Genomic DNA, 57,671 nt, shown 5'->3' with positions numbered 1-57,671 from the left:
CGGGGCCGGCGAGGCCACGGTCGAACCGGGGGTCTGGCGCTGACCCACCTGCGCGGCGGATCCCCGGCTGGCTGGGTGATCGCCGGAATTCCCGCGACGGGCTCGAGCGGGGGCGCCATTCGTGCTCGCCACGTGTTCACTTCGCTGGCGGAGCGGACCGGCGGTCGGGTCGTCGCCGCCTACGGTCGCCGGGGCATCCCGGCCCTGGCCCTCGCGCTTGCGTCGGCCTCGACCGGGTGGCGCCGCTCACTGCATCTCGCGTCCACCGAGCTCCTGCCCCTGGCGGCCATCGCGATCCTCCGCGGGCCGGTGAGGGCGGCGGTCCTCGACGTGCACGACCACCCCGCGCTGCAGGCCGACGGCTTGCGTATTCCTCTGGCGGACGGCAAGCGCCACGACCTGGAACGCCTGTTCGCGCGCAACGTGGCGGCGTTCGGGCGGCTGGTCGTCCCCTCTCCCTCGTTTGCCGAGCTCTGCCAATTGCCCGACGAGCGGATCATCGTGGTGCCGAATGGGACGGACACCGAGCGGGTCGTCCCGCGGCCGGCGCCGGCGGACCCGGTCGTCGGGATGGTCTCCGGAGCCGCTCCGGGTCGCGGCATCGAGCTGCTCGTGAGTGCGATGGCGCGGGTCCGGGCCGAGCTGCCGGAGGCAACTCTCCGGTTGGCCCTGACCGCAACCGGCCCGGCCAGCGCGCAATACCTCCGTACGCTGGCCTCGCAGCTGCGCGAACGCGATCCCTGGGTCAGCCTGAACCAGGTGCCCTATGGCCGACTCAGCGCGTTTCTGGGGGACGCCTCGGTGCTCGTCATTCCCCACCCGCCCGGGCCGTACATGGATGCGTCCACCCCGGTGAAGCTCTTCGACTCGATGGCTGCCGGACGGCCCCTCGCTGTCACCCCGCGTCTTGAAACGCGGAAGATCGTGGAGGCCTGCCGGTCAGGCCTGGTCGCCGCATCGGACAGCCCGGACGACCTGGCGGAGGCGATTCTGAAACTGCTCCGCTCGGAGTCCTTGCGGCACGAGCTGGGCGAGAACGCGCGACGTTGCGCGGTCGAGCAATACGACTGGCGAGTCCTGTCCGCTGGGTTGGCCGACGCGATCCTGGGATCCTGACGGACGCCGGGCTCGACTCTAGAAGGCCTCCAGGTAGCGCGCCGTCTCCCAGCCGGTGACCTGCATTCGGTATTCGTCCCACTCCTCGCGCTTGGCCTCCACGAAACGCTCGAACACGTGGTCCCCGAGCGCCTCCCGAATCACCTCGTCGGCGGCCAGCTCGTCGAGCGCCTCGCTCAGCGTGCCGGGCAGCTGGCGGATCTTCCGGCTCTGGAGCTTGGCCTCGTCGAGGTGGTACAGGTTTTCCTCTACCGGATCGGGGGCGGGGAGCTTGCGCTGGACGCCGTCCAGACCGGCGGCGAGCATGGCCGCAAACGCAAGGTACGGGTTGGACGACGGATCCGGGCAGCGGAGCTCGATGCGGGTCGAGTCGAGCTGCCCGCGGCTGATCTGCGGAATGCGAATGAGGGCCGAGCGGTTGATCCGCGCCCAACCGATGTACACCGGCGCCTCGTAGCCGGGCACCAGACGCTTGTAGCTGTTCACCAGCGGGGCCAGGACCGCGATCATTCCGCGGGCGTGCTCCAGGGTCCCGGCGATGTAATGACGGGCGATCGCGGACAGCCCGTACGGGTCCTTCGCATCGGCAAATGCGTTGCGGCCACGCTTGTCGTCCCACAGGGACTGGTGGGTGTGCATCCCGGAGCCGTTGATGCCGAAGATCGGCTTGGGCATGAAGGTCGCGTGCAGGCCATGGTGGGCGGCGACCGCCTTGAGGGTGGTCTTGAAGGTCACCGCGTTGTCGGCGGTGCGGAGCGCATCGGCATATTTGAAGTCGATCTCGTGCTGGCCAATCGCGACCTCGTGATGCGCCGTCTCGACCTCGATTCCGATCTCCTCCAGGTCGTTCATCATCTCCTTGCGCACGTCGGTGGCCAGGTCGGCCGACAGGTCGAAGTACCCCGCCGCGTCGTGGGGCAGGGGCTCGATCAGGCCGTCGCCCAGCCGGAGCAGGAAGAACTCGAGCTCGGGGCCGGTGTTGAAGGTGTACCCCAGGGCCTTTGCCTTCTCGAGCTGGCGGCGCAGGACCTGACGCGGGTCGCCGGGAAACGGCTCACCGTGCGGGGTGAAGACGTCGCAGATGACGCGGGCACTGCCGGTTTCGATCGGACGCCCGTCCGCGTTGAGGCCCGGCTCCCAGGGAATGGGCGAGAACGTCGTCAGGTCGGGGACGAGGAACATGTCCGACTCCGCGATCCGGGCGAAGCCCTCGATGCTGCTGCCGTCGAACCACTTCCCGTGCTCGACTGCCTCCTCGAGCTGGTGCATCGGCACCTGCACCGACTTGACGTGGCCGACGATGTCGGTGAACTGGAGGCTGACAAAGCGGAGGTTTCGATCCTCGGCCAGCTTCAAGGCGGCGGTGAGGTCCTTCCGAACCATGTGCGGGGCTCCTTCTGGGCATGGATGGGGCAATAGACCGATGAGGAGGCGAGGCTAGGCTGCCGCGCAGTCCGCGGGAATGGCGCACAGCCCACAGTGGAGACCGATCCTTTGTGCACTCTGCACAAAGGGCTCAGGCGGGCCGATCAACCTCGCGGAGCAGGCGCAGGGCATCCTCAGGCCGGCGCGGGTCGATTCCCCGCTGGTCGCGGGCAATGCGCAGCCGGTACAGGACCGTGTTGCGGTGCACCCCCAGGCTGCGTGCCGCAGGGGTCACCCGGCCGTTGGCGCGGGCCACCGCCAGCAGCGTGGCGGTCAGCGGTTCATCGGTCTGCTCAGCCGCGGCAACTGCACGAGATGAGGGAGCGGCGATGCTCCCCCAGGGACGCCCCGTCCGCGCAGGCGCCCGGCGGAGCAGGGCGCGCAGTGTGTTGCTGAGCGCGTCGGCTGCGGTCTCGTCCACGAGCGCCATGGGGAGGTCATCGAACAGCCACACCGCCGCACCGGGACGGATGCGGTGCTCGTGGATCCACAGGCCCTCCCGGAGGCGGCGGGTGGCTGCGGCCCGTGAGCTCGGCGTGCCAAACAGGCGGGAAAAGGCCGCGGCGAACCTCGCGGCCAGGGCCCTACCTGCCGGTCGGGCATGGAGTGCGACGAGCTCCCCGTCGGCCACGACGGCCACGCCGCGGCGCATGCGATGGGCGACCACACCCGCCGCCGCGGCGGGTGTGGGATCGGCCAGGGCAGCCTCGGCCGCCGCCAGTCGCAGCTCGGCATTCAGCCGGGCCAGGACACCGGCCTCGTCGGCAAGGTAGGCGCTGGCCGCGGCAGCCAGGGTCGCCGGCGTCCGGTGGCTGGTCAGGATCGGGAACGGGGCGTCAGGCCATTCCGCGCCACGATCCACGGACGGAGCCGCCACCAGCAGGGCGGCCGGCTCGCTGCCCGAAGCTCCGATCTCGGCAATCAGCCGCTCAACGGGGAGGCCGGACAGCAGCGCGCCATCCATGATCAAGAGGTGGCCCGTTTCGGGGGGCGGCAGGTGGGGGGGCGCCGCCCGGGTGCGGGACACGCCGCGCAGCAACGCCACGGTCGCCGACGGATCGCCCGCCACCAGGCGTGCCTCCGGATCGACGGCGCGCCAGACGTCGATCAGTCGAGGCATGGTCGGGGCCGCTCAGCCCGCCGCCGCTGCGGCGAGGTCGGCGATGAGGTCATCGGCATCCTCGAGGCCGATGGAGACGCGGAGCATGCCCGGCGACAGGCCGGCCGCCGCCAGCTCGGCGTCAGCATACTGGCGGTGCGAGGACGAGGCGGGATGGCTGACCAGGCTTTCGACACCGGCCAGGCTGGTGGCATGGATCGCGACCTGGACGCGCTCCAGGAACCGCTCGGCGGCGGCCCGCCCACCGGACAGCTCGATGGCCATCATCCCGCCAGCACGACCATCGCGAAGACGGCGCTGGGCGAGCTCGTGCTGGCCGTGGGACGCGAGGCCGGGGTACCAGACGCGGGAGATCCCCGGCTGCTCCTCCAGGGCGCGGGCCACGGCCAAACCGTTGTCGGAGTGGCGGTCCATCCGAACGGCCAGGGTGCGCAGGCCGCGCAGGGCCAGGAAGGCCTCGAACGGGTTGGCGTTGCCGCCGGTGTTGACGACGACCTCCCGGGCGGCGGCCACCTGCTGGGCACCTCCGACGATCGCGCCACCGATGAGATCGGAGTGCCCCCCGATGTACTTGGTCAGCGAGTGGACGACGAGATCGGCGCCCAGGGCCAGCGGATTGCACAGATACGGAGAGGCGAAGGTGTTGTCCACGACGACCGGCACGCCCCGCTCCCTGGCTGCCTCCACGATGGCGGCGATGTCCGGCATCTCGGTGGTCGGGTTGGCGATCGTCTCGAGCCACACCAGGCGAGTGCGTGGACCGATGGCCGCCACAACCGCCGCCGTGTCGCCGGACCGGACCAGGCGATAGGTGACGTCGTAGCGCGGCATGACGCTGGCCAGCAGGCCCAGCGTGCCGCCGTACACGGCTGCCGGTGCCAGGACCTCGTCGCCGGCCCGGACGAATGAGAGCATCGCCCCGTGGACGGCGGCCATGCCGGACGCGGTCGCGAAGGCCGCCTCCCCACCCTCGAGCTCGGCCAGCGCCGCTTCGAGGGCCGCGTGCGTCGGGTTCGAGTAGCGGGTGTAGGAATGCCCCGGCCGGCGAAACTCGAGGATCTCCTCCAGCTCGGCCGCGGATCCCACCTCGAAGGTGCTGGTCTGGTAGATCGGGACCGTGACGGGGGTCTGCGTGACGGTCGGCACGCGGCCGGCGGCCTGGATGGCGCGGGTCGAGAATCCGGGCATGGGTCAGAGTCTACCCGTCGCCGCCTGACGGCCCGGATCAGTCGGGGGGTGGCGTGGGCGCCAACTACCCCAGTGCCGAAGCCTGACTGACAGCGGCCGCGGGCGGGCTCACGGGCCGCAGCAGCCGCAGATAGCCGCTGATCTGGTTCTTGCCGCTGGCCTTGGCCGCATACATGGCCCGATCCACGGCGAGCATCAGCTCCTCATCGGTGGAGCCATCCTCGGGGTGGGACACGAGGCCGATGCTGACCGTGGTGGGCGCGTCTTCGCGCGCCAACACCGCACCCAGCTCCTCAGCTCCCTGGCGGATCTTTTCGGCGACGACAAAGGCACCCGCAAAATCGGTTTCGGGCAGGAGTACCACGAACTCGTCGCCCGCGTACCGATACGCCGAGTCCACGGTCCGAATCGAGCGCCGAATCACGCCGGCGATGCCGCGGATCGCCGCGTCGCCACGCTCGTGGCCCAGGGAATCGTTGATGAGCTTGAGACCATCCATATCGACCATGAGCAGGCAGAACGGTCGGAGCGAGCGGCGGCTGCGGCGCACCTCCTGGTCAAGCGCCACATAGATCTGGGCACGGTTGAAGAGACCCGTCAGCGGGTCTGTGACCGACAGTTCGAGCGTCGCAGCCTGGACCCGGCGCTGCTGGGCAGCGAACACGATGGAGGAAATCGTCCCCAGCCAGACCACGCCCAGCACCACCGCCGCGGGGAGCAGCTCCGCCGGGGCGAAGGGCCGGCTCGGGTCAGTGGCGACCACCAACACGTAACCCAGGCTGGCCGACAATGCCCCGGCCAGGCCAGCCGCGGGCCGGGCACCCAGGGCGACCCCCAACACCGGCAGCACGAGCAGCGGCGCGAACGGAGACGCGCCCCGGCCGGTCAAGATCACCAGCCCTGCCAGGAGGCCGATGGCGCTGGCCACCTCCGCGGTCGAGGTGGCTGCCGACCGCCAGCGATCGGGAATGAGCTCGTGGAAGACTACGACGCCGATCACCGCCAGCACGCCCAGGGCGGAAATCTGGACCTGAGCCTCCGAAAAGACGTCGGTCACGGCGACGCTGATGAGGACACCGGCGATGGTCGCCCACCAGGTGGCCCGAACCGTGGACCGATATCGGTCGGGGCCGAGCCAAGAGACCGGAGTTGGGAGGGATTCGACCGTTGAGACATACTTGTCGCGGGCCGGTGCTTCGGACACCGCGCCGGGCCCGACCGGTTGAAGGCCCTGCCCGCTGGCCGAACGTCGCCCGGGGAGCAGCGCTAAGAGGCCGGCGATCACGATCAGCCCGGCCACGAGGGCGCTCACCAGGAGGAAAATCAGTTCTGTCGTCACGCTCCGTCTCGGTCCCGACAGTCTAGGAGCGGGGCGTCGGGGGGCGCAAAGGTACTAACCCATCCGTACCCCCCATTCGTTGCGTCCGGGCAACACTTCCGGGGCCTGGCGCCTCCCTTGCTATACTCGACCTCCCGCCCCAGACCAGACCCTGGTTCATGGTGTCCCATATGACGCACCTGCCCCTGGCCCCCCGGGCGGCTCGCCGCTCCAGCGCCGCGCTTGCCGCGGCGCTCTCGTTCGTCCTTCCCGGATTGGGGCAAGCCTACGCTGGTCGGTCGAGGCTGGGGCTGCTGTTCGCCGCACCGGTCCTGTTGCTCATCGGCATGATCGGCGGGGCGCTGGCCGTGGGGACGGACTCCCTATTACGAATGTTGCTCCTCCCCGGCGCTCTGCTCGCGATCTTCGGATTGAACCTGGGACTGATGGTCTGGCGGTTGATCGCCATCGGGCAGGCCGGTCTGGCGACGACTGCCGTCCCCCGCGAGGCGCATGCCGTCCCTGCTGGCGCGGGTGCCCGGTCGCCAGTCACGCTCGGGGTGGTGGTTCTCCTTCTGCTGACGACCGCGACCATGCACCTGTGGGTCGCCGGGACCGCGATTGCGGCTGAGGACGCCCTGGGCCGGATCTTCACCGCGCCGGACGAATACGTTCAGCCCAGGATCGCGCAACCGGACCCGGTCGAGCCGGAGTACGGATGGGATGGGACCGATCGGGTCAATATCCTGCTCATTGGTTCCGACGCAGGACCAGGGAGAACGGACGAGCTGACCGACACAATCATGGTCGTGAGCCTCGACCCCGTGACCAGGACTGCCGCCATGGTCAGCATCCCGCGCGACACGGGGTACGTCCCGCTCCCTGACCGAAGCGTCTATGGCGACGGCATCTTCCCGCGCCGCATCAACGAGCTGGCCTCCGACGCGAATGCCGAGCCTACCGCGTGGTGTCCGGTGCTGACCGTGGGCGAGGACTGCGGGCTCCGTATGCTCCGCCAAACGGTGGGTCTGTATCTCGGGCTCGAGATCCACACTATCGCGTGGGTTGATCTCCTCGGGTTCGCTGCGTTGGTAGATGCCATTGGCGGGGTGGACCTCTGCCTGCCAGGTGTCCTCGCCGACCCGGAGTACGGCGGGCCGACCTGGGAGGGGCAACAGGGGGTGGTCCTGGAGGCTGGATGCCACCAGTACGACGGAGCACATGCCCTTGCGTACGCGCGGATTCGTATCGGCACGCTGACCCTGCCGGACGGGACGGTGGAGACGCAGAACGACTTCCTCCGAGCGGCGCGCCAACAGGAGTTCCTGCTCGCCGTTCAGCAGAAATTCGCCAATACGAACCTGCTCATCTCCCTGCCCGGGCTGCTGACCGCCGTATCGGAGACGGTGACGACCGACTTCCCGCGCACGCAGGCGGGCGATCTCGCCAGCCTCGCGCCCCTCATTGCATCTGGGGACATCGACCGCGTCGTCCTGGGCTGGCCGGGGTACGTCGACCTGCCCGTCGATCCGCTGAACTACTACCTTCTCATTCCTGTGCGGGATGCGGTTCGGCTGGAGATGGGACGCCTGCTCGGCGGCGAAGCGGAGTTGGCGGGTTGGTACCTCGGATCCTCTGCCGCCGGCCCGCCGAGTTGATCGCATGAACGGCGGCGGAGCAGCCATCTCGAACACGTTCCAGGCCGTCTCGGGGCGCGCGGTCGCGGCGCTCGCCATCGGTCTCGGCGTCCTGGTCATTGGGGCGGCATATCTCTCGACCGCGGCATTCATGATCGCCGGCTTCGCCCTGCTGGTGCTTCTGGGCCTGGCGTCGGTCCGCTGGCCTCGGGTGATGTTGATCGTCGTCGTGCTTTCCCCGGCCCTCATCGACCTGTACGCCGGCGAGCGCCTGCTCCCCGAAGAGGTCCGTTCCGTGTCCCGCTTCTTTTCGGAGGCATTGCTCGTATTGATGACGCTCGCGGTGGCCTGGGTCGGGGCACGGCGCGGCACGCTGGTCACCGCGCTGCGCCACCCATTTACGGGGGCCCTGGCTGTCTTCGGCGCCATCAGCGTCGTATCCGCGATCTTCAACGCGGTGCCGCCGGCCGTGGCGGTGGCGGGCCTGCTGTTTACGCTGGACGCCGCGATTCTCTTCTACCTTCCCCGCATGGTCGGCTACAGCCACGAGGATGCCCACCGGGCAATGTGGGCGATCGCGGGTGTCGTCGCATTCACCTCGCTGCTGGCCATCGGTCAGGCGCTGCTATCGCCCGACCTGTTGGGCGTCACGCCGGTCGCCGGGGTGTCGGGAGAAGGAGTCCGCTTCGGTTCACTGGTCAGAGACCCGAACATCCTGGGCACGCTCATTGGCATGGCTCTGCCGTTCACCGTGTTCTCCCTTGTCCGGCTGCCGCGGGACCGCAGCTGGTGGATCGCCTTCGGGATGGCGCTCGCGCTCGTCCTGGCGCTCCTGCTGACGTACTCGCGTGGCTCGTGGCTCGGGGTGGCGGTCGGCTTCGGCGTCCTCGCCCTCATCATCGACCGCCGTGCGCTGGTGGCATTCGGGGTTGTCGTCCTGTTGGCCTATGTCACGGCCGTCGTCATGCCCAAGGGAATCCTGGCCGGAGCATCACTGGGCTACGACCCGTTTGCGACCACCATCAACCGGTTCAATGCGGTCGGCGAGGGTCGCGACCTGCGCAGCCTGTTCATCGTCAACGCGCTTCCAATCGTCGTCGAGCACCCGATCCTCGGCGTCGGCCCGGGTCGATATGGCGGTGCAGCCGCATCCGTCTTCGGATCCCCGGTACACGTCGGCTACGGGACGGACCTCCTGCTGACCAACCAATTGACGGTTGACAACTTCTGGCTCCACATGGGCGTTGAAGGCGGAGTCCTCGGCTTCAGTGCGTTCCTGGCCATGATCGGCACCGCCCTGATTCAGCCCATCCGCGCGTTGCGCGGGGCCACCGGAAGCCGGTTCAGCGTGCCGGCTGGCGTGGTGTCCGCCACTGTGGTGGTCTGCGTCGCGACGGTCACGACCATGCTCCTGGAGGGCAACACGGCGGCGTTCCTGTTCTGGTTCCTGCTGGGAATCGGCTCCATGGCCGTACCCGAGGCGACTAGAACTGGCGCCCCCGGAGGAGCTGCCACAGCGTCCGCAGGATGATCCGGAGGTCGAGCCCGAACGAGCGGCGTTTGACGTACTCGATGTCGAGCTTGACACCCTCGCCGAAGCTGAGCTGGCCCCACCCCCGCGACTGCCACAGCCCCGTCAGCCCGGGTAGGACCGACAGCCTGGGCAAATGCCACGGTTCGTACAACTCCACCTCGTAGGGGATGGGCGGGCGCGGGCCGACCAGGCTCATCTCGCCGCGGAGGACGTTGACCAGCTGAGGGAGCTCATCGAGGTGCGACTGGCGGAGGAACATCCCGATCCCCGTCACCCGCGGATCGGCGGCGATGGGCGTCCAGGTGGCATGGTCGGCTGTGCGGCCAGCATGGAGCAGCTCCCGGATGTGCTCCTGGTGGCGACGCTCGTCAGCGCTGAGATGCATGGTTCGGAATTTCAGGACCGTGAACGGGCGGCCGCCGAGACCCAGCCGTACCTGCCGAAACAAAACCGGCCCGGGCGAGTCGAGCTTGACCGCAAGACCCAGCCCCAGCATCAGGGGTGAGACGACCACCAGGCCGATGAGCGAGCCGACGACATCGAGGATGCGCTTGGCGAGCCGATAGGCCGTCCCGGTCGGGGCCACGGGAACCAACAGCTCGCCCGCCGGCTGGCGCGACGGGGAGGCCGGCGTCATCGGTCCCGTGATCGTCCTCCACTGCGTGGCTGGCGGGTGGTCGGGGCGGGCGGATTCGAACCGCCGACCTCCTGCTCCCAAAGCAGGTGCGCTACCGGGCTGCGCTACGCCCCGCCCGACGCGACGAGTCTACCGCGAGCCAACAGGCCCTCGACAACGGCCAGGTAGTGCGCCGACTGGACGGCCCACGCATAGGGGACCGCCTGGCGTCGGGCTTCGGCGGCCTGGGACGTGGCGGCGCTGGGGTCGGATGCCATGGTCCCGATGGCCTGGGCAAGCGCCTGCGGGTCGCCTCCGGGGACGAAACGAATCGCCGCCCCATCGAAGTGGGATCGGAAGGTGCGCAGGTCGCTGGCGATGACGGGCACGCCCATGGCCACGTACTCGATCAGCTTGGTCGACAAGGAGTACTCCATGTACGGCTCGGGTCGGGTTGGAACCAGACCGATGTCGGCAGCCGCCAGGACCGCTGGCAGATCGTCCTGCGGCACCCGTCCGTGGAGCGTCACCCGGTCGCCGACCGCGTGGCGAGCGATGGCGGCCTCGATCTGCCGCCGGAAGGGCCCGTCGCCAAAAACGTCCAGGTGGGCGTCGAGCGCCGGATCGAGGAGGGACACCGCTTCCACCGCGAGGTCGAGGCCGTAGATACGCTGCAGATTGCTGTGGTGGACGAGCCGGAGCCGCCCGTCCGCCATGAAGGCGCGGCGGGCGTGACGGGTGGGTTCGAAGATGCGCTCGTCGGCGCTATCCATGACCACGGAGATCCGGTGAGCCGGTACCCCGCGTGCGATCGCCAACTGACGAAGCGGCTCGTGCACCGCGATGATGGCGTCCGCGACCGCCGCGCTGGCACGTGCGGCCGCGGTCACGAGGGTGACAAGCGGTCGCAGGCCCGGACTGCTGAATCGGTCACGAAAGAACGCGGGCATGTCCTCGTGGAGGTCCAGCAGCAACGGGACCCCGGTCAGCCGAACAGGTAGAGCAGCGAAGACCAGAAAATCGGGCAGTGTTGCAACCTGGACCATTCGGTACTGCCGCCGTCGATGCTCCATGGCCAACCGGACGGAGATCAGGCTGGCGAAGGCGAGGTACTCCGCCAGGTGGCCGGCGAATCCGGTGAAGGCTCGCCGAACGGGCAGCCGAATGATCCGCAGTCCGCGCCAGTCTTCGACCTCGGGCTGCCCGGGGTCGCGCAGCCCGAACAGGTCCACGTCATACCCGGCGTCGCGCAGCGCCTCGGCCTGTCGTCGAACCCGCGTGTCGTCGGGGAGTGACGCGTGGGCCACGAGCGCCACCCGGGGGACGGTCACCGAGCCTTGACCTCGTTCCAAAGCTCGTCCTTGGCCTCGGCATCCAGGTCGGCGAGTGCGAGCCCGCGCTCCGCGGCCAGCGCCTCGACGGCGGTGTAGCGCTCCACCCAGCGCCGGTTCGCCGCGCGCAGCGCCTCCTCGGGGTCGAGACCGAGCCAGCGCCCCAGGTTGACCAGGGCGAACAAGACGTCGCCCAGCTCATGCAGCCGTTCGCCGGCGAGAGACGGATCGGCGGCCGCGGCGGCCCGCAGCTCGTCGAGCTCCTCGCCGACCTTGTCCCACACGCCCTCGACCGCCGGCCAGTCCCAACCCAGAGCTGATGCTCGTTCCTGGATCTCGCGACTCGCGGGCAGCGCCGGCAGCGCCCGTGCCACGCCGGCGAAGGAGGCGGGCGGGCGACCGCCTTCCTCGCGCTCGGCGGATTTGATGGTCTCCCAGTTGGCGACCACCTGCTCGACTCCGGTCACGGCCAGGTCACCGAAGACGTGCGGGTGGCGGCGAACGATCTTGGCTCCGAGGGTGCGATACACATCGGTCAGATCGAACTGGCCGGCCTCGGCCGCCAGTTGGGCGTGGAGGATGACCTGGAGGTACAGGTCGCCCAGCTCCTCGGCCAGCTCGTCCGGGCTGCCGCGCTCGATGGCGTCCACCGTCTCGTAGGCCTCCTCCAGGAGGTAGGTCCGCAGGCTGCGATGGTCCTGGCGGCGATCCCACGGGCACCCGTCCGGCGCGCGCAGCCGCGCGCTGATGGCTGCCATTCCGTGCGGCGAGGCGAGGTTGTCGTCGGGCGGCAGGGCCGGCACCAGCCAGTCCCCGGCCCGCAGGGTCGCGTCATCCACCGCGTCGACGGTGCTGAGGTCACCGGCGGGCAGTGGGCAGATCGGATGGCCATGGGGATACATCGCCGCAAGGACGGCCTGCGGGCCGGAGCGGACGTGCCGACCGGGCAAGGTCCCGGCCACGATCGGGTCCTGCTCGGGATCCACGGCCAGGATGAGGAGGGGGAGGCTGGGGTCGAACGGGATGGCGGCCAGCCGATCCGCGGAGACGGCCTGAATGCCGGCGCCTGGATCCAGACCAGCGGCCGCGAGGAGGAGGTCCAGCCCTCGCCTGGCGTCCGTCATCGGCCGTCGCTCACGCCGTCGGGGCGGCGTCCAATTGCAGCTGGGTGTCGATCCAGATCTGGCCCTCGGCCTTCAGCTCGTCGTACCAGCGGGGGTAGCCGGTCGCGCGGATGGTGTTGAGCCGATTGTCGTCGATGCCCCGCAGCTCGATCGAGTTGAGCAGCTTGAAGATCCAGATCTGGTTGCCCACCACGACCGGGGCGCTGCTGATGTCGCCGACGTCCTGCAGCGCGAAAATGGCCGCTTCACGCTCTGCGACCTCTTCGTAGCGTGCCACCCAACCAGCGTTTCCCCCCTTGGTGCGCGTGGACGAGTCTTCGCTGTTGGCCTCCGCCACGGCGCCGAACGAGTCGGGATCGGCCTGGAGGTCGTCGATCAGGTCCTGGGCGAAGCCGAGAGCCGTGGTGCGCTGATCGGTGACCTCGATGACGTGGTAGCCGAAATCGGTCCGAACCGGCTCGCTGATCTCGCCGACCGTGAGCCCCGCAATCGCAGCCTCGAACTCAGGCACAAACTGACCGCTGGTCGGGTCATACCAGCCGAGGTCGCCGCCGTCATCCCGCGAGCCGGGGTCGTCACTCTGGGTGGCGAGCGTGAACCAGTCGGCGTCCGGGTCCTGGACCTGCTCGTACCAGGCCTCGGCCCGGTCCAGGGCGGCCTGCCACTCCTCCTCGGTGGCCACGGACTGGTCCTCCGCTCCCGGCAGGGGTTGGGCCAGGAGGTGGCGGATGCGCTGCTTGGGAACGGGCACGCCCTGGTCGTTCAAGATCAGGATCTGGGCGATCTCGCGCTGGGGAGCCGGGGAAACCACCACCTCTTGCTCGAAGTAGGCGCGGAACGCGCGGCGCCGCAGCTCATCCGCGATATAGGCCCGGTAGTCCGCCGTGGTCACCCGCGCGCTCGCGAGAAGGTCGATCAGGGAGGTGAAGGGTCCTTCTTCGGAGCGCGCCTCCACGCGGAGGATCACGTACCCGTTCTCGGTTCGGACCGGGCCCACCAGGTCGCCCGCCTCAGCGCCGTTGGCGAGGGGAAAGAGGTAGCCGAACTGGACGTCGTCCCCCTCGACGGTGCCGACGAGTCCGTCCGCCTGGGCCGAGGCGGGATCGTCGGAGTGCTCGGCGGCGATGGCCGCAAAGTCCCCGCCGTCGTCCAGCTCGGCCCGCAGGTCATCAGCCTCCCCCTCCGCTCGAGCGAAGTCCGCCTCCGTCGGTTCGGTCCCGGTCGGCGCATCCTCGGCCAACGCGTTCACCGTGATCATGGACACCCGGACGCGGGGCGAAAGCGTCTGGCGGACGGCGATCTCGGCATCGATCTCGGCGTCGGCGACGCTGATCGCGTAGGTCTCGGCGTGGACGGCCTGGAACAGGCCGTCCACCAGCGAGTCGGTGGCGGCTGACGTGAGGGTGTTGAATTGGTCGACGACGGCCGACAGCTGCTGCTGGAGGATCGCGTCTCGCGCGCCACCCAGCTGCGCATTCAGGTCCAGGCCGGTCGCCTGCAGCTCGGCGCCGATGATGGCCTGGCGCAGGTCCACCGCCTCGCGCGAGACGGCGGTGCCGTCGACCATCAGCATCTGGCGCAGGTGGCTGTCGGAGTAGCTGTTCCACGCGGTCATGCCAAACAGGCCAAGCGCGATGGCAATCGCGGCTGCGAACCCGCCGACGAGCAGGCGTTGGGTCCGAAGCTCGTCCTGCCAACGCGCCCGATGTCGGCGGCGGGGGGCGGGGCGGCTGCGGTAGGTCATGCGGCTCCTGTCAACGCAAGGCAGGGACGATCAGCGGGTGGCATGGCTGGGCGAGCGCGCATGGTACCCGAAGCGCTCAGCGGTCGCCACGCGGCCGTCCGAGCCTCCGGACCATGGCCTGCCAGCGCAGGCGCAGGACGAGGATGATGGCTTCCCCCACGATCGAGCCGGTCATCTTCGAGGTCCCCGCCTGCCGCTCGCGGAAGACGATGGGGATCTCTTGGATCGTTGCTCCCCGCCGATGCGCCCACCAGGTCGTCTCGACCTGAAACCCATAACCCTGGGCGTCGGCTTCGCGGAGCCGAATGGCCTCCAACAGCTCACGGCGCCAGGCCTTGAAACCTCCGGTCAGGTCGCGGTACGGAAGGAGCAGGACGACCCGAGCGAACGCGGTGCCGCCGCGGCTGACCATGCGCCGATGCCATGGCCAGCCTCGCGTCCCGCCGCCGGGCATCCATCGGGTCCCCAGGACGAGGTCCGCGTCACGCATGAGCGGAGCCAGCAGGCGCGGCAGATCGGCTGGATCGTGGCTGTAATCGGCGTCCATCTGGATGACGGCCATAGTTCCCGGCTTGTCGAGGACGCGCTTGAATCCGTCTCGGTAGGCCACCCCCAGGCCCTCCTTGGCCGGCCGGTGCAGGACCTCGACCCGCGGATCTGCCGCCGCCAGCGTGTCCGCCAGGTCTCCGGTCCCATCCGGAGAGCTGTCGTCAACGACCAACAGCCGCGCCTCGGGGAGCGCGTCCAGGACAGCGTCGGCGACCCGGGACAGGTTCTCGCGCTCGTTGTAGGTCGGCAGCACCACCCACACGCCGCGGCCGGCGGCGAGGCCGACGCTGGGGGTAGGTTCAGGGTCGGCCGTGCTCAGCGCCCGACTCCGAGGTAGCGAACGCCGGCGGATTCCACGCGACCCCGATCCAGCGCGTTGCGACCGTCGAGCAGGACTTCGAGGCCGGGGAGGGCGGCCGGATCCAGGTCTCGGTACGCGGTATGGGCGGCCTGCAGGATGGCCGCGCGGACCGGCACCGGGGCCCGGAGGTCGTAGGGTTCGAAGCCGCGCCGCCGAAGGTGATCGGCGTCGAAGTACGGATCGTGGGCGTACACGGAGGCGCCGCCGGCCCGCAGCGCGTCTCGGAGCAAGAAGGCGCTGCTGAAGGAGTCCTCGTGGACGTCGCCCCGATAGCCGATCCCCAGGATCAGCACCGCGGCGCCGTCCAGGGAGCCGAGTGCCTCGGCCAGCCGGTCCACGGCATACGCCGCCATGCCGTCGTTGACCGCCCGGGACAGGGGCGGCAGGCGCATGCCGGGCTCCGCGCTGAACAGGAGGTGGGGGTAGACCGGGATGCAATGGCCGCCCACGCCGACCCCCGGCTGGTGAATGTGACTGTACGGCTGCGAGTTGGCCGCCGCGATGACCTCGGTCACGTCGATCCCACGTCGCGCGGCGACCTGCGCAAACTCGTTGGCCAGAGCGATGTTCACGTCGCGATACGTCGTCTCGGCCAGCTTGGTCATCTCCGCCGCCTCGGCGCTGGCCACCGCACGGATCTCGGTCCCCGGCTCCAGGACGGCGGTGTAGAAGTCGACTGCCCGCTGGGTACCCTCCGGCCTGGTCGCGCCCACGATTTTCGGGTAGCGCTGCAGGTCGAGCAGTACCCGGCCGACGAGGACCCGTTCGGGGGAAAAGGCGAGGTGGAAGTCGCGGTCCACCCGCAGCCCGGAGCCCGCCTCCAGCATCGGTCCCAGCCGGTCCCGGGTGGTCCCGATGGGCAGCGTGGTCTCGTAGATGACGAGCGTTCCCGGCTGCAGCCCACGCGCCACGTCGCGAGTGGCGGCGTCGACCTGGGAGTAGTCCACCTGGCGTGCGTCGTCAACCACCACCGGCACGATGACGACGATCACCTCCGCCTGGCGGACCCCCGCCACGTCGTCGGTCGTGGCGCTCAGCAGGCCCTCGCTGACGAGGTGGCGAACGCGCTCGATCAGGGCCGGCTCGTCGGCATGCGGCGACTCGCCACGGTTGACGGCCTCGACGACGCGGGTGTCCAGGTCACACCCGATCACCGTATGCCCACGGCTGGCGTACTGGACCGCAAGCGGCAGGCCGATGTGTCCCAGCCCGACGACGGCGATGTTCAATGCAGCAGCTCGGCGAGCTCTTCCTGCCCGATCATCACGCCACGCTCCGCCGCATCCACCATCGCGCGCGCCAGAAGGAGCGCCACCAACGCGTCGTGGGGGTCAACGGGTGACGGTCTTCCGTCTCGGATCGCGGCGACGAACTCCCCCAGCTCCACCACCAGGGGCTCTTCGCGCTTGATGTGGCGCCAGATGATCTCCCCTTCGGCCACCGAACCCGACTCCGGATTGGCATAGAAGACGAGGTCCTGGGTCAGATAGTCGGCCAGGTACATGCCGCGCTCACCGGTGACGCTGACCGTGCGCACCTTGGTCGGTGTCAGCCAGTTGATCTCCAGCAGGCCGACGGCCCCCGACGCAAACTTGACGATCCCCGTGAGGAGGTCTTCGTGGTCCGTGTGGATCCGCTGCTCCGTCTCGGCATACAGGCGGATCGGCTCCGATTCGAGCAGGTAGCGCATCACGTCGAGGTCGTGGGGCGCCAGGTCGACGACCACCCCAACGTCGCGAATGCGGGCGGGAAAGGGTCCAAGGCGGGTCGCCCGCACCTGGAAGATCCGGCCCAGTTCCCCCTCCCCGAGGCGGCGCTTGAGTTCGCGGACGGCGGGATTGTAGCGCTCGATATGTCCGACCGTGAGCAGGAGATTCCGTGCCTGAGCCGCCGCGATCATTTCCTCACCTTCGGCCCGAGTGGCGGCGATGGGCTTCTCGACCAGGACGTGGGCTCCGGCTTCGAGTGCCTGCAGGGTGACCTCGTGATGCAGAGATGTAGGGACGGCCACCACGACCAGGTCGGGTCGCTCCGCCGCCAGCATCGCGGCTACATCGGTATAGCCCCGAGCCGTCCGTCCCGAGGTCGCGCGGTTGACAGCGTCGGAGGCCGTGTCCATGACGCCTACCAGCTCGACGCCGGGGAGCGCATTTAGGACGCGTGCATGATTGGCACCCATCGACCCCAGGCCGAAGACCGCCGCCCGCAGGGGGTCTCCGCTCACGCGGCCACCCGGCTCTCGGGATGTGATCCCAGCTCGGCGGCCGTGGCATTCACGGCTTCGATGACCGCGTCCACTTCCTCGTCACGCAGGCCGGGATGGACCGGGATCGACACGACCTCCTCCGAGAGCTGCTCGCTGACCGGGTACGACTGGTCCCCATATCCCAGCTCGATGAATGGCTTCTGGCGGTGCACCGGGATCGGGTAATAGACGCCGGTGCCCACGCCACGCTCGCGGAGCCGCTCGGCGAAGGCGTCGCGCCTCAGCACGCGCAAGGTGTACTGATGAAAGACATGGGTCGCGCCCGGACTCAGCCGCGGGGTCACCACGCCCTGCAGCGAGGCGGAATACCGGGCCGCAATCGCGATCCGGCGCGCGTTGAAGGCCGGCAGCTTGTCGAGCTGGGCCAGGCCGATGGCGGCGTGGATATCGGTCATCCGGAAGTTGTAGCCCAGCACCTCGTGGTGGTACCGGATCTTCATGCCGTGCTCGCGGCGCAGGCGAGCCCATTCCGCCAGGTCGGCGTCGGCGGTCGTGATCATGCCGCCCTCGCCGGTGGTCATGTTCTTGGTCGGGTAGAAGCTGAACACGCCCTGTCCCCAGCTCCCCGATCTGCGGCCATCAAGCGCCGCGCCATGACTCTGCGCCGCGTCCTCGATGAGCGCCAGCCCACGCCGCTCGGTAATGGCCTCGATGGCCGGCAGATCGGCCGGTTGACCGTACAGGCTGACCGGCATGACGGCCCGCGTCCGCGGCGTGATGGCCGCCTCCACCCGGGTCGGGTCGATGTTGAACGACCCGGGCTCGACGTCGACGAAGACGGGGTGCGCCCCGGTGTACAGGACGCTGGTGGCGCTCGCGATGAAGGTGAATGGCACCGTGATGACCTCGTCTTCCGGGCCCACCCCGGCAGCCAGCAGTGCGAGGTACAGGGCCGTCGTTCCCGAGGAGGTCGCGACCGCATGCGGCACGCCCACGAAGGCTGCGAAGCGCTCCTCGAGCTCGCGGACGCGCGGCCCCTGGGCCAGGGATCCGGAGGCCAGGGTCTCGGCAACCAGCGCCTGCTCCTCCGGGCCGAGCAGCGGACGCGCGATCGGGATCACGAGGCCACGAGGGCGGCGGCTCGGCCCGCGGTCAGACGCTCCAGGGCTTCCACGATGCGCTCGGCAGCATGACCGTCGCCGAAGAGTGGAGGCCGGAGTGCGGATCGGTCCACCTCATCGGCTGTGGCGATGGCGGAGGGGGCGTTGCTTGGCTCGGGGCACAGGCGGTTCCAGCCCGCCTCGAGGGTCTCAATCCACTCCGTCTCGGCGCGCAGGGTGACGCACGGCACGCCGGCCAGGTAGGCCTCCTTCTGGACGCCGCCCGAGTCGGTGGCGATGACGCGGGCGGCGCGCTCCAGCGCCACCATGGCCAGGTATCCCACCGGCTCGAGCAGCGTCACCGACGCCGGGATCGGGACCTCCGCCCCGGCGAGGATGGCCCGGGTGCGCGGATGGACCGGGAAGAGGATGGGACCTGCCTGCTCCGCCACCGCCTCCAGCCACGCGCCCAGGCGCGCGGGATCGTCCACGTTGGACGGGCGGTGCAGGGTCAGGAGGAGGTAGGGCTGCGCCTGCGCAACCGGAGGCAGGAGGTCGTCGGCTCGAGACGACGCCGCCATGAACGCATCCACCATCACGTCGCCGACCATCGTGGCGCGCTCCGCCAAACCCTCTCGAGCGAGGTTGGCCATTGCGGCCGGGGTTGGAGCCAGGAGGAGGTCCGAGAGGTGATCGGCCACGATCCGGTTCCGCTCCTCGGGCATGGATGGGTTGAACGAACGCAGGCCTCCTTCGACGTGAGCCAGCCATGGCCGCTTTCCGGCGCCGTCGACCAGCTTCGCGGTGGCCAGGGCGCCTGCCAGGGTGGAATTCGTGTCCCCATAGACGAGGACGGCGTCGGGGGCCTCGTCGCTGAGCAGCGGCTCCAAGCGACGCAGCATCTCGGCCGTCTGGATGGCGTGCGTCCCGCTCCCCACTCCCAGATCGTGATCCGGCTGCGGCAGGTCGAGGTCCCGGAAGAAGGCGGCGCTCATGGCATCGTCGTAGTGCTGGCCGGTGTGTACCAGCACCTCGTGGTGACGCCGCCGAAGCTGCCGACTGACCGGCGCAGCCTTCACGAATTGGGGTCGTGCCCCCACCACCGAAACGATCTTCACGCCACATCCTCCGCCGGCGGGAACTGGCGGCCACAACTGGGGCACGGCCCGGCAAACGGCGTCCCATCCGGCCCGTCGGGCAGCGGTTCCGCGCAGGGGCAGGCGCTCCCGATTCGACGGGCCGGGTTGCCGAGGACCAGGGCGTAGTCCGCGACGTCGCGGGTCACGACGCTCCCGGCTCCGACCAGCGCCCAGCGGCCGATCGTGACCCCGGGCAGCACCACGCTGGCCGCGCCGAGCGCAGCCCCAGCACGGACCCGGATGAGGCCGACCTCCCAGTCGGCGTCGGTCTTGGACGACCCGTCCGGGTCCACCGCGCGCGGTAATCGGTCGTTCGTGAGGCACACGTGGGGGCCGATGAACACGCCGTCTTCGACGGTCACGCCGTGGTACAGGGAGGCGTTGTTCTGGATCTTGACCCGATCGCCGACCACCACGTCGAAGTCCACGTACACGTTCTTGCCGATCACGCAGTCCGACCCGATCCGGGCACGCTCGCGGACCTGGGCCTGGTTCCAGATGCTGGTGCCGGGGCCGATGATCGCCTCAGCCGAGACGTCAGCCGTGGGGTGGATGCGCACGGACGAGGCTTCGTTCATGCGTCCTCCGCTGTGATCGGCATTCTAGCGCGGACCGACAGGAGCTCCTGCAGGCGCGGCATCGCGGCAGCAACCGCGCGGCCGCGATGGGACTGCGCATCTTTCGTCGCCTCGGGCAGCTCCGCCGTGGTGCGCCCGTCAGCCAGCTCGAAGATGGGGTCGTAGCCGAAACCGCCCGCCCCGCGTGGTTGTTCCGCCACCCGCCCCGAGACGGCGCCCTCGAACAGCTCGACGCTGGGTCGACCGCCATTCCGTGGCGCCGGAGTGGCCAGGGCGAGCCAGCACACCATCCGCACCCTGCGATCGGCGACGCCAGCCAGGCGATGGAGCAGGAGCTCGGCCCCGGATGGTCCGTCGGGCGCCGCGAACCGCGCGGAGTGGACACCCGGTCCCCAGCCCAGCGCCGCGACCTCGATCCCCGAGTCGTCGGCCAACGTGATCTCCCCCGTGGCGCGGCAGAGCGCGACCGCCTTCGCCGCGGCGTTCTCGGCGTAGGTCGCGTGCGGCTCGGGCACGTCCATCCGAACGCCCATCTCGCTGGGGCTCACCACGTCCGCCTCCAGGTCGGCCAACAGGCGCCGGAACTCGGCCAGCTTGCCGGGGTTGTGGGTGGCGACCAGGAGCCGGCTCACTCCGCGGCGGGGGCTGCAATCGCCTCGCGCTGCAGCTCGTAGAGCTGGCGGATGCCGGCGGCCGCAAGGCTCACCATCTCGGCCATCTGCTCCCCGCTGAACGGGGTCTGCTCGGCGGTGCCCTGGACCTCGACGAAACGCCCGTCGTCGAGCATCACCACGTTGAAGTCCACCCCGGCTGAGGAGTCCTCGGCATAGTCGAGGTCGAGGAGGAGCGTCCCACCCCCGATCCCCACGCTCACGGCCGCGACCCGGCCGGTCAGGAGGTGGCCCATCCCGAACCGGTTCAGAGCGCGGGCCAGGGCCACGTAGGCCCCGGTGATCGACGCGGTACGAGTGCCGCCATCGGCCTGGAGGACGTCGCAATCCAGGGTCAAACTGCGCTCGCCCAGACCCCCCAAATCGACCACCGAGCGCAGGGATCGACCGATCAGGCGCTGGATCTCATGCGTGCGGCCGCCGATCCGGCCAGTGCTCGCCTCGCGCGGCGTCCGTTCTGTTCCGGCCCGCGGCAGCATGCTGTACTCCGCGGTCACCCACCCGGTGCCTTTGCCCCGCAGGAAGGGCGGCACGCGATCTTCCAACGTGGCCGCGCACAGGACACGGGTCTCGCCAACCCGGATAAGGGCCGAACCTTCGGCGAACTTCAGGTAATCGGGCACAATCTTCACGGGACGAAGCTGATTCGGCAGGCGCCCATCCGCGCGGCGGGGAGCGGCGATGGTCGACATTGGTCGCGATGATACCCGTGCTACCGTCGGGCTCCATGCGCCTGCTGGTCGTGACCGCGCGATACCCGACTCCCGATCGGCCAGCCGCTGGGGCTTTCGTTCGAGATCGGCTGGGTGATCCCGGCCTCACGGTCCACGTAGTCGCCCCGCATCGGTACGACGGCTCGCGCTGGGGTCGATTCGCTCGACTTGTTTGGGAGGCCCTCACCACCCGGGGCCGTTTCGACGGCGTGGAAGCGCACTTCGTGCTTGCCACCGGCCCCCCGGCGTTGCTCGCCGCGCGCCTGCGAGGACTACCTCTGGTCGTGTACGCGCATGGCGCCGACGTCCGCGATGCGGCCCAGCGCTCCGTGGTGCATCGCTGGCTCGCCCGCAGGGTGATCCGATCCGCGGACGCGGTCGTGGCCAACTCGGCCGAGACCGCGGAACAGGTCGGCCGCCTCGGCGGCCGAGCCGAGATTATCCCACCCGGCATCGACCTTGCCCGCTTTGGCCCTTCGCCCAGGCCACCCCGTCGCCGGATCCTCTACCTGGGAGGCGACGTTGCAGAGAAGGGCGTCGACGTCGCGCGACGTCTGGCCGATACCCTGGTTGGGCCCGGACTTCGCGAAGTCAATCCGGCCGAGGTGCCTGGACTCATGGCCAGCCACGACGTGGTCCTGGTCCCCTCCCGGGTCGAGCCCTATGGCCTGGTTGCGGCCGAAGCGATCGCCTCCGGCCGCTGGGTGGTGGCCGCCGCGGTTGGGGGGCTGACCGATATCGTCATCAACGGCGTGACCGGCACCTTGGTGCGCGACGGCAACTTTGCTGAGGCCCTCGAGCGCGTCCCCGATTACGATCCCGCCGCCGTAGCGGCGGACGCGCAACGGTTCAGCGTCGAGCGGCATCGCGCCGGGATGCGAGCGATATGGCAGCGGGTGCTCTCAGGGCGCCAGCGGCCCGCTCGCACGTAGCGACCGGGGCGCCCGGGCTCATGGTCGAGCAGCCGGTCTTCCCTCAGGGCACGAAGTAGCCGGTCACGTCGAACACGAGGTCTGTGGTGCCGGCGTAGCCAAAGGTCGCACTCAGGCTGCCGGTGGGGCTGAGGGCCACCGTGACCCCGTTGGCCCGGGTGTCACCCAACGGGAAGTTCAGGGTTGAGCTGGTCGGGTTGGCGACCGGATCGGGCCCGAGGAACACGAAGCCAGGTTGGGTCGGGTTGGTGGCGGTCAGGGTGCCGGTGACCGCGGTCGCGTTGGCCGGCACCCCGCCCAGGCCGGTGACCTGGAAGGTGCGGGGGGTCAACGCGCTGAACGGCCCGGACAGCCCATTGCCGACCCGGGAGTCGAGCAGGCGAGCGGGCGTCAGCGGGACGAAAGTGGCGCCGCTGTCATCGGGCACGAAGTAGCCGGTCACGTCGAAGATGAGGTGGGTCGTGCCGGAGTAGCCAAAGGTCGCACTCAGGCTGCCGGTGGGGCCGAGTGCCACCGTCACCCCATTGGCCCGGGTGTCCCCGAGGGGGAAGTTCACCGTCGAGCTGGTCGGGCTGGCGACAGGATGGGGCCCGAGGAACACGAAGCCAGGTTGAGTCGGGTTGGTGACGGTCAGGTTGCCAGTGACCGCGACCGCGGTGGCCGGCACCCCGCCCCGGCCGCTGACCTGGAAGGTGCGCGGGGTGTTGGCGGTGAACGGGCCGGCCAGCCCATTGCCGACTCGGGTGTCAAGGATCCGGGTCGGGGGCAGCGGGACGAAGGTCGCGCCCGCCGGGTCGGGCAGGAAGTAGCCGGTGACGTCGAACAGGAGGTCGGTGGTGGCGCCTGACGACGGGCTGTAGGTGGCGCTCAGGGTGCCGTTCGAGCTGAGCGCCACGGTCACCCCGTTGGCCCGGTTGTCGCCGGCCGGGAAGTTCAGGGTCGAGCTGGTCGGGCTGGCCGTCGGGTTGGGGCCGAGGTAAACGTAGCCGACTGTCGTCGGGTTGGTGACAGTCAGGTTGCCAGTGACCGCGACCGCGGTGGCCGGCACCCCGCCCCGGCCGCTGACCTGGAAGGTGCGCGGGGTGTTGGCGGTGAACGGGCCGGCCAGCCCATTGCCGACTCGGGTGTCAAGGATCCGGGTCGGGGGCAGCGGGACGAAGGTCGTCGCCTGGGGCGGCGGTGGGGCCCCGAGGACGGTGCCTGCCGACTCCTGGATCCAGTAGCCCGCCCACATCCCGGCGGTGATGTAGTACCAGGTCCCGGCCTGGTTGGGGATCGTGCTGCGCTGGCTGGTCGGCGCGTTCGAGCCGCTGGCCAGGGTGTAGGACAGGCTGGCGGTGATGGCCCCGGTCGCGTTGAACTGGCGGCCGACATAGGTGCCCGCCGCGAAGTACAAGGTCCGCGGCGGGTCATACGTCTCGGACACCTGGGGGACTTCGAGAACGAACTTGCTCGCGAGGAGATTCCAGAGGTCTGCGCTTCCTTGATCCATCAGCAGCGTCCACATGCCGGTGCCTGCCAGGTCGCGCTGGTTGACCATGTCCCATTTCTCGGCAAGCGACGCCGCGTCGTCGTAATAGCCCTCAACCCAGGAAGCGGCCACGCTGTCGTAGTAGCGGAACCACGGCACCTTGCCGACTCCGTCCCACAGCCTTCCGTATCGGCCGGACAGCACAAGGTTGCCCACGTAGTAGTACGCCTTCGACGACCCCGACGCCCCGGGCACGGTCGAGGCGTTGAGCGAATCCGACTGCGTCAGCCACGTCCGACCGTAGTACGGGACGCCCCAGATGATCTTGGAACCCGCCACGATCTCGAGGTAATCCGCGACGGACTCGTTCACGTCGAGCATGTAGGGCGCGTCCATCGGCGCCACGCCGCCGGCTCGAGCCGAGCCCGACCAGCTGTAGTCGTAACCCATCACGAAAAGCTCGTCGGCGGCGCCCGCAGCTACCAGGCCGGTCAAATCGTACCCAGTGGCCCACGTTGCAGCCCCGGCCATGGTGCACACGGTCAGGTATGAGCCGACGCCTGCCGCGACGAGAGCCGCCTTGAGCTGCCGCACGAATGACGTGTACTGGTCCCGTTGCGCCACCGCAACCGGCTCGAAGTCGAGGTTGACGCCATCGGCGTTCCGGTCGCCGACCGCAGCCACGATCGCATTCACGAGCGTGGTGCGAGCCCCGGCGCTGCCGAGCAGCGCAGCCTGCTGGGCCCCCCCATCCCACGCCATCATGGTCACGGTAAGAACGACACGGACGCCGCGTGCGTGGGCGGCATTGATGACTCCGGTCATTGCGGAACTGTTCCAGCCGCTCCAGCCTGTCGAGTAGGTGGCCAGGGTGCCGTCAGACTGAGCAGCTACACCAAAATACGCGACCGTCGAGACCAGTTCGTAGCGCATCCACTGCAACTCGTCGGCGCTGAGCATCCAGTAGGGCAGGAAGCCGAGGACCTCTTTGCGCAGCCCGTTCGGCAGGTTGGTTGCGAGGGTCGCATCGCGACCCTCGTATGGGTCGGCCAGGCCCAAGAGCGAGGCAGTACCGAGATCGGTCGCCGTCGATGCGAGGGCGATCGACGCGGTGGGCGCCGCCAGCGGGGCGGGCCTTAGGCCGGGCCTGAAGTCATAGATCCCGTCGGCGTGTTCCGCCTCCATCTCGGCCTGCACCGAACGCTGCTGACCGAGGCCGGGCTGAGCGACGGGGAGCACCTTCCCGTTGGGGAGCGTGATGGGCCCTTCGGCGACTGTCGGGGGAACGGGCCACGGGGCGCCCCCGGCTGGAGGGTCCGCGGCACCAAGTCGCGACGGTGCGCCGGCCGCAGTGGCCACTGCGAGCAGGATCGCCAATACCGTGGATATCGGAGCAGGGGATCGGCGCACGTCGAGCGGTTGACCTCGTCAGGAGGCTGGGCCATCCGAGGCGACTGCACCGGAGTCCAGCGGTCTGCACCGTACCGACTGGAGAGTCGCCGGCCCATGGTACGAATCTCCCGGCCCGATTGGCCCGCCACCGGGTTGGGCGCGCCAGCAGGGTCTAGTCCGGTCTCGGTCCTCAGGGAATGAAGTAGCCCGTGACGTCGAAGATCAGTTGCGAGCCGCCGTTGCCCCACGCGGGGAGGAACGTGCCGCTCAGGCTCCCGCCGGTGCCGAGGGCGAGCGTCACCCCGTTGGCGCGGCTGTCGCCGAGTGGGAAGTTCAGCGTTGAAGTCGACGGGTAGTCAACAGGATCCGGGCCGAGGTACATCGCGCCATCTATGGTCTGACCGGTGACGGTCAGGTTGCCGGTGACACCCATCGTGGTACCCGGTACCCCGCCTCGTCCGGCTACCTGGAAGGTTCGCGGCGCGTTGGCATTGAAGGGGCCGCTCAGCCCGTTGCCGAAGCGCGTGTCCAGCAGCCGACTGGGTGTTAGTGGAACGTACCTGGCACCGGATCCATCGGTCACGAAGTAGCCCGTGACGTCGAAGATGAGATGGGTGGTCCCGCTGTAACCGAAGGTTGCGCTGAGTGTGCCACCGGGCCCCAGGGCCAGGGTCACGTTGTTCGCTCGGTTGTCGCCGGTCGGGAAGTTCACGGTCGAGCTGGTGGGGCTGGCGGTTGCGTCGGGGCCGAGGTAGACGTATCCCGCGGCCGACTGCTGGGTGACGGTGAGGTTGCCGGTGACAGCGACCGCGGTCGTTGGCACCCCGCCCTGTCCACTGACCTGGAAGGTTCGCGGCACGTCGGCGCTGAAGGGGCCACTCAGCCCGATGCCGAAGCGGGTGTCAAGTAGTCGAGCGGGGGTTACGGGAGCGTAGGTCGCGCCGGATGAACCGGGTACGAAGTACCCAGTAACGTCGAAGACGAGATGGGTGGTCCCGCTGTAACCGAAGGTTGCGCTCAGCGCGCCGGTTGGGCTGAGGGCCATCGTCACGCCGTTGGCGCGGGTGTCACCGACCGGGAAGTTGAGGGTCGAAGTCGGTGGGCTCGCAATTGGACTGGGACCAAGGTAGACATAACCTGGGCCTGTCTGGGCGGTGACGGTCAGGTTACCGGTCACGGCTGTCGCATTCGCGGGCACGCCACCGCGCCCGGTGACCTGGAACGTGCGGGGGACGTTGGCGCTGAACGGGCCGCTAAGGCCGTTCCCATTCCGAGTATCGAGCAGCCTGGCCGGTGCAAGGGGTACATATGCCGCCGGCTGCGGCGTCGTCACCGTTACATAGTTGGTACGGGTCAGCGCATGGCTACCAAGGCTGTTAGTGGCGGTCAGCTTCACGCTGTACGTGCCAGCCACCGGGTAGGTATGCGACGGGCTGCGTTCGGTCGAGTCGGTGGTCCCGTTGTTGTCGAAGTCCCAGGCCCAGGAGGTGGGCCCAGCTGTGGCGGACTCATTGGTGAAGGCCACCCACAGCTGCTCGATCCCCGCGGTGGGAGACGCGCTGAAGGCCGCTGTCGGTGGCGCGGGCGTCGGTGTCTGGTTCGGATCGCCCGCGAACGCATACCAGTAGCTCCACAGGCCGCCGGGACCCTGCGTCCTCTGGATCCAGGCTTCGGCACCGGCGACGTGCGGGTGGGGGAAGGTCCTCAGCGCATCTGCCGAGTATCCGTTGGCCATCCTGAAGATGTCCCCGAAACTCCGGGTCGGGTTCTCCAGAATCTTTGTGACGACCGATGTCGAGCCGACGTCGCTGGCGAAATAGGTTCCGCCCAGCGCGAGGATGGGGCGCGAGTAGTACCCCACGCGAGCCAGGGCGGTCGCCTCGCTGCTCGGGGTTGATTCTTCCGTCTCGCCCGCGCCCGGTGCATAGCAGGCGTTGGAATAGACCATCACAAAGCCCGGCGCCGGCCTGATCGGTCCGCCCGAGCAGAAGGCGGAGTTGTAGGAAGTCAGCGGCTTGCCCTCGAGTGCAGCCTCGCCGCAATACACCATCTGGGTCGAAAGGTTGTCACCGTCTCCCGCGCCGGCGTATCGGTTCAGGCCCCAACCATTTGTCCGGTCAGCAAGCAGGTTCGGCCCGTACGGGTTGGGGTAGCCGCTGCCATGGCCGATGTACACGATGATGTTGGCCCCGTTGACAGCGGCCAACACATTGGCCCAGGTGGCGTTCGGCGTATAGACCTTGACGACTGTGGCGCCCAGCGCAGTGGCCGCGCTTGCGATGGAATCCCCGCGGCTCCGGTAGTTAGTCGAAAGCGAGCCGACCGGCCCGACGATGATGACGACCTTCTGGCCCGCGGCGCCAGCACGGACTGAATGCGGGGCGATGACGGCGGTGGCCGCCAGCAAGAACGCCAGCCCGATGGCGAGGGCAAGGCGGGCGGGATGGAGCAAGGTACGGTCGTGCAACAGGGTCTCCGCGAGTGCTGATGAGTTCAGCTATGACCCTACGCACCGGCAGTTGCGGCTTCTAGTAGGTGATGGTTCTGCGCACGCCGGACCTTGGAGCCAGGTGCGCGGTGGCACCGCCGCAGCGGACCGCGACCGACGTGCCGCTCAGTCGAGCGTCGCGGAGAGCACCACCATGAGCCATTCCACGGTGCGCGGGTCGACCGCGGGACGGACGAAGGCCGTCTGGGTCAGGCCGTTCGGATCGGTCTCGAGCGCCGATACGGTCCCCACCAGCAGACCCCGCGGATAGGGACTGGCGGGGACGCCGTCCAGCTCCAGTCCGGCGGTCACGATCGTGTCGCCAACCGAAACATCATCGGTGAGCGTCACCTGGTTCATGATCAGCTGTCCCCCCGGCTGCCCCTGAACCAGGCCCAGCGCATCGGTCTGCTGGTCACGCGCGACGACGCGTGAACGCGGGTCGACGACGAGGCGGACGACGGCGCGATCCTGGCTGGCCTGAATGACGATCCCCGCCAGCCCGCCGCCCCCCTCTGCAGCCGCCACGACCGGCATCCCGACCCGCACGCCGTCGTCGTGGCCGGCCCCAATCCCGACTTCCCAGCTCAACGCGCTGGTCCCGGCGGAGGTCACGCGGACCGGCAGCAGCTCCCATCCGAGGAGCTCCTGCAGCCCCAGCAGCTCGCGCAGCCGGGCGTTCTCGCGGGCCGCCTCCTGGAGCGCTGCCGTGCGCTGCTCAGCGCCGGCCAGCGCACTCCGCAGATCGTCGTTCTCGGTGCGCAGCCGATCGATCTCGGCGATCGTCTCGACCACGTCGGAGATGGCCGAGCCGACCCCAGTCACAAAACCCTGGACCGGGCTCACCAGTCGGGCGCTGACCTGCTGCACTGACTGCGCCGGCTCGGTACCCGACACCGCCACCAGCGCGAGACAGATGACAACCAGGACGGCCCACCACAGCCCGCTCCGGCTCCGGCGATGGGGGCTCGACCCGGCCGATCCGCGCAATCCGGGCAGGCCGGGCAGGCCCGAGCGGCCGCGCATGCCGTGAGGGCCTACCGCGGCGCGCGGGTGTACTGCTCGCTGACCAGCACCCGCTCGAGCGTGTCGAGCTCCTCCAGCACGCGCCCGGTGCCGCGCACCACGCAGGTCAACGGGTCATCGGCGACATGGACCGGCATCTGGGTCGCTTCCGCAACCCGACGATCCAGCCCCCCTAGCAGAGCCCCACCGCCGGCCAGCACGATGCCCTGGTCCATGATGTCGGCCACCAGCTCCGGCGGCGTCTCCTCAATCGTGTCCTTGATTGCCTGAACGATCGCGGCCACCGACGGCTCGAGCGCCTCGCGGATCTGGTCGCTCCCGACCTCGATGCTGCGCGGGAGGCCGGTCAGCAGGTCGCGTCCCCGGAAGGTGACGGTGCGCGGGTTGGTATCGGGATAGGCCGAACCGACCGCGATCTTGATCTCCTCGGCGGTTCGCTCCCCCATCAGAAGGTTGTACTCGCGACGGGCGAAATTGACGATGTCCTGGTCCATCTCGTCGCCGCCGATGCGGATGGATCGGCTGACCACGATCCCACCGAGGGAGATGACCGCCACTTCGGTGGTGCCACCGCCGATGTCGACGATGAGCGAGCCCGACGGCTCGCTGACGGGCAGGCCGGCGCCGATGGCGGCGGCCATCGGTTCTTCGATCAGGCGCGCCCAGCGCGCATGCGCGTTCAGGGTCGCGTCGCGGACGGCACGCTTCTCGACCTCCGTTACGCCGGACGGGATGCCGACCAGGACCCGGGGCCGCGGAATCCGGAAGTAGCGGTCGTGGACCTTCTCGATGAAGTACCGGATCATCTGCTCGGTCACGTCGAAGTCGCTGATCACCCCGTCGCGCAGGGGCCGGATAGCGACGATGTTGGCCGGGGTGCGGCCCACCATCCGCTTGGCTTCGGCGCCGATGGCCAGCACCCGCTTGGTCCGGGTCTCCATGGCCACCACCGACGGCTCGCTGATCACGATCCCCCGGTGCCGGACCGTGACCAGGGTGTTGGCGGTGCCCAGATCGATGCCCAGGTCATGGCTGAAGATGCCCAGCACGCCGTCGAAAATGCCCACGGATCAGGACCTACCTCGGACCAGTTGGAAGGGAACGGGTCTGGCCGTCAGGGTACCCGCTCAGGTTTTTCCTGGGACAGGGTGAAGACCACGAACGGGCGGGTCGGGCTCAGCGTGAGCGTGATGACGCGTCCACGGCGTGTCCGCGTGCGACCCGTGACCAGGTCGGTGAACCGATATGGTCGCTTGGGATCGATCCCGACTGCCTTCAGATTCGGGCGCAGGACCGCCCGCTCCGACCGTGTGGGGGTCACGTTGACGGCCACCCAGACCGGACGGCGCCAGCGCCGGGGCTCCTCGCTAAGGAGGTCGACCCGTCCAACGGGCAGGGCCTTGCGGTAGAACATGGTCCGCTGGCCGCGGACCGGCTCGAATCGGAGCGTCTCGGTTCGCTGCAGGGCCCGCCATTTCCGTCGCAGCTGGTTGATGGTCCCCATCAGAGGCTTGAGGTTGCCCGGCGCGTCCCAGTCGCGGACCTTGATCTCATATTTCTCGCTGTTCGCGTATTGGTCGGTCCTGCCCACCCGCCGATGTTCGAGCAGCTCGAACCCGGAGTAGATCCCGTACACGCCCGACATGGTCGCTGCCAGGACGAATCGGCTGACGAATACGGCCCGCCCCCGGGCCAGGTAGTTCGGGTTGATGTCGGGCGTGTTGGTGAACAGGTTGCCGCGGTAGTACTGGCGCATCTCAGTGAGGGTCAGCTCAGTCATGTACTCGCGCAGCGCGTTGCGATCCGGCCGATACGTGAAGTAGGTGTACGACTGGGTGAAGCCGGCCTTCGACAGCAGGCGCATCGGCTTGTGGGCGGTGAACGCCTCCGACAGGAAGATGACGTCCGGATGCTGGGCCTGCACCTTACGGATCAGCCATGCCCAGAACGCCACCGGCTTGGTGTGCGGGTTGTCGACCCGGAACATCCGTACCCCCCGCTCGACCCAGATCAGGACGATGCGACGCCAGGCCTCCCAGAGCTCGGCGCGTGCCTTCGGGTCGGGGGTGTGGAAGTCGAACGGGTAGATGTCCTGGTAGCGCTTGGGCGGGTTCTCGGCGTAGCGGATCGTGCCGTCCGGGCCGCGACGGAACCACTCGGGGTGCTCGTGGACCCACGGGTGATCGGGGGAAGCCTGAACGGCGAGATCGAGGGCCACCTCCAGGCCCTGCCGCTCGGCGGCCCGGCGGAAATGGAGGAACGCGTCCAGGCCGCCCAGCTCGGGTGCGACCGCCTCGTGCCCGCCCGCCGCCGACCCGACCGCCCAGGGGCTGCCGACATCGCCCGGCCGCGCCTGAACCGCGTCGTTTCGGCCCTTGCGGTTGGTGATACCGATGGGGTGGATGGGTGGCAGGTAGATGACGTCAAACCCGAGCCGGGCCAGCTCTGGAAGGCGCCACTCGGCCTCGATCAGGGTTGTCGCCCGTCCAGGCTCCCGTCCCTGGTTGCGGGGGAAGAGCTCGTACCAGGCCGCGGTCGCCGCCTCGCGACGGTCGACCACGACCTCCAGCTCGCGGTCATAGCGGGTCGCCGCCGAACGGTCCGGGTGTCGGCCGCCGGCGGCCAGCAGGACGCGCTCCCGCGCAATCCGGGCCGCGGCCCGCGCATCTGGCGCCGTGGCCAGGCGCGCTCGAGCCTCTCGCAGGAGTGCGGCGTCTGCGGCGGCGCCCGCGGCGGCCGCGCGGCGGGCGGTCCGTTCCAGGAGGCGCTGACCCTCGGCCAGCTCGGTGGCGATCGCGCCACGAGCCCGTGCCTTGCGCACCAGGCGGTCGCTCCAGCTGGCGACCTCGTCGCGCCAGGCCTCCAGCGTGTACCGATGCCATCGGTTGCGGGTGAGCCGGACTCGCCCGCTCCAGCGGTCGTGGCGGCCGGCACGCATTCGTACCTCGCGCCACTCGGGCTCATCGTCGGCCCGGATCAGGAGCGCCGCCCCGAGCAGGTCGTGGCCATCGACGATGATGTCGGCACTGACCGTCAGCCAATCCCCGACCACGCGCTTGGCCGGATAGCGGCCGCCATCGAGTTCGGGGTCCACACGCTCGATGACGATCGACCGGGCGGTGCCGACCGCGTCGGGACCCGGCTCGACGGCGGATCCCAGGCGGCGCAGGCTGGATCGGGTGGTCGTCATGCGGGATCGAACCCTACCCGATCCGAGCGGGTAGGCTGTTCGCTCGATGACTCATCCGTCCCCGCTCGGTCAGGCCGCGCTTCGACTGGTCGCCGCGGCGGCGCTGGCCGTGCTGGCGGCCGCCTGCGGGAGCCCATCACCGACCGCCTCGCCCTCGTCTGGGCCGACGGTCACCGCGGAGCCGTCACCCACGCCAAGCCCAACTCCGGAGCCCACCCCGCCACCCCTCCGTTCCGGCCCGGATTCGCTGGGTCTCGAGCTCGTCACCGGCACGTTCGCGCTCCCGACCGCGGTGACCAACGCCGGGGACGGATCCGAGCGCCTGTTCGTGGTGGAGCGTGGCGGCCGCATCTGGATCGTGAACCGCGACGGGACGGTGGCACCGACGCCCTTCCTGGACATCACCTCGCGCATCGTGTCCAGCGGTGAGCAGGGCCTCCTCGGCCTTGCCTTCCACCCGCGATACGCGGAGACCGGCCGCTTCTACGTCGCCTACACCCGGCAGCCGGACGGTGCCGACGTGGTGGCGGAGTACCGCGTGTCATCTGCAGCCGATGTGGCGGACCCGGCCTCCGAGCGCATCCTTCTGGCCATCCCCGACCCCGCGGCCAACCACAATGGCGGTGCGCTCGTCTTCGGCCCTGACGGCAACTTTTACATCGCCCTCGGCGACGGCGGGGGGCAGAACGACCAGTTCGGCAACGCCCAGAACCTGAACAGCCTGCTCGGGAAGCTCCTCCGCATCGACGTCGATGGGCCGCCCGCCGCGGACCGCGCATACGCGATCCCCGCCGACAACCCGTTCGCGAACGGCGGCGGGGCGCCCGAGATCTGGGCCATCGGGATGCGGAACCCGTGGCGCATCAGCTTCGACCGCGCGTGGCACGACCTGTACATCGGCGACGTCGGGGGAGGGAGCTGGGAGGAGATCGACCGCCAGCCAGCCGATGCGGCGGGTGGCCTGAACTACGGCTGGCCGATCATGGAGGGTCGCCATTGCCTGGCCGGGAGCTGCACGATGACCGGCTACCAGCAGCCGATCGCGGAGTACAGCCATGACCAGGGATGCTCGGTGATCGGCGGCTACGTGTACCGCGGCGAGGTCAATCCCGAGCTCCAGGGTGTCTACGTCTTCGGCGACTGGTGCAGCGGACGGATCTTCAGCCTCGAAGTCGACGGACAGACGATAACCCCCAAGACGGTGCTCGAGAGCGGCCTCCAGGTCAGCTCGTTCGGCGAGGACGAGGCGGGTGAGATCTACCTGGTCGACTTTGCCGGCGGCGGGCTGTACCGAGTCGTGGTTCCCGGCTGACCGTCCCCCGCACCGATGCCGGCGCTACAGCGCGCCGGCGGCCCGCAGGCTGACCCAGCGGTCGTGCCCGATGACCAGGTGATCGAGGAGCTCGATGTCCAGCAGCCGACCGGCGTCTGCCAGGTCGGCCGTGATCCGCAGGTCGTCACCCGACGGAGACGGGTCCCCCGATGGATGATTGTGAACAACGATCACGGCCGCCGCCTGGCGGCGGATTGCCTCGCGGTACACCTCGCCCACGCGGACCGGCGAACCGGCGAGGTTCCCGACGTAGACCGTGGCCCGGCCCAGCACCACGTTGCGGGTGTTCAGGAGGCACACGAGAAGCTCCTCGCGATCCAGATGCCCCATCTCGGGAAGTAGCCGCTCCGCGACGTCGGCGGGCGTGCGGACCCGCCAGCCCTGGGTCGGCCACCGCGAGACGGCCCGATGGCCCAGCTCAAACGCCGCCACCACCCGTGCCGCTCGGCTCTGGCCGATCCCCGGCTGGAGCGCCAGCTCCGCGGCGTGCAGGTACGGCAGCTGATCCAGCCCGTGGCGGTCGAGAAGGCCACGGGCCGCGTGAAGTGCGCTCGGCCCACCCAGCACGCGGGCCAGCAGCTCGTCGTCACCCACGCTGGACATCACGCCACGCAGGGTCGCCCCGGGCGGTGCGCGGCGACTTACCAGCCAGTTTCAGAGGCGCCGGGTCAGACCCCCACTACGAACAGGACCGCGAGCGACAGGGAGTTGAAGGCGACGTGCATCGCGATGACCAGCGGCAGGCTGCGCGTGATCACGTAGGCACCGGCGAGGGCCAGGCCAAGCAGAAAGATGGGGGGAAGCGCCAGCAAGGTTCCCCCGGACACGTGCGCGACGCCGAACAGCACGGCCGACCCAATCACCGCGGCCCGGGTTCCGTGCTCGCGTTCCCAGGCGTTGACCGCAACCCAGCGGAAGAAGAGCTCCTCGGCCACCGGGGTCAGGATCCCGATGATCCCGATCGCGATCAGGGGCGGCAGGGTGGAGGCCAGGTTGGCAACCAGCTGGCTGTCGACCGGCTCCTCCCCGGTGACCTGTTCCACGACCCACGCGAGGATCGCGGTCAACGCCGCGGCCAGCACCCAGGCGACGGCGCCGAGGGCCAAGCCGCGTCCCAGGTTGCGGGCCGTCCTCGGGCCGTCACCCAACTGCACGCCCGCCAAGGCTCGCGTGCGAAGGACGAAGAGGGCCGCGACCGCCCCGAAGACCAGCGGGGTGACCAGCAGGAGGGCGGTGACGGCCACCGGACCCGGATCCAGCACGTCCTGGCCCGCGGCATACGCGGCCAGCAGGGGGATCAGCGACAGCAGGTTGGCCGCCGCCACCGCCAGGAAGAACATGAGGATGACGCTCGGCCCGCGATAGCGCTCAGCGGGGAGGTGGCGCCGGGCCCAGACCCCCAGAAGGGCGAGCCAACCCAGTCCGCCCAACAGCGCGGCCCCTCCCCCTGTGGTGAGCACCCCCGGCAGGAGCCAATCGCGGCCCGTAGCACCAAGGCTTGCGGCGTAGAAGAGCCAGGCCGCCCCAGCCAGGACCACGATCAAGCCCAGCCCGGCGATGACCCACGCGGGCCAGGCGGGGGGCAGCCGGATCGGCGGTTCGGGGAAGGGCGGCTGAGCGAAGGGCGGCTCAGCGACGGGCGGCTCAGCCGCCGATGGGGCGTTCGCCCCCTCGTTGGCCCGGTCGGTCAGGGGTTGGGTGCCGCCTGCCGGACGGCGCCCTTCTCAGGTCCGTACTCCGCCGCGCGCTCGTCGGTAACGATCGCCGCGACCCGGGCGGGCGCGGGCGCCGGACGGGCGCGGGTGGGCAGCTCCGTGCCGCAGAAGGCGCAGATCGACCAGGCCGGTTCGGTCAGCCGCTGGCAGGCCGGGCAGATCCGGTGCAGCCGCGTGCGACAGCTGGGGCACACGATCCAGTCCTCGGCAACCCGGGCCCGACACGTTGGGCAGCTCCGGTGCTTCTCCATCTCCGCCAGCAGGGATTCCTCGGCCAGGGAGCGCTCGTACACCTCGGCCATCGACTCGCGGGGCCGAATGATGATGTACATCAGCCACGCGAACAGGAATACGAGCGGGGTGAAGAAGATGATCAGGGCCGACGCGAAGTAGGGCAGGATCGGGTTCTCGGTGCGCGCCTGCATGTCGCGGAAGGCCCAGTACGCGGTGCCCAGCCAGAGCATCACCACGTAGATGACGATCAGGGTTGCTGCCAGCTGGACGACCGGGTTGCTGGTGAAGTCGCTCCAGATCTGGCCGGGGTCCGGCAGACCTTCCATTCGCCGATGCCTCTCTCGTGGGGACGCGGTGCGAGGCGCGCCGCACCTGGGCGCACCAAAACGCGCGGGTCATCCTAGCAGATGACCATTTTGCGTCCCTTCGGCGACAATTGGCCCGCCGGAGGTCCGGGGCGGGTACTGCACCAGACCGCACCTGCGCCTCGAATGGCGTTGCCGGTCGCACATCTCTCGCACCACGTGACGATCAGGTGATGGCCGTTTGGGCCACGGACCCCGATTCTTGATCCCGACCCACCATCTGGAGGAAGGCTTGCTCGGACTCCTGCGGCTGATCGGCTTCTTGTACCCCGCCCTGGCCGCGGTCTGCCTGACTCTGCTGGGCGTGATGCTGGTGCACGAACCGCCCGAGACGCGCGGCTTCATGATCGGCCTGGTGGGGTTGGCCATCGGCGTCGGCGCCACGGCAATGGCCCTCACGACGTGGGGCTATTTCGGACTCCGACTGACGCGCCTGGCCAGGGATCTCGAGCGGACGGTTGACGAGGGCATGCCCGTCGTCCTGCGCGAGTCGGGTGTCCCCGCCGAGCGCCGCCTGGCTCGCGCGTTCAACCGGGCGGCCGGCACGTTCGCGCAGTCGGAGGCCCAGGCCACCCGGGATCGGCTGACCGGGGTCCCGAACCGCGAGGCGCTGCTCGTGCGATTGGCCGACGAGGTCGAGCGGGCGACCCGCCATTCGAAGCCGCTGGCCGTCGCCTTCATGGACATCGACCGTTTCAAATTGATCAACGATTCTTACGGCCACCGGGTGGGCGATGCGGTCCTTCGCCAGCTGGCTGGACTCATCACACGCAGCATCCGGGCCAGCGACATCTTCGGCCGATATGGCGGGGAGGAGTTCATGTTGATTCTCCCCGAGACCACGCCCGAGGACGCTCTGAGCCTGGTTGAAGAGCTGCGCGAGATGGTCATGCGTCGTCCACTCAGCGTGGCATCCGGCATCCTGGTCGACGCAACGATCAGCATCGGCGTGGCTGGGGGCCGTGGATCCGATCTCCAGGTGGACCGGATCGTGGATGCCGCCGACGCCGCCATGTACGTCGCCAAGTCCGAGGGGCGCAATCGGAGCTACCTGTTCGGTAACGTCGACGACGACACCATGGTGCGACGCGCGGCCATCACGCCCGAGCGGCGAGACGCGGCGGCGGCCATCGGCCGCTGGGCGAGCGCCAGCGCCGCCCGGGCGCTGGCATCGGTCCTGGCCCCCCAGCCAAACCATCGGGGCCGGCCGTCGGACATGATCGCCGCCCTGTCGATCGGTGTGGCGCTCCACATGGGATTGTCGCGGGTGGAGTTGGATCGGATCCGGATCGCAGCCCTGCTCCACGACCTGGGCAAGCTGGCCCTCCCGGGCTCGATCTTGGACAAACCGTCGTCGCTGACCGAGATGGAGTGGCAGGTCGTGGGCGAGCACCCCCGCATCGGGCAGGTCATCCTGGAGCAGGCCACGAGCATGCGGGAGGCGGTCCCGATCGTCCTCCATCACCACGAACGGTACGACGGGACGGGCTACCCCCATGGTCTGCGGGGCGAGGAAATTCCACTCGGCGCGCGCATCGTGGCCGTCGCGGACGCCTACCACGCCATGGTCCACGAACGGCCCTATAAGGCTGCTCTGTCCCACTCGAAGGCCCTCGCCGAGCTGCGCCGCCATGCATCGACGCAGTTCGATCCCACCGTGGTCGAGGTCTTCGTCGCCATCTTCGGCGACGCGGTCCCGGCTGACGGACAGGAGGAGGTCCACCGCCTCCATGCGCATGCCGAAGGTGGCCTGGAGGCCGTCGACCCCAAGGCCGCGGCCATGCTGAACGCGGGCATGGTCGACGCCGCCGACGCGCACAGCCCCGTTGACGCCGATGGCTCCGCGCCGGCAGCAACCACGACCCCGACCTCGACCTCGACCTCGACCTCGACCTCGACCTCGAAGAGCGAGGCCCAGCCCGCGATCCGGGTGTCCGGCGCGCGGCCTGCCCCGGCCGAGCAGAGCGGCTAGACGGGCCTCAGCCCCCCGCCAACCGGGTCACGGAGCCGATGGCGCCGATGATCCCCGACAGGAAACCGATGAGCCCTGCAGGCGACAGCCCCCGCAAAAGCCCGATGAGGTCGTCCCCCAGCCCCGAGCCGATCTCCACCAGCACGAACAGGATGGCCACCGCCGCGCACCACGCGAAGGCGATCCCAAGGCCGATCCGTTGGGGCCGCCCGGGCGCGCCTCGAACGATTCCCACGGCGGCCAGGACCAGCAGCAGCCCGACCGCCACCGGCAACGGAGCAGCCACCCCGAAGTAGGTCGTCTGCAGGAGGCCGGCGTCGGCAGGATAAGCGGACCAGAAGGCGAGCCCGTAGCCGCGCGGACCCAGTGCCTGGTCGGCCAACGAGCCCTCGGCCAGCGAGAAGGGCAGGAACCACGCGGTTGCCAGGCCGACGGCGGCGATGGTGAGGACCATCGGCCCCAACCAGGCGCGGACCGGTCGCCGTGTTGCGGACACCGCCGCCTCGGGACGTGGAGCGGTGCCGTCGGCGGCCACCGGAGCGGTGGCCGGGGTCATCGCGGGACGGATGTTGAATCCGCACTCCGAGCAGAACGCGGATCCCGAACGGTTGAGGGCGCCGCAGCGCGGGCATGGCGCTGATTCGGCGGCCAGGCCCGGGCGGCTCATTGTGGCTTCGTCGGCGGCCACCAGCCGCTGGCCGCAGTTGGCACAGAACGAGACCCCCGGCAGATTGGCGGTTCCGCAGCGGCGGCAAGTGGAGGCGTCGGTCATCGGACGTCCTCTCCGTGCTCCTCTGGCTGGGCGTCGGGCGCGGCCGGCAGCATGCCGGCGTCACGGGCCGCATCCGCCAGTCGATCCATCAGCCATAGGGCCACCAGGACCAGCGCGGCGCCCAGGAAGGCCAGCACGTACAGGCCGGCGCCGGCAGCCATGCCGACCGCGGCCACCGCCCACAGGGAGGCGGCCGTCGTCAGGCCCCGCACGCTGCCTCGGTAGTGGAGGATGGTGCCGGCTCCGATGAACCCGATGCCGGACACGATCTGGGCCGCGATCCGGGTCGGATCGGCCCCTTCGAACCCGTACGCACTCACGATGGTGAACAAGGCGGCGCCGAGCGCAACCAGGCTATGGGTCCGAAAGCCGGCCGCCTGTCGGTGGTACTCGCGCTCGAGCCCGATCAGCGCGCCGAGTCCCAGGCTCATCCCCAGACGCAAGGCCAACTCGACCTGGAGGACGATTGGCAAGTCGGGTGTCATGTCCATCGGCTCAACGCTCCGCTCGTGGCGCCAGCTCCTCGGTCCACCACGCCGAGATCCAGGCCTGGAGGACTCCGGCCAGGATCACCAGCAGGAGCCAGATCCACACGAAGCCTAGCAGGAGGATGGCGGTCGAAGGCTCCGACAGGCCACCCTCCGCCAGCCGCCCGGAGAGCGGCTGCCATACCGCGCTGAGCGCGATCACAATGAGCAACTGGCCGACCAGGAACGCGGCCATGGTCAGCATGGCCTGTGGAATGACCCGATGCGCCCGATGTCGCAGCGTCGCCAGCGCGAGGCGCCATGGCAGCCGCAGGGCCAGCGCACCCCAGGCCTGGGCCACGGATCCGGCGGCGGCCAGCGCCAGGAGGGCCGGCCAGGTGATTCCCATCACGCGAACCAGGTACGGCGTGGAGGGGTCGGGCTGGCCAAACGCGTCGAGGAAGGCGGGCGCCGAGGCCCACAGCAGCACGGCGGCCAGGATCACGACCGGGACGGCGGCCAGCCCAAGCCTGCCCGCGGCACGTGGCACGCTCAATGGAACACCATGCCGGTTGTCGGAGAGCCTCATCAGGAGGGCCACCTCTCCGAAGGCAACCGCCAGCAGCATGGTCCCCAATCCGGACAGCACCGCGACCACCAGGGCGACCACGTTCCAGGGCCACCACGGGCTGGCCGCCAGGCGCACCCCGAGGAACAGTGCGTCACCCTCGTCAGGCGGGGAGGCGACGACCGCCAGGAACACGGCCCAACCCGCGAACGCGAACGAGACCATTGCGCCGGGGACCCACAGCTCGGCCCGACGGGTCACCACGCGGGCGGCGGCCAGCCCGCCGCCCAGCCAGTCGCGCACCGGGCGCGCGGCCTAGGGGCTGGGTGACGGAGGCGGAGAGCCGGTCAGCTCCGCGATGCGATCCAGAACGCGGCCCATCTCGTCCACCGCGTCCTGGTACGCGCCCAGGTCACCAGTGGCTAGTGCCGCCTGGGCGTCGTCGTACAGGTCCTGGGCCAGCGCGATCAGCTCCGCGACATCGTCCGGCAGAGCCCCGCCCCCACCGCCACCCTCGCCGCCGCCGCCGCCGCCACCGCCGCCTTCGGGCGGCGGGATCTCCGCCTCACCGAGCAGCTGGCGCAGGCCTTCCTCGATGGTCTCGGCGAACGCGATCCGGGTCTGGTCGGTCAAGATCACGCGCTTGAACTCGGGGAAGCTGGCCTGCGTGGAGCGCAGGTAGATCGGCTCGACGTACAAGATCGAGTCACCCATGGGCAGCACCAGCAGGTCGCCGCGCACCACCTCGGACCCAGCCTGGCTCCATAGCGTGAACTGGGCGCTGATCCGCGAGTCCTGGTTGATGCGGGCCTGGATCTGGGCCGGCCCCTGGGTCGTGGTGTCGACCGGGAAGCGGAACTCGATCCGCTCGCCGTACACCCCGGGGTCCATCCGGGCCGCGACCCAGGAGATCATGTTGGGCCGGCTCGCGGCAACCAGGGGCTGGATCAGGACGAACTCCCCGGTCTCCTCGCCGGGGACCTTCATGATCACGTAGTACGGCTCCACCAGCCGCCCCTCGCCGGCGACATCGGTCTGCTGGGTCGGGAACGACCAGCGGTCCTCCTGGTTGTAGAACGTGCCGGCCCCCGCATCGGTCGGGGCGATGTGGTACAGCAGGTAGGCGCTGTTCTGGGCCGTGAACAGGTCCTCCGGGTAGCGCAGGTGGGCCACCAGGGATTCCGGCATGGCGTCCAGCGGCTCGAACAGGCCCGGGAAGATCCGGCCCCAGGCGGCAATGATCGGATCGTCCGCATCGGCCACGAAGAAGCGCATCTCGCCGGTGTAGGCGTCGACGACCACCTTGACCGCGTTGCGGACGTAGTTCGCACCGCCAAAGGCTGTCTCGGCGGGAAGCGGCTGGGCGTTCGGGTATCGGTCCGACGTCGTGTAGGCGTCCCAGATCCACGCCAGGCGGCCATCGGCGGTCACCAGGTATGGGTCGCGGTCGTAGGTCAGGAAGGGAGCCAGCTCCGGAACGCGCTGCCAGATGGCACGGCGGAACAGCACCGCGGAGTCGCTCGTCAGCTGGTCGCTGATGAGAAGGTTCAGGTCGCCGAACCGAATCGCGAACAGGAGGCGCGACAGGACGTTGTCGACCCGTACCCCGGTGCTGCCGGCCCACGAGGTCGTCTCCCCACCCTCGTCACCGAGCGGGAAGTCGAACTCATCGGTCTGGGTCCGGACCACCACGTAGTCGTCGGTCAGCTCGCCGAAGTAAAGCCGCGGCTCGCCGATCGGCAGCTCGGGATTGCGGTTGATGCCGCTGATCAGGTAGTCGGGCTGGCCCTCGGGAGTGATGGCGTTGGACACCACCGCGGTCAGGCCGTAGCCATGCGTGAACACGAGCCGCTCATTGGTCCAGGTCCGGGCCGCATCGGCCAGGCGGTCGATCTCGATCTCCCGGCCGGACAGCATCAGCTGGCGCTGCTCGCCATCGATCTCGTATCGGTCGATGTCGACGTCGTGGAAGTTGTAGTACTGGCGCAGGATCTGCTGCTGGCCGAAGGTCACCAGCAGCGGCCGGTAGTCCCACAGGCGCAGGTTGTTGAGGGTCTCGGGGTTGTCGTCGAACAGGGCCCGACTGGGGCGCTGCTCGCCGGTGAACTCGCGCAGCTCAATCGCATCCAGGTCATAGGCGGCCCGGGTGGCCGCCAGGTGGCGCTCGATGTAGACCCGCTCCCGATCGAGCTCGTTGGGGTCAACCGTGAAGCGCTGGACGATGCCTGGATAGAAGCCGCCCACCAGGAGCGACAGCACGAACCACGCGCCCGCAGCCAGGCCAATCAGCCACAGGGTCCGGAACCAGATATTGGCCACCAGCAGCCCGGCCGACACGAGGGCCACCCCGGTCAGGATGAGATAGGCCGGGGCCTGGGCGTTGAGGTCGGTGTACATCGCCGCCTGGACCGTGCCGCCGATGCCCCGCGTCGAGTACGCCAGCTCGGCGGTGTCGAGCTGGTAGCCGGCGGCGATGGCCACCAGCAGGGCGGCACCCAGCAGGCTGAGATGGACGCGGACGGGCGCCGTGAGCTGGAACGACCACCGGGTGGCGGACACCGCATAGGCACCAACGGTCAGACCGATGATGACCGCCAGCGCGGTGACCACCCAGCCCTGGACGAAGCGCCAGAAGGGCAGGTCGAAGATGTAGAAGCCGATGTCGCGGCCGAAGGCCGCGTCGGTGGTCCCGAAGTCCCCACCGTTGAAGAACAGCAACACGGTCTGCCAGTTGCCGCCCCAGACGAACGCACTGACCAACCCGCCCAGCAGGGTCAGCGCCACCAGCAGGATCCCCACCGGGCGCGACAGGTCGGGTATTTCCACCGGTCCGACACGGCGAACAGGAACCTGGGGGCCAAGTCGGCTGGCGACCCACAGGCTGAGCAGCGCGGGGAGCGTGAACAACGCCAGTCCCGCGAGGAACCAGCCGAGGTGCGCGACGAAGCGCGTCAGCAAGACGTCGCGGCGGCCCAGGGCGTCGTACCAGGCCAGGTCCGTGAACAGCTCGACCAGGCCGCCCAGGAGCTGGAGCACGACGAACGCGCCCAGCAGGAACAGCGCGGGCCGGATCCAGTTGGCTGGGGATTGGCTTGGGCGGCCGCGTCGGGGCCGTAGACGTCTGGGCGGAGGCGGTCCGTTGCCGCCATCATCGGGGATCTGCTCTTCCGGCGGCCCCAGCGGCTCGCGGGGCGTGAGAGGACGCCCCTCGCGGGCACGATCCTGCTCCATTTGCCGGCGCTGCATCTCTTCGAGCAGCTTGTCGAACCAGCTGGACATCGGTCCGCCCATCCTACGGCGGATCGGCTACTCCCACTCGATCGTGGCCGGCGGCTTGGAGCTGATGTCGTAGACCACCCGGTTCACGCCGGGCACCTCGTTGACGATGCGGGCACTGATCCGGGCCAGCAAGTCGTAGGGCAGTCGCGCCCAGTCCGCGGTCATCCCGTCTTCAGAGGTCACCGCCCGGAGGGCCACCACGTTGGCGTAGGTGCGACCGTCGCCCATGACCCCAACCGTATCGATGGGGGTCAGGATGGCGAAGCTCTGCCACAGCTCGTCGTACAGGCCGGCGGCCTTGATCTCGTCGAGGACGATCCAGTCCGCGTCGCGCAACGTCTCCAGTCGGGAGGCGGTGACCTCGCCGATGACCCGGATGGCGAGGCCGGGACCGGGGAACGGCTGGCGCTCGATCATGGCTTCCGGCAGGCCGAGCTCGGTCCCCACGCGCCGAACTTCGTCCTTGAACAGGTGGCGCAGCGGCTCGATGAGCCGGAAGCGCAGGTTGGCTGGCAGGCCGCCCACGTTGTGATGGGTCTTGATCTTGGCCGCCGCCTTGGACTCGACCGTCTTGGACTCGATGACGTCGGGGTACAGGGTTCCCTGGACCAGGAAGTCAATCGGTCCCAGCCTCGAAGCCTCCTCCTCAAAGACCCGGATGAACTCGTCGCCGATGATCCGGCGCTTGTCTTCTGGATCGGTGACACCCACAAGACGGTGGAGGAATCGGTCCTGCGCATCCACCATCCGCAGCTGCATGTCGAGGTTCTGCTCGAACGTAATCCGCAGCAACTCCGACTCGCGCTTGCGCATGAGGCCGGTGTCGACGTAGATGCAGGTCAGCCGGTCACCGATGGCCCGATGGACGAGGGTGGCGGCCACCGCACTGTCCACGCCGCCCGACAACGCGCAGATCACCTGGCCCGTCCCGACTTCGGCGCGGATGGCAGCCACCGTGGCGCCGATGAAGCCGGCCGGCGTCCAGTCGGCGCGCGCGCCCGCGATGTGCAACGCGAAGTTGGCCAGGATCTGCCGCCCCTGGGGGGTGTGGACGACCTCGGGGTGGAACTGGAGGCCCATCAGCCCGTGGTCGTTGGCCATCGCCGCGTACGGCGTGGACTCGCTGGATGCAAGGGCGCGGAAGCCGGGCGGCGGCTCCAGGATGGAGTCACCGTGGCTCATCCAGACCGCTGCGGCCGCCGGCAGGCCGACCAGCAGCGGCTCGCCCGGCGCGGCATGGATGGTGGCGGGGCCGTATTCGCGGCGCTGGGCGGGTGCCACCCGGCCGCCGAGCTGGTGGGCCATCAGCTGCATCCCGTAGCAGATGCCAAGGACGGGGACGCTCCCCTCCCAGATGCGCGGATCCGCCTGCGGCGCATCGTCGTCATAGACCGATGCGGGACCGCCCGACAGGATGATCCCGACCGGGCGCCGACGGGCGATTTCCTCCCACGGGGTGTCGTGGGGAAGCAGCATCGAGTAGACGTTCAGCTCCCGGATGCGGCGCGCGATGAGCTGGGCGTATTGGCCACCGAAGTCGAGCACGATGAGGGTCTGCTGGTCAGCGACCAGTTCCGCGGCGCCCTCGTACGCATCCGCATCGGCCGGCTCGAGGTAGGTCTCGACCGCACCGCCGTCGCTCAAGGTGCGAACTTGGCCTGCAAAGTCGCGAAATCGGTGTCCGCGGCCTGGTTGACGACGCGACTGATCACCGGCTGCATCATCCTCCATGCCCCGGGGAGGCGGAGCTCGAACGCGAAGGCCAGTTGGGTGCCGCTGCCGTCCGCCTCCAACCGCGTATCAGCCGATCCGGAGACCCCCGATTTGTCGATCGATTCGAACGCGAAGCGGCGATTTTCCTCAAGCGCGGTGACGGTGCATTCAAGCGAGCCCGATTGCCCCTGGGTGGTCACATCCATCCGAAATCGGCTGCCGAGAGCCATCGGCCCTTCGCCAATCGGCACGGCGCTCGTCACGCCAGCACCCCGCCGCCACTCGGCGAACCGCGTGGGATCAGCGACATACGGCCAGACCGTCTCCGGGCCGGCGGCCAACGAGACCCTGCGGTTGACCTTGATCACCGTTGCGGATCGTCCGCGGCCATCTGCCAGGACTTGCCCTCGGTCATGACGGTCGGGGCCACGACCATCTCCACCTCGTGCATGTCGCGGATCGTCCGCGCGCCCAGCGCGCCCATGCTCTGGCGCAGCGCTCCAACCAGGTTCTGCGTGCCGTGCGTCGTGCGGGCCGGGCCAAACAGGATCTGCTCCAGTGGTAGGCGCTCCCCGAGCTGGATCCGCGTCCCGCGCGGAAGGGTCGGTGACGGAGCCGCCATGCCCCAATTGAACCCACGCCCCGGTGCCTCGATGGCGGCGGCCAGCGGCGTCCCCAGCATGACGGCATCGGCTCCCGACGCGATGGCCTTGGCGATGTCGCCGCCGGTCTTCATCCCGCCGTCGGTGATGACCGGCACGTATCGCCCGGTGTCGGCCAGGAACCGATCACGAGCCGCGGCGACCTCGAGGGTGGCGGACACCTGCGGCACGCCGATCCCGAGCACCTCGCGCGTGGTGCAGGCGGCCCCGGGCCCAACACCGACCAGGATCCCGGCGGCGCCCTGCTCCATGAGCTGGTAGGCCGCCTCGCCGCTCACCGTGTTCCCCACCAGGACCGGCAGGCGGAGCGCGCCGGTGAGGTCCGACAGCGAGAGGACGCGACCCGAGGCCGAGATGTGACGCGCGCTCGACACTTGTGACTGGACGACGAACAGGTCGGCTCCGGCCTCGGCCGCCACCGCGGCGTGGTCCCAGGCGGAAGCCGGCGTGGTGGCCACCGCGGCGGACGCCCCGGAGGCCTTGATGCGGGTGATCAGGGCGCCAATCAGCTCGGGTCGAATCGGTGCCGCATAGGCCTCGCTCAGGACCCGCGCCGCGGCGACCGCATCCGGGGCTTCAACCACCTGCTCGATGATCGGCCCGGCGTCCGGATACCGGGAGTACAGGCCGTCCAGGTTGACGACCGCCAGCCCGCCCAGCCGATGCATCCGCACCGCCATGTCCGGGTCGCTGACCGCATCCATGGCGGCAGCCAGGAACGGGATCTCGAGGCGCAGCGGGCCGATCTCCACCACGGTGTCGACCTCGGCCGGCTCCACCGTGACCGCGCCGGGGACCAGCGAGATCTCCTCGAAGCCGTACGCCCGACGCAGGCGCCCACCGACCTCAGTCGGTGGGCGAAGCAAGGTGCCGGACTCCATGTGGGCCCGCAGTATAGGCGGCGCCGGGCCCGATCAGGCCAGGCTCAGGATCGGGCGCGAACCTTGTCGAAGCAGCTGCTGCAATAGACCGGGCGGTCGTTGCGCGGGAGGAACGGCACAAGGGCCTGCCCCCCACACTCCGCGCACACCGCGGCGTGCATTTCGCGGGCCCCGCCCCCCGTGCCGATGCCCAGCTCGCGGTTCTGCTTGGCAACCGCGCGGCAGCTCGAGCAGCGCTGGGGCTCATGCGCAAGCCCCTTCTCCTGGTAGAACTGCTGCTCCCCGGCCGAGAAGACGAAGTCCATCCCGCAGTCGCGGCACGTAATGGTCTTGTCGGTCAACACCTGCCCTCTCCTCCGTGTCGTGGTCGCCCGGCCCTCGGTTCTCCGGCTCCTCGGGCCGTGGATCGCGACCTGGGATGAGCTGGTGTTCCGGACCTACCAGCCGCCGATGATGCCACGCAGGTCAAGCGTCGGGAACCCTCTAGTAGGCGGTGACCTCCACCTCATCCCGCGCCGCGACCCCGTAGAAGCGGGTGTGCGTGCGCCGGAACTGGAGCGGCACTTCGCCAATCGGCCCGTTGCGATGCTTGGCGATCTTGGCTTTTACCAGCTCCAGGTCGGCGTCGGTGATGGGTTCGCCCTCGGCCCGATACAGAAAGATGACGACGTCCGCGTCCTGCTCCAGCGATCCGGATTCACGCAGGTCCGAGAGTCGCGGCTCGGCACTCCCGCGTTGCTCGACGTTGCGGGACAGCTGCGACAGGGCCAGCACCGGGACCTTGAGCTCGCGGGCCAGGTTCTTCAGGCCGCGGCTGATCTCACTCACCTCCTGGACCCGATTCGGCTCCCGGGTAGGGGTCGAGGCCTGCATGAGCTGCAGGTAGTCGACGATGACCAGGTCCAGCCCTTGCTGCTCGACCTCCAGCCGTCGGGCCTTTGTGCGCAGCTCCATGACGGACAGGGTGGGCGAATCGTCGACCCACATCCTGGCGCTGGCCATGTCGTTCATGACCTTGGCAATCTTCGACCAGTCCGTCTCCTCCATGAACCCGGTCTGGAGCGGGCGCGGATTGATCCCGGTCTCCGAGGACAAGAGCCGGAGCGCGAGTTGTTCGCGGCTCATCTCGAGCGAGAAGATGGCGACCCGTTTCTGCTCGTGGACGGCCGCATGGAGGGCCACGTTAAGGGCCAGGCTCGTCTTTCCCACGCTGGGGCGCGCGGCCAGAATGATGAGGTCCGACGGCTGGAACCCGCCGAGGAGCGTGTCGAGCCCGGCCAGCCCGGTCGGGATGCCGAGGATCTGGCCTCGGTGTTCGTGGAGATACTCGAGCCGGTCATACGCCTCACCGAGGAGCGTGGCCAGGGTCTCGAACCCGGCGACCGTCCGGCGCTGGCTGATCTCGAACAGGATGCCCTCGGCCCGGTCGATGGCGGCCGCCGTGTCATGGGCTTCCTCGTACCCCACCGCCGCGATCCGCCCGGCGGCCGCGATCAGGTTCCGGAGAACCGCCTTCTGCTCGACGATCCGGCCGTAGTGCTCCACGTGCACCGCTGTCGGAACCGCGTTCATCAGGGTCGCCAGGTAGGCGGGCCCACCGACCCCGTCCAACTTCTCGTGCCGGGTCAGTTCGTCGCCCAGGGTGACGAGGTCGATCGGCTCCCGCTGGTTGTGGAGAGCCAGCATGGCCTCGTAGATGTCCGCGTGCTGGGGGCGATAAAAATCGCCGGAGTGCAGGAAGTCAGCGACCTTGAGGATGGCCTCGGGATCGATCAGGATCGAGCCGAGCACGCTCTGCTCGGCCTCGACCGCCTGGGGGGCGACTCGGTCAATGCTCATGATGGCGTGGGCCTGACCCTAGGAGCGCGACCGGCACTTGGGTAGGGCTTTAACCACAGGCTTAGCCACAGGCCCCAGTTCCGGACGGGGATTCGATGTGGACAAGGTGCATAGATGGTCGCCCCCCGTCGCGACACCTACGCTGTCGCGCGGTCGCTGTCCCTCAGTGCTCGGCGACGACCTCGACCCGGACCTGGGCCTCGAGGCCCGGCATCAGGTGGACGCTCACCACGTGCTCGCCCACGGTCTTGATCGGCTCGCCAAGGTGGATGTCATGCCGATCGATCTCGATCCCCTCCTTGCGCAGGCGATCGGCGACGTCGCGCGTCGTCACCGAGCCGAACAGCCGGTCTCGTTCGCCGGCCTTGACGCCGATCTGGAGCGTCAGCTCCCCGAGGCGCGCGGCGATGGCCTCGCCGTCAGCGCGCAGGGACCGGTCGCGCTCGTCCCGCTGCTCGCGGTGGCGCTCCCAATTGCGGACGGCGCCCAGGTCGGCGAGGACGGCCGCTCCGGTGGGGATGAGGTGGTTGCGGGCGTACCCGTCCTTCACGTCCTTCAGGTCGCCTTCGCGGCCCAGGCCCTTCACGTCGCGCTTCAGGATGACCTTCATTCCACCTCCACCGGGGTCTTGGCACGGGCAGCGCGCCACTTCCCGATCTGACGTTTGACCTCAGTCGAGTCCCGAAGCCCACCATACCGACCCAGGAGCTGGGGCAACGTGTCCCGAATTCGATCGTAGCGGTCCCCGAGCAGCAAGCGGAGTCGAGCCAGGTCGGCGTCCAGCATCGCCTGCCCGGCGGCAGCTCGGGCCAGGTGCTCTTCTCGGACCGCCGCCGGCGCATTGCTGATGAACAGGTCCAGGACGAGGAGGAGGACGGTCAGATCGTCGGCGGCGCCGAGGATGGGGACGACGTCGGGAATGAGGTCGATGGGCACCACGACGTAGACCAGCGCCGCGATGAGCAGCGCTTTGAGGCCGAGCGGAGTTCGGGGATCTCGGGCCAGTCCCCACACCAAGCGAGCGTAGGTTGGCAGCTGGAGGAGGACCTTGGCGGTGCGCAGATAGCGCCACCGGCCGGGACGCAGCACTCGAGTTTGGCCTCCGGTCAGTCCGATGAGATCAGGTGGGCCGGGATGATACCAAGCGATTGACAATAGAACAGGTGTTCTGCTAGGGTGCGTCTCGTGACCCGGCACGACGCCGAGCGCCGACAGCGCATCGTGGAATACATCGCCCGTACGGTGGTCGAGCGCGGCTACCCGCCCTCGGTCCGCGAGATCGCGGACGCTGTTGGCCTTGCCTCCACCTCAGCCGTCCACCATCACCTCGTGGCCCTCGAACGCTCCGGGCAGCTGGAACGTGGCAGCCGCTCGTCGCGTGCCCTGCGCCTGACTGCCACCGCGGAAGGCATGACGCCTCCCGCGCGGCCGGTGCGAGGCGCGGTAACTCCCTTCCGGATGCCCATGGAGCGTGATGTCCTGCGCCTCCCGGTGATCGGCGAGATCGCGGCCGGCCAGCCCATCGAGGCCTACCAGGACCCCAGCCAGACGCTCGAGGTCCCGAGCTCGCTCCAGGCCCGGGACGACTCGTACGTCCTGCGCGTGCGCGGGCGAAGCATGGTCGACGCGCTCATCGACGACGGTGACTACGTCGTGGTTCAACCCCAGGCCACGGCCCGCGACGGGGACATCGTGGTCGCCCTGCTGGAGGACAACGGCGTCACCCTGAAGCGCTTCTACCGCGAGGAGGGGCGCATCCGCCTCCAGCCCGCCAACCCGGAGATGGAACCCATCTACGCCACCGAGCTCCAGATCCAGGGCAAGGTGGTCGGAGTCATCCGCAAGCTTTGATCAACTGACCCTTGGCGGCGCCCGTGCCGCCGCTAGGCTGGTGGGACCCATGGCCCGCCCGATGCGCACGATCATCCATGCCGACCTCGACGCGTACTACGCCTCGGTGGAGGTGCTCGACAACCCGTCGCTGCGGGGTCTGCCGGTGATCGTGGGCGGCCGGCCCGACGACCGGGGCGTGGTCAGCGCCGCGTCGTACGAGGCGCGCCGCTTCGGGGTCCATTCCGCCATGCCCCTGCGGACGGCAGCGCGGCTCTGTCCGCAAGGCGTCTTCCTGCCCGGCCGCTTCGAGCGCTACGCGGAAGTCAGCCTCCAGGTCATGCGCATCTTCGACGGGTTCACGCCGCTGGTCGAGCCCATCAGCCTGGACGAGGCGTTCCTCGACGTCACCGGGGCCCCTGCGGGGGATGGGCGAACAATCGGGCAGGCCATCAAGGATCGGGTTCGCGCCGAGGTAGGCCTGGTGGTCAGCGTCGGGGTGGCCACCAACAAGCTCGTGGCCAAGGTGGCCTCGGACTTGCGCAAGCCCGATGCGCTGGTGGTGGTCGAGCCTGGCGACGAGGCCGCGTTCCTGGCCCCATTGCCCGTGTCCCGCCTGTGGGGCGTGGGTCCCCGTGTTCGCCAGGCGCTCGCGGACTACGGGGTAGGGACAATCGGTCAGCTGGCGGCGGTGCCCGAGGAGACTCTGCGTCGGCGATTCGGCCGCCACGGAGTGGACCTCGGCCATCGCGCGCGCGGCATTGATCCGTCGCCGGTGGTGCCGGGCCATGCGCCGAAGTCCATCGGTCATGAGCACACGTTCAACACCGACATCACCGAGCGGACCGGACTGGACGGGACTCTCCTATGGCTGTCGGAGTCGGTGGCGGGGCGCCTGCGGCGCCACCAGATGGCGGCGGGTGGCGTACAGCTCAAGCTTCGGTACGAGGGCTTCGAAACGTTGACGAGGCAGGCGACGCTGCCGCACCCGACCACGGACGCCCAGGTCCTGCTGAGCGTCATCCAACGCCTCCTCGACCGCACCCTGCAGCCCGGCCGCGCGGTGCGATTGATCGGCATCACCGCCATCTCGCTGGTCGACGCCCAGCAGCTGACCCTGTTCGATGACGGCCTGCGTGTTCAGCGGCTGGCGGAGGCCACCGACGCGGTCCGCGACAAGTTCGGCGACCGTGCCATCATTCGGGCCCGACTACTGCGCGAGGCGCCCGAACGCCGGTTCAGCGAGCGCCCACCGGAGTCTTGACAACTAGAACATCTGTTCGTATTCTCCGGGTATGGCACTCGTCTCCATTACCCCCGTCCCGGCGTCGGTCGCCTGGGATGCACGCTACGTCCGACCCACCCGCATCCGGTTCGGTGACCGGGAGCTGCGCGTGGCACGCCTGGCCACGGTCCGTGACGAGCGTGCGGCGTATCCAGCGGGGAGCTCCCCACGCCTGATGCTGGTGGTGGAGGTCGAATCCGGGGAGTCGCTGGAGCTGGTCTTCGACGCGTGGCGCCGCCGCTGGTTCGTCGACGCTCTGGACCCCGCGGCCTGACAGCGCCTCGGGGGCTCATCGCACAGCTCGGCGGGCGCCGCGTCCCTCTCCCGCGGGCCTGCCGGGCTCCTTCTCCGCTCCCCGTACAATCGGCTGCCCATGAGCAGCCCGCCAATCGCTGAACTGACCGTCCGCGACCTCACCGAGCGGTTGGCGTCGCGCGCCCCGGTGCCCGGCGGCGGCAGCGCCAGCGCCCTGGCGGGTGCCCTGGGTGCCGCCCTGGTCGAAATGGTCTGCGAGCTCACGCTCGGCAAGCCTGAGTACGAGGAGGTCGACCCGGTCGCGCGCCAGATCGGTGCCGCTGCCGGCGAGCTCCGCGTCTCGCTGCTCGCCGCGGCCGAAGAGGACGCCGCCGCTTACCTGGCCGTGGTCACGGCGCGGCGTTTGCCGCGTGACAATGACCAGGAACGAGCAGCTCGAAAGACCGCCATCGGCGAGGCGTCGGTGGCCGCCACGGAGATCCCACTGAGGGTGGCCCGGCTTGCGGCCAAGGTCCTGGACCTGGCCGCCAGCATCGCGTCCATCGGCAATCGCAACGCGGTCAGCGACGCCGGGGCGGCGGCGCTGCTGGCCGCGGCCGCGGCGCGCGGAGCCGCCCTCAACGTGAGGATCAACCTCCCATCGCTTCCAGACGCTCACCCGTTGCGGGCCGAAGCCGCGGTTCGGCTGGCCGAACTCGAATCCATCGTCACCAAACGCGAGGCCGAGACCCTGGCGGCCGTCAGCCAGAGGATGAGCGTGTGAGCGGCCGCATCCTCGATGGTCGCTCGATTGCCGATCTCCACCGCCGAGATCTCGCCACCCGCGTGACTTCGCTGACCGCGCAGGCGGGCATGCCAGGTCTCGCCATCCTCCGGTTTGCGGACGCGGGCCCCGAGGTCTCGTACGCCCAGAGCCTCGCGCGCTCGGCCGGATCGATCGGCATCGCGCCCAGGGACGTTCGGCTGCCGGATCACGCCACCATGAACGATGCCGCTGCCGCCCTCGAGGCGCTGAACCAGGACCCGACCGTGGCCGGCATCGTCGTCATCTACCCCATCCCCGCCCACTTGGACCCCGAAGCGGTCGGTCAGCTGGTTGATCCCGCCAAGGACGTGGACGGCGCGAGTCCGGTCAGCGCGAGGCAACTGGCCCGTGGTGAGCCCGCCTTCATGCCGGCGACCGCGGTGGCGGTGATGGAAATCCTGAACCACTACCGGATCCCGGTGGCCGGACGCCCGACCGTTGTCGTCGGACGTTCGCGGGTGGTAGGGCAGCCGACCGCGGCACTTCTTGCCGCCCAGGGCGCGAACGTGGCGGTGGCCCACAGCGGAACAGCGGACCTGGCGCGCGCGACGCGAGAGGCGGAGATCCTCGTGGTGGCTGCCGGGGTGCCGGCACTCATCGGTCCCGAATTCGTCAATCCGACGGCTGTGGTTGTGGACTGCGGGATCAACGTCACCGCGGCCGGTGTCGTGGGCGACGTCGACTTCGAGCGGGTCCAGCCCTTGGTCGCGGCCATCACCCCGGTTCCCGGTGGTGTGGGACCGGTGACCACGATGATGCTGCTCGACCAGGTCGTCACCGCTGCCGAAGGGGCGGTCCGCCTGGTCACCAAGATCGCCACGGACTGACCGATGCCGGGGGCCGGCTCATGACCGAGCTGCTCCTCGAGCTGGCGCTGCTGACCGTTGCCGCGCTGGCGGCCAGCACGCTGGCCGCCGTGGCCGGTTTCGGCGGGGCAGCCATCCTGCTCCCCGTCCTGGTCGCCCTCTTCGGCCCGCGGGACGCGATCCCCATCCTGACCATCGCCCAGCTGGTGGGCAACGGATCGCGGGTGGTCATCAACCGCGATGCCGTCGATCGACGGATCGTGGGCTGGTTCGCGCTGGGTGGTATCCCGGCCGCGTTGATCGGCGGTTTCCTGTTCGCCGCTGCGCCATTGGACGCCCTGACGCGGCTCATCGGTGCGTTCCTGTTGATCTCGGTGGCCTGGCGCCGCCTCGGACCCCAACCGGGCGGCGTGCTCGGCGCGCGGACCTTCACGGTCATCGGTGCGGGGTTTGCCTTTGCGTCGGCCCTGGTCGGTTCCGTCGGGCCGATCATGGCGCCGTTCTTCCTTCGCGCCGGGCTGGTGAAGAGCGCCTACATCGGCACCGAGGCAGCGGCCACCGTGGTCATGCACGTTGCCAAGCTGGTCGCGTACGGGACCGCCGCGCTCCTGACGGCCGCCACCGTCGGGATCGGGCTGGTGATGGCTCCGGCCATGATTGCCGGCTCCGTGATCGGCAAGCGGATCGTGGACCGCCTGCCAGAGCGCGTCTTCGTGGCCATCATCGAGGTCGTCCTGATCGTGGCCGGCCTCGTGTTCCTCATCGGCGGCTGAGTAACCGAGGCGTCGTCAGTCGAGGCGAATCGCAGGCCAGTACATTTCGTCCGGCGCGACCGAGCCATCGATGAAGCCAAGGCCGACCATGGTGGCGAAACCAGACTCCCACAGGTCCTGGTCAATCGCGCCCATCGGCAGCGCGCCGTCCCCCTCCCACAGGTCAATGGTCGCGAGCAGGACCGACCGGGCCGTGTCCATGTCCTCCCAGAGAGTCGGAACGGCCGTCGCGGCGGCGGCGAGGCCAGCGGCGGGCTCATGCACCACGGCCGCTTGGGCGGCGGCCGTCGCCGATGCGAAAGCCTCGACCAGCGCCTGATCGTCGGCGAGGAGCTCGTCGCCGACCACCACCCCGGGACCGGGGAGTGGGGCGACCTCGTCAATCGTCAGCAGATCGGTCGCAAACCCTTCCGCGGCCAGCCGGATGGGCTCGTTGTTCCGGAAGCCCGTGATGAGGTCGACGTCCCCGGCCAAGAAGCCCTCGACCTGGTTGAACTGCGGATATTCCCGGATGGTCACGTCGTCCGCGGTCAGGCCGCCAGCGTCGAGCAGCGCCAACAGGGCGTGCCACGACGACCCGAATCGGCCAGGAGTGCCAATGGTCATCCCGGCCAGTTCGGCCGGGTCCGTCGACACCGAGCCGGTTAGGCGAATCAGGGCCACCGGAAACGACTGGAACAGGGACGACACGTACGTCACCGGAATCCCGCTGGTCCGGGCGATCATGACATCGGTGGCATCGGCGACCCCGAACTCGGCCTGGCCGTCGGCCACGAGGCGGATGAGCTCGCCGCCACCGGCGTGCTCGATAGTCACCTCCAACCCGGCATCGGCGTAGTAGCCCTCCTGCTGGGCCAGGTAGAACGGCGCGAACTGGACGTCGGGGCGGAAGCCGAGCAGGAGCCGCACCTGGCGGAGCTCGCGAGACGGGGTCGCGGAGGCAGCGGGATCGAAACTTGCACTTGGGCTGACTGACGCGGTTGGGTTGCAGGCCGCAACGGTCAAGGTCAGCGCGACGGCCAGGGGAAGGGCACGGGTCCGCATCGGTTTCCTTTCGGCGTTCATCGGGGGATCAGCACGCGCTCGGCCATGAGCACCGCGCCATAGAAGGCAAGGCCCAGTACGGCCAGGCTGGCCAGGGCCACGAACATCAATGGGGTGTCGAACAGGCCCTGGTCGGCGATGTTGATGAGGACGCCCAGACCGATGCTGGCGCCGGCCCATTCGGCCACCACGGCGCCGATGACGGCCAGGGTCACGCCCACCCGGAGCCCACCGAAGAGGACGGGCAGCGCCGAAGGCAGCTCCAAGAGACGAGTGACCTGCAGAGGGCGGGCACCGTAGGCGCGGGCCATCTCGACCAGAAGCGGGTCGGTGGACCGGATGCCGACCATGGTCGCGATGGCAATCGGGAAGAACACGATCAGAGCACAGATCACAACTCGTGCGGTTAGCCCGCCGCCGAACCAGATGTCGATGAGGGGCGCCAGGGCGAGGATTGGGATGGCCTGGGCAGCGACCAGGTACGGTGAAAGCACGCGCTCCGCGGTCAAGCTCTTGGCCAGCAGGATGCCGACCACGACCGCCACCAGGGCGCCGACCAAGAAACCGATGACGCTCTCCTCCACGGTGGCCGCCAGGTGGGGTTGGAGCGTCCCGTTCTGGATGGCCTCGGCCGCGCGGGCCGCGACTACCTCGGGGGCGGGCAGGATGTACTCGGGGTAGCCGCCGATGAGGACGATGACCTTCCAGGCCGCGAGGAATGCGCCGGCACTCAGGGCGATGAAACCCAGCCGGCGGAGGATGGTCATGCCGCGGCCTCCTGACCCGGCTCGGCCCAGCCCTCGAGCTCGGGGGCGTGGGCGGCGGCCAACGCCTGGCGGACCTGGGACTCGACAGCGGCCATGCCCGGATCTCCGGTCAGCCCGGGCGGCCGGGGGCGCGCGAGCGGTACGCGGATGTCGGCCGCGATGCGTCCCGGTCGCGGGGTCATGACCCAGATGCGGTCCGCCAGCCCGATGGCCTCGCCCACCGAGTGAGTGACCAGGACCACCGTCCGCCGCCGGGCCAGCCACAGGGCCTCCAGCTGAACGTCAAACGCGTCACGGGTCAGCGCATCCAGGGCGCTGAACGGCTCGTCCAGCAGCAGGACCGGCGGGTCGGTGACCAACGATCGGGCGAGGGCGACCCTCTGCTGCATGCCGCCCGAAAGCTCTCGGGGTCGCAGGGCGCTGACGCCGTCGTCGGCCAGGCCGACCTGGGCCAGCGCGCGTTCGGCGGCCTGATGCCGCTCGGGACGCGGCGTCCCTCTCAATTCCAGGGGCAGGGCAACGTTGTCTAGCGCGGAGCGCCAGCCCAACAACCGGGGCTGCTGGAACACGAGGCCTGTGCGCCCATCTCCGGCATGCGGAGGTGATCCTTCGGGCCTAAGACCGATGCGTCCCGCGCTGGGTGCCAGCAAGCCGGCAATCGCCCGCAGGAGGGTGCTCTTCCCGCACCCGTTCGGACCGATCACGGCCACCAGTTCGCCGGGAGCGACCGATCCGCTCAGACCGTCTAGCGCGGTGAGGGTCCCCGAGGGCATGGGGAAGCGGACCGTCAGGTCCTCGATCGTGATCGCCGGCCCTGGTTGGCTCGTATGCTCCATCGGTCTCCCATGCGCCATCGCGCGACGGGGACGTGGCAGCCGCGGCGCCTTCGACCGAAACGCGATCCCAGCCCGGCGCGCAGCGCCGATCGGTCCGCGGGTCGTCGGAGGAACGCCTCGTGCTCGCCCTCTCCCATCCGGACTGTCACCGTCGGCCCTGTCTGCCCGGCTGGCGCCGGGGTCAGGTCGGCCCCGCGAGGTGCCCCGGCAGCCTCTCCGCGGCCGCCGGCCTCACGGGGTTCGCGGGCTGGTCCGTTCACCGGACCGACCGCCGGTGGGGGGTTTCACCCCGCCCCGAAGGCGATGGATTCGTTCAGTTGCAACCCGATGCTGCCACGCCCCCGACGGCCGGTCAAACCTGCTGCGGCGCGCTCCTGCCTCGGGCCCAGCGAATGAGGATGAAGGCGACACCGAGCACCACCACGACGTAGATCAGGATCTCGAACGGCCGAATGGCTTCGTACAGCGCCTCGTAGTTCTCGCCCAGCACCCACCCCGCGGTGACGAGGGCCAGGTTCCACGGGATGGAGCCCAGGATCGAGAACAGCAGGAAGCGCCCGATGGGCATGCGGGCCACCCCAGCGGGATAGTTGATCAACGCCCGCAGGAGCGGGACGAAGCGGGCAAGGAAGACGGCCCAGCCGCCGTAGCGGGCGAACCAGGCGTCCGCGCGGTCCAGGTCGTCGGGGTGGATGTGGACATAGCGTCCGTATCGGTCCAGAAGTGGTCGGCCGCCCCAGGCTCCGATCAGGTACCCCGCCAGAGAGCCGGCGGCTGCCCCGATGGTGGCCGCGACCATGACGCCGATGAAGGTCCAGGGTTGCGCGGTCAGCCACTCGACGACCGCGGGATCGGCTCCCGACTGGGCGATTTTCCAGCCCGCCATGGGGACGATGACCTCGGATGGGAGGATGGGGACGAACGTCTCGAGCCCGACGCCCACCGCCACGCCTACGTAGCCGATGTCGTCGTAGAGGGCCAGGAAGAACGGGATGACCTGCTGGTCGATGAACTCCAGCACGCCGCAGGCTAGGTCCCGGCCACGAGGCGCTGCCGCATGGTGGCACGCATCCGCTCGTCGACCCCCAGGATGTGGACGGCCACCAGCACCGACACGAGCGCTGCGCCCGCGATCCATCCGCCCAGCACATCAAGGGGGTAATGGAGATTGAGGTAGATCCGGACCAGGCCGATGGCCACGATTAGGACCAGCGCCACGCCGTAAGCGATCAGGCCCTGCCGCCGATCCGAGGACAGGCGGGCTATGCAGAACGCGACCAGGCCGTAGAACACGGTGGCGCGCAGGGCGTGGCCGGCCGGGAAGACCGCGATGTCATCCAGCCCCACCCCATTGACGTTGAACATGCCCGCCACCAGTTCGGGCAGGGTAATCGGCGGGATGGCAACGAAAAACTTGAGCGCCCATTCCATCGGGAAGGCCAAGGTGCCCACCGCGAGCAACAAGGCCAGGTCGCGGCGCCCCTTGGCCAGGGCCAGGAGG

General features: G+C 69.5%; 53 protein-coding genes and 1 tRNA gene (1 of these 54 running past the window's edge). 13 read left to right on the top strand and 41 right to left on the bottom strand.

Features of this window, described 5'->3' with window-relative positions:
• Positions 1-43 carry the final stretch of an inorganic diphosphatase gene (locus tag AABM41_07995; GenBank protein ID MEK6192251.1) on the top strand. It extends 482 nt beyond the left edge of the window, so 43 of the gene's 525 nt are visible here — the last part of the coding sequence; its start codon lies beyond the left edge, outside the window; its stop codon occupies positions 41-43.
• Positions 44-132: 89 nt separating this feature from the next.
• Entirely contained in the window at positions 133-1,116 is a 984-nt protein-coding gene (locus tag AABM41_07990; GenBank protein MEK6192250.1) for a glycosyltransferase, read from the top strand.
• An 18-nt stretch (positions 1,117-1,134) separates the two neighbouring features.
• Here the strand turns inward: AABM41_07990 and AABM41_07985 are convergent, their stop codons facing one another.
• From AABM41_07985 to AABM41_07970, 4 genes are all read right to left on the bottom strand, one after another.
• Positions 1,135-2,499, bottom strand: coding sequence for a glutamine synthetase family protein (locus tag AABM41_07985; GenBank protein ID MEK6192249.1), 1,365 nt, complete (start codon positions 2,497-2,499; stop codon positions 1,135-1,137).
• Positions 2,500-2,632: 133 nt separating this feature from the next.
• Complete coding sequence (locus tag AABM41_07980) at positions 2,633-3,661, bottom strand: helix-turn-helix domain-containing protein (GenBank protein MEK6192248.1); 1,029 nt, start codon at positions 3,659-3,661, stop codon at positions 2,633-2,635.
• A gap of 12 nt (positions 3,662-3,673) precedes the next feature.
• Positions 3,674-4,849: an aminotransferase class I/II-fold pyridoxal phosphate-dependent enzyme gene (locus tag AABM41_07975; protein ID MEK6192247.1), complete on the bottom strand. Its 1,176-nt coding sequence runs from the start codon at positions 4,847-4,849 to the stop codon at positions 3,674-3,676.
• 64 nt (positions 4,850-4,913) lie between these two features.
• Positions 4,914-6,188 carry a GGDEF domain-containing protein gene (locus AABM41_07970; protein MEK6192246.1) on the bottom strand — a complete coding sequence of 425 codons (1,275 nt, stop codon included), beginning with the start codon at positions 6,186-6,188 and terminating at the stop codon, positions 4,914-4,916.
• Between the two features lie 170 nt (positions 6,189-6,358).
• Between AABM41_07970 and AABM41_07965 the strand changes: the two genes are divergently transcribed.
• Both AABM41_07965 and AABM41_07960 read left to right on the top strand, forming a co-directional pair.
• Positions 6,359-7,825 carry an LCP family protein gene (locus tag AABM41_07965; protein MEK6192245.1) on the top strand — a complete coding sequence of 489 codons (1,467 nt, stop codon included), beginning with the start codon at positions 6,359-6,361 and terminating at the stop codon, positions 7,823-7,825.
• A gap of 4 nt (positions 7,826-7,829) precedes the next feature.
• Positions 7,830-9,335, top strand: a complete 1,506-nt coding sequence (locus AABM41_07960; protein ID MEK6192244.1) for an O-antigen ligase family protein — start codon at positions 7,830-7,832, stop codon at positions 9,333-9,335.
• Here the strand turns inward: AABM41_07960 and AABM41_07955 are convergent.
• From AABM41_07955 to rph, 13 genes are all read right to left on the bottom strand, one after another.
• Entirely contained in the window at positions 9,289-9,975 is a 687-nt protein-coding gene (locus tag AABM41_07955) for a sugar transferase (GenBank protein MEK6192243.1), read from the bottom strand. The genes AABM41_07960 and AABM41_07955 overlap by 47 nt on opposite strands.
• A gap of 37 nt (positions 9,976-10,012) precedes the next feature.
• Positions 10,013-10,089: transfer RNA gene (locus tag AABM41_07950), tRNA-Pro, on the bottom strand.
• Complete coding sequence (locus AABM41_07945) at positions 10,080-11,285, bottom strand: glycosyltransferase (protein ID MEK6192242.1); 1,206 nt, start codon at positions 11,283-11,285, stop codon at positions 10,080-10,082. The genes AABM41_07950 and AABM41_07945 overlap by 10 nt, the downstream gene beginning before the upstream one ends.
• Positions 11,282-12,409: a nucleoside triphosphate pyrophosphohydrolase gene (mazG, locus tag AABM41_07940; GenBank protein ID MEK6192241.1), complete on the bottom strand. Its 1,128-nt coding sequence runs from the start codon at positions 12,407-12,409 to the stop codon at positions 11,282-11,284. Before mazG ends, AABM41_07945 begins: the two co-directional genes overlap by 4 nt.
• A 10-nt stretch (positions 12,410-12,419) precedes the next feature.
• Complete coding sequence (locus AABM41_07935; GenBank protein MEK6192240.1) at positions 12,420-14,153, bottom strand: peptidylprolyl isomerase; 1,734 nt, start codon at positions 14,151-14,153, stop codon at positions 12,420-12,422.
• Between the two features lie 76 nt (positions 14,154-14,229).
• A complete protein-coding gene (locus AABM41_07930) occupies positions 14,230-14,964 on the bottom strand; it encodes a polyprenol monophosphomannose synthase (protein ID MEK6192239.1) in 735 nt (244 codons plus the stop codon).
• Positions 14,965-15,017: 53 nt separating this feature from the next.
• The gene (locus AABM41_07925; GenBank protein MEK6192238.1) at positions 15,018-16,292 is read right to left on the bottom strand and encodes a nucleotide sugar dehydrogenase; all 1,275 of its coding nucleotides are present in this window, start codon (positions 16,290-16,292) and stop codon (positions 15,018-15,020) included.
• Complete coding sequence (locus tag AABM41_07920) at positions 16,289-17,287, bottom strand: Gfo/Idh/MocA family oxidoreductase (GenBank protein MEK6192237.1); 999 nt, start codon at positions 17,285-17,287, stop codon at positions 16,289-16,291. The genes AABM41_07925 and AABM41_07920 overlap by 4 nt, the downstream gene beginning before the upstream one ends.
• On the bottom strand, positions 17,284-18,390 hold the full coding sequence (locus tag AABM41_07915) for a DegT/DnrJ/EryC1/StrS family aminotransferase (protein ID MEK6192236.1): 1,107 nt from the start codon (positions 18,388-18,390) through the stop codon (positions 17,284-17,286). The genes AABM41_07920 and AABM41_07915 overlap by 4 nt, the downstream gene beginning before the upstream one ends.
• The gene (wecB, locus tag AABM41_07910) at positions 18,387-19,487 is read right to left on the bottom strand and encodes a UDP-N-acetylglucosamine 2-epimerase (non-hydrolyzing) (protein MEK6192235.1); all 1,101 of its coding nucleotides are present in this window, start codon (positions 19,485-19,487) and stop codon (positions 18,387-18,389) included. The genes AABM41_07915 and wecB overlap by 4 nt, the downstream gene beginning before the upstream one ends.
• Positions 19,484-20,086 (bottom strand): acyltransferase, encoded by a 603-nt coding sequence (locus tag AABM41_07905; protein ID MEK6192234.1) that lies wholly within the window; start codon positions 20,084-20,086, stop codon positions 19,484-19,486. The genes wecB and AABM41_07905 overlap by 4 nt, the downstream gene beginning before the upstream one ends.
• The gene (locus AABM41_07900) at positions 20,083-20,718 is read right to left on the bottom strand and encodes a non-canonical purine NTP pyrophosphatase (protein MEK6192233.1); all 636 of its coding nucleotides are present in this window, start codon (positions 20,716-20,718) and stop codon (positions 20,083-20,085) included. Before AABM41_07900 ends, AABM41_07905 begins: the two co-directional genes overlap by 4 nt.
• A complete protein-coding gene (gene rph / locus AABM41_07895; GenBank protein ID MEK6192232.1) occupies positions 20,715-21,449 on the bottom strand; it encodes a ribonuclease PH in 735 nt (244 codons plus the stop codon). The genes AABM41_07900 and rph overlap by 4 nt, the downstream gene beginning before the upstream one ends.
• Positions 21,450-21,484: 35 nt before the next feature.
• Here rph and AABM41_07890 point away from each other — a divergent pair, with 35 nt between their 5' ends.
• A complete protein-coding gene (locus AABM41_07890; GenBank protein ID MEK6192231.1) occupies positions 21,485-22,402 on the top strand; it encodes a glycosyltransferase in 918 nt (305 codons plus the stop codon).
• Between the two features lie 43 nt (positions 22,403-22,445).
• Here AABM41_07890 and AABM41_07885 read toward each other — a convergent pair whose 3' ends face one another.
• The 5 genes from AABM41_07885 to AABM41_07865 form a co-directional block, all read right to left on the bottom strand.
• Positions 22,446-25,232 (bottom strand): glycosyl hydrolase family 18 protein, encoded by a 2,787-nt coding sequence (locus AABM41_07885; protein MEK6192230.1) that lies wholly within the window; start codon positions 25,230-25,232, stop codon positions 22,446-22,448.
• A 223-nt stretch (positions 25,233-25,455) separates the two neighbouring features.
• Positions 25,456-27,732 carry a PKD domain-containing protein gene (locus AABM41_07880; protein MEK6192229.1) on the bottom strand — a complete coding sequence of 759 codons (2,277 nt, stop codon included), beginning with the start codon at positions 27,730-27,732 and terminating at the stop codon, positions 25,456-25,458.
• 147 nt (positions 27,733-27,879) lie between these two features.
• Entirely contained in the window at positions 27,880-28,779 is a 900-nt protein-coding gene (gene mreC, locus AABM41_07875) for a rod shape-determining protein MreC (GenBank protein ID MEK6192228.1), read from the bottom strand.
• Positions 28,780-28,790: 11 nt separating this feature from the next.
• Positions 28,791-29,846, bottom strand: a complete 1,056-nt coding sequence (locus AABM41_07870) for a rod shape-determining protein (protein ID MEK6192227.1) — start codon at positions 29,844-29,846, stop codon at positions 28,791-28,793.
• 47 nt (positions 29,847-29,893) lie between these two features.
• Positions 29,894-31,969 carry a maltotransferase domain-containing protein gene (locus AABM41_07865; GenBank protein ID MEK6192226.1) on the bottom strand — a complete coding sequence of 692 codons (2,076 nt, stop codon included), beginning with the start codon at positions 31,967-31,969 and terminating at the stop codon, positions 29,894-29,896.
• A gap of 46 nt (positions 31,970-32,015) precedes the next feature.
• Between AABM41_07865 and AABM41_07860 the strand changes: the two genes are divergently transcribed.
• On the top strand, positions 32,016-33,281 hold the full coding sequence (locus tag AABM41_07860) for a PQQ-dependent sugar dehydrogenase (GenBank protein MEK6192225.1): 1,266 nt from the start codon (positions 32,016-32,018) through the stop codon (positions 33,279-33,281).
• Positions 33,282-33,305: 24 nt separating this feature from the next.
• Here the strand turns inward: AABM41_07860 and radC are convergent, their stop codons facing one another.
• The 3 genes from radC to AABM41_07845 form a co-directional block, all read right to left on the bottom strand.
• Complete coding sequence (radC, locus tag AABM41_07855; GenBank protein MEK6192224.1) at positions 33,306-33,905, bottom strand: DNA repair protein RadC; 600 nt, start codon at positions 33,903-33,905, stop codon at positions 33,306-33,308.
• Positions 33,906-33,970: 65 nt separating this feature from the next.
• Positions 33,971-34,840, bottom strand: a complete 870-nt coding sequence (locus AABM41_07850; GenBank protein MEK6192223.1) for a type II CAAX endopeptidase family protein — start codon at positions 34,838-34,840, stop codon at positions 33,971-33,973.
• A gap of 149 nt (positions 34,841-34,989) precedes the next feature.
• The gene (locus AABM41_07845) at positions 34,990-35,577 is read right to left on the bottom strand and encodes a zinc ribbon domain-containing protein (protein ID MEK6192222.1); all 588 of its coding nucleotides are present in this window, start codon (positions 35,575-35,577) and stop codon (positions 34,990-34,992) included.
• A gap of 271 nt (positions 35,578-35,848) precedes the next feature.
• Between AABM41_07845 and AABM41_07840 the strand changes: the two genes are divergently transcribed.
• On the top strand, positions 35,849-37,588 hold the full coding sequence (locus AABM41_07840) for a diguanylate cyclase (protein ID MEK6192221.1): 1,740 nt from the start codon (positions 35,849-35,851) through the stop codon (positions 37,586-37,588).
• 7 nt (positions 37,589-37,595) lie between these two features.
• On the opposite strand, the gene AABM41_07835 is transcribed toward AABM41_07840, so the two are convergent.
• From AABM41_07835 to AABM41_07785, 11 genes are all read right to left on the bottom strand, one after another.
• Positions 37,596-38,360 (bottom strand): zinc ribbon domain-containing protein, encoded by a 765-nt coding sequence (locus AABM41_07835; protein MEK6192220.1) that lies wholly within the window; start codon positions 38,358-38,360, stop codon positions 37,596-37,598.
• Complete coding sequence (locus AABM41_07830; GenBank protein ID MEK6192219.1) at positions 38,357-38,845, bottom strand: MgtC/SapB family protein; 489 nt, start codon at positions 38,843-38,845, stop codon at positions 38,357-38,359. The genes AABM41_07835 and AABM41_07830 overlap by 4 nt, the downstream gene beginning before the upstream one ends.
• 10 nt (positions 38,846-38,855) lie before the next feature.
• Positions 38,856-39,698 (bottom strand): hypothetical protein, encoded by an 843-nt coding sequence (locus AABM41_07825; protein ID MEK6192218.1) that lies wholly within the window; start codon positions 39,696-39,698, stop codon positions 38,856-38,858.
• 12 nt (positions 39,699-39,710) lie between these two features.
• On the bottom strand, positions 39,711-42,674 hold the full coding sequence (locus tag AABM41_07820; GenBank protein MEK6192217.1) for a UPF0182 family protein: 2,964 nt from the start codon (positions 42,672-42,674) through the stop codon (positions 39,711-39,713).
• Between the two features lie 27 nt (positions 42,675-42,701).
• On the bottom strand, positions 42,702-44,246 hold the full coding sequence (guaA, locus tag AABM41_07815; GenBank protein MEK6192216.1) for a glutamine-hydrolyzing GMP synthase: 1,545 nt from the start codon (positions 44,244-44,246) through the stop codon (positions 42,702-42,704).
• A gap of 68 nt (positions 44,247-44,314) precedes the next feature.
• A complete protein-coding gene (locus AABM41_07810) occupies positions 44,315-44,755 on the bottom strand; it encodes an SRPBCC family protein (GenBank protein ID MEK6192215.1) in 441 nt (146 codons plus the stop codon).
• Positions 44,752-45,930: a GuaB3 family IMP dehydrogenase-related protein gene (locus AABM41_07805; GenBank protein MEK6192214.1), complete on the bottom strand. Its 1,179-nt coding sequence runs from the start codon at positions 45,928-45,930 to the stop codon at positions 44,752-44,754. Before AABM41_07805 ends, AABM41_07810 begins: the two co-directional genes overlap by 4 nt.
• Positions 45,931-45,974: 44 nt before the next feature.
• Complete coding sequence (locus AABM41_07800) at positions 45,975-46,274, bottom strand: zinc-ribbon domain containing protein (protein ID MEK6192213.1); 300 nt, start codon at positions 46,272-46,274, stop codon at positions 45,975-45,977.
• Between the two features lie 139 nt (positions 46,275-46,413).
• Positions 46,414-47,769 (bottom strand): replicative DNA helicase, encoded by a 1,356-nt coding sequence (gene dnaB / locus AABM41_07795; GenBank protein ID MEK6192212.1) that lies wholly within the window; start codon positions 47,767-47,769, stop codon positions 46,414-46,416.
• A gap of 163 nt (positions 47,770-47,932) precedes the next feature.
• Positions 47,933-48,379, bottom strand: a complete 447-nt coding sequence (gene rplI / locus AABM41_07790; GenBank protein MEK6192211.1) for a 50S ribosomal protein L9 — start codon at positions 48,377-48,379, stop codon at positions 47,933-47,935.
• Positions 48,376-48,858, bottom strand: coding sequence for a DUF1232 domain-containing protein (locus tag AABM41_07785; protein MEK6192210.1), 483 nt, complete (start codon positions 48,856-48,858; stop codon positions 48,376-48,378). Before AABM41_07785 ends, rplI begins: the two co-directional genes overlap by 4 nt.
• 96 nt (positions 48,859-48,954) lie before the next feature.
• Here AABM41_07785 and lexA point away from each other — a divergent pair, with 96 nt between their 5' ends.
• The 6 genes from lexA (at position 48,955) to AABM41_07755 (ending at position 53,523) form a co-directional block, all read left to right on the top strand.
• A complete protein-coding gene (gene lexA, locus AABM41_07780) occupies positions 48,955-49,620 on the top strand; it encodes a transcriptional repressor LexA (protein MEK6192209.1) in 666 nt (221 codons plus the stop codon).
• Between the two features lie 49 nt (positions 49,621-49,669).
• On the top strand, positions 49,670-50,863 hold the full coding sequence (gene dinB / locus AABM41_07775; GenBank protein ID MEK6192208.1) for a DNA polymerase IV: 1,194 nt from the start codon (positions 49,670-49,672) through the stop codon (positions 50,861-50,863).
• Between the two features lie 31 nt (positions 50,864-50,894).
• A complete protein-coding gene (locus AABM41_07770; protein MEK6192207.1) occupies positions 50,895-51,158 on the top strand; it encodes a hypothetical protein in 264 nt (87 codons plus the stop codon).
• Positions 51,159-51,257: 99 nt separating this feature from the next.
• On the top strand, positions 51,258-51,902 hold the full coding sequence (locus AABM41_07765; GenBank protein ID MEK6192206.1) for a cyclodeaminase/cyclohydrolase family protein: 645 nt from the start codon (positions 51,258-51,260) through the stop codon (positions 51,900-51,902).
• The gene (locus AABM41_07760) at positions 51,899-52,771 is read left to right on the top strand and encodes a bifunctional 5,10-methylenetetrahydrofolate dehydrogenase/5,10-methenyltetrahydrofolate cyclohydrolase (GenBank protein MEK6192205.1); all 873 of its coding nucleotides are present in this window, start codon (positions 51,899-51,901) and stop codon (positions 52,769-52,771) included. The genes AABM41_07765 and AABM41_07760 overlap by 4 nt, the downstream gene beginning before the upstream one ends.
• Before the next feature lie 20 nt (positions 52,772-52,791).
• On the top strand, positions 52,792-53,523 hold the full coding sequence (locus tag AABM41_07755; GenBank protein ID MEK6192204.1) for a sulfite exporter TauE/SafE family protein: 732 nt from the start codon (positions 52,792-52,794) through the stop codon (positions 53,521-53,523).
• A 15-nt stretch (positions 53,524-53,538) separates the two neighbouring features.
• Here the strand turns inward: AABM41_07755 and AABM41_07750 are convergent, their stop codons facing one another.
• From AABM41_07750 to AABM41_07730, 5 genes are all read right to left on the bottom strand, one after another.
• Positions 53,539-54,567: an ABC transporter substrate-binding protein gene (locus tag AABM41_07750; GenBank protein MEK6192203.1), complete on the bottom strand. Its 1,029-nt coding sequence runs from the start codon at positions 54,565-54,567 to the stop codon at positions 53,539-53,541.
• Between the two features lie 17 nt (positions 54,568-54,584).
• Positions 54,585-55,334, bottom strand: coding sequence for an ABC transporter permease (locus AABM41_07745; GenBank protein MEK6192202.1), 750 nt, complete (start codon positions 55,332-55,334; stop codon positions 54,585-54,587).
• Positions 55,331-56,170 (bottom strand): ABC transporter ATP-binding protein, encoded by an 840-nt coding sequence (locus AABM41_07740; protein ID MEK6192201.1) that lies wholly within the window; start codon positions 56,168-56,170, stop codon positions 55,331-55,333. The genes AABM41_07745 and AABM41_07740 overlap by 4 nt, the downstream gene beginning before the upstream one ends.
• Positions 56,171-56,522: 352 nt before the next feature.
• A complete protein-coding gene (locus AABM41_07735) occupies positions 56,523-57,191 on the bottom strand; it encodes a DedA family protein (protein MEK6192200.1) in 669 nt (222 codons plus the stop codon).
• Positions 57,192-57,199: 8 nt separating this feature from the next.
• Positions 57,200-57,671 (bottom strand): phosphatase PAP2 family protein (locus AABM41_07730; GenBank protein ID MEK6192199.1); only part of this gene is annotated, 472 nt, incomplete at its 5' end.

The organism is Chloroflexota bacterium (assembly GCA_038040195.1).
GTDB lineage: Bacteria > Chloroflexota > Limnocylindria > QHBO01 > QHBO01 > DASTEQ01.
This window is presented reverse-complemented; position numbering and strand designations above follow the sequence as displayed.

What these genes read in the sequence shown, in the direction of transcription:
- AABM41_07765 (MEK6192206.1), top strand. Translation starts at nt 51,258, where the DNA reads ATGAGCAGCCCGCCAATCGCTGAACTGACCGTCCGCGACCTCACCGAG.
- mazG (MEK6192241.1), bottom strand. Translation starts at nt 12,409, where the DNA reads ATGACGGACGCCAGGCGAGGGCTGGACCTCCTCCTCGCGGCCGCTGGT.
- AABM41_07980 (MEK6192248.1), bottom strand. Translation starts at nt 3,661, where the DNA reads ATGCCTCGACTGATCGACGTCTGGCGCGCCGTCGATCCGGAGGCACGC.
- rplI (MEK6192211.1), bottom strand. Translation starts at nt 48,379, where the DNA reads ATGAAGGTCATCCTGAAGCGCGACGTGAAGGGCCTGGGCCGCGAAGGC.
- AABM41_07845 (MEK6192222.1), bottom strand. Translation starts at nt 35,577, where the DNA reads ATGGAAGGTCTGCCGGACCCCGGCCAGATCTGGAGCGACTTCACCAGC.
- dnaB (MEK6192212.1), bottom strand. Translation starts at nt 47,769, where the DNA reads ATGAGCATTGACCGAGTCGCCCCCCAGGCGGTCGAGGCCGAGCAGAGC.
- AABM41_07835 (MEK6192220.1), bottom strand. Translation starts at nt 38,360, where the DNA reads ATGACCGACGCCTCCACTTGCCGCCGCTGCGGAACCGCCAATCTGCCG.
- AABM41_07750 (MEK6192203.1), bottom strand. Translation starts at nt 54,567, where the DNA reads ATGCGGACCCGTGCCCTTCCCCTGGCCGTCGCGCTGACCTTGACCGTT.
- AABM41_07755 (MEK6192204.1), top strand. Translation starts at nt 52,792, where the DNA reads ATGACCGAGCTGCTCCTCGAGCTGGCGCTGCTGACCGTTGCCGCGCTG.
- AABM41_07745 (MEK6192202.1), bottom strand. Translation starts at nt 55,334, where the DNA reads ATGACCATCCTCCGCCGGCTGGGTTTCATCGCCCTGAGTGCCGGCGCA.
- AABM41_07960 (MEK6192244.1), top strand. Translation starts at nt 7,830, where the DNA reads ATGAACGGCGGCGGAGCAGCCATCTCGAACACGTTCCAGGCCGTCTCG.
- AABM41_07865 (MEK6192226.1), bottom strand. Translation starts at nt 31,969, where the DNA reads ATGACGACCACCCGATCCAGCCTGCGCCGCCTGGGATCCGCCGTCGAG.
- rph (MEK6192232.1), bottom strand. Translation starts at nt 21,449, where the DNA reads ATGTCGACCATCGCCGCTCCCCGCCGCGCGGATGGGCGCCTGCCGAAT.
- AABM41_07830 (MEK6192219.1), bottom strand. Translation starts at nt 38,845, where the DNA reads ATGACACCCGACTTGCCAATCGTCCTCCAGGTCGAGTTGGCCTTGCGT.
- AABM41_07985 (MEK6192249.1), bottom strand. Translation starts at nt 2,499, where the DNA reads ATGGTTCGGAAGGACCTCACCGCCGCCTTGAAGCTGGCCGAGGATCGA.
- dinB (MEK6192208.1), top strand. Translation starts at nt 49,670, where the DNA reads ATGGCCCGCCCGATGCGCACGATCATCCATGCCGACCTCGACGCGTAC.
- AABM41_07805 (MEK6192214.1), bottom strand. Translation starts at nt 45,930, where the DNA reads ATGGAGTCCGGCACCTTGCTTCGCCCACCGACTGAGGTCGGTGGGCGC.
- AABM41_07955 (MEK6192243.1), bottom strand. Translation starts at nt 9,975, where the DNA reads ATGACGCCGGCCTCCCCGTCGCGCCAGCCGGCGGGCGAGCTGTTGGTT.
- AABM41_07770 (MEK6192207.1), top strand. Translation starts at nt 50,895, where the DNA reads ATGGCACTCGTCTCCATTACCCCCGTCCCGGCGTCGGTCGCCTGGGAT.
- AABM41_07740 (MEK6192201.1), bottom strand. Translation starts at nt 56,170, where the DNA reads ATGGAGCATACGAGCCAACCAGGGCCGGCGATCACGATCGAGGACCTG.
- AABM41_07905 (MEK6192234.1), bottom strand. Translation starts at nt 20,086, where the DNA reads ATGAACGAAGCCTCGTCCGTGCGCATCCACCCCACGGCTGACGTCTCG.
- AABM41_07975 (MEK6192247.1), bottom strand. Translation starts at nt 4,849, where the DNA reads ATGCCCGGATTCTCGACCCGCGCCATCCAGGCCGCCGGCCGCGTGCCG.
- AABM41_07935 (MEK6192240.1), bottom strand. Translation starts at nt 14,153, where the DNA reads ATGACCTACCGCAGCCGCCCCGCCCCCCGCCGCCGACATCGGGCGCGT.
- AABM41_07890 (MEK6192231.1), top strand. Translation starts at nt 21,485, where the DNA reads ATGCGCCTGCTGGTCGTGACCGCGCGATACCCGACTCCCGATCGGCCA.
- radC (MEK6192224.1), bottom strand. Translation starts at nt 33,905, where the DNA reads ATGTCCAGCGTGGGTGACGACGAGCTGCTGGCCCGCGTGCTGGGTGGG.
- mreC (MEK6192228.1), bottom strand. Translation starts at nt 28,779, where the DNA reads ATGCGCGGCCGCTCGGGCCTGCCCGGCCTGCCCGGATTGCGCGGATCG.
- AABM41_07820 (MEK6192217.1), bottom strand. Translation starts at nt 42,674, where the DNA reads ATGTCCAGCTGGTTCGACAAGCTGCTCGAAGAGATGCAGCGCCGGCAA.
- AABM41_07860 (MEK6192225.1), top strand. Translation starts at nt 32,016, where the DNA reads ATGACTCATCCGTCCCCGCTCGGTCAGGCCGCGCTTCGACTGGTCGCC.
- AABM41_07965 (MEK6192245.1), top strand. Translation starts at nt 6,359, where the DNA reads ATGACGCACCTGCCCCTGGCCCCCCGGGCGGCTCGCCGCTCCAGCGCC.